General features: G+C 73.2%; 58 protein-coding genes (1 of these 58 only partly in view). 35 read left to right on the top strand and 23 right to left on the bottom strand.

The window, feature by feature from the left end:
- Window positions 1-486: the 5' portion of a ZIP family metal transporter gene (locus ACZ4YL_RS10305; protein ID WP_468115272.1), read on the bottom strand. It extends 234 nt beyond the left edge of the window; 486 of the gene's 720 nt are visible here — the first part of the coding sequence; its start codon is at window positions 484-486; the stop codon falls past the left edge of the window.
- A 100-nt stretch (window positions 487-586) separates the two neighbouring features.
- Here ACZ4YL_RS10305 and ACZ4YL_RS10300 point away from each other — a divergent pair, with 100 nt between their 5' ends.
- The 3 genes from ACZ4YL_RS10300 to ACZ4YL_RS10290 all read left to right on the top strand — a co-directional run bounded on the left by ACZ4YL_RS10300 (window position 587) and on the right by ACZ4YL_RS10290 (window position 4,308).
- Window positions 587-3,334: a helix-turn-helix transcriptional regulator gene (locus ACZ4YL_RS10300; protein WP_468115271.1), complete on the top strand. Its 2,748-nt coding sequence runs from the start codon at window positions 587-589 to the stop codon at window positions 3,332-3,334.
- 158 nt (window positions 3,335-3,492) lie between these two features.
- Window positions 3,493-3,690: a hypothetical protein gene (locus ACZ4YL_RS10295; RefSeq protein WP_468115270.1), complete on the top strand. Its 198-nt coding sequence runs from the start codon at window positions 3,493-3,495 to the stop codon at window positions 3,688-3,690.
- 159 nt (window positions 3,691-3,849) lie between these two features.
- On the top strand, window positions 3,850-4,308 hold the full coding sequence (locus ACZ4YL_RS10290) for a DUF7144 family membrane protein (protein WP_468115268.1): 459 nt from the start codon (window positions 3,850-3,852) through the stop codon (window positions 4,306-4,308).
- Window positions 4,309-4,457: 149 nt separating this feature from the next.
- On the opposite strand, the gene ACZ4YL_RS10285 is transcribed toward ACZ4YL_RS10290, so the two are convergent.
- The 3 genes from ACZ4YL_RS10285 to ACZ4YL_RS10275 all read right to left on the bottom strand — a co-directional run bounded on the left by ACZ4YL_RS10285 (window position 4,458) and on the right by ACZ4YL_RS10275 (window position 7,326).
- Window positions 4,458-5,177, bottom strand: coding sequence for a class F sortase (locus ACZ4YL_RS10285; protein WP_468115267.1), 720 nt, complete (start codon window positions 5,175-5,177; stop codon window positions 4,458-4,460).
- A complete protein-coding gene (locus tag ACZ4YL_RS10280) occupies window positions 5,174-5,998 on the bottom strand; it encodes a hypothetical protein (RefSeq protein WP_468115266.1) in 825 nt (274 codons plus the stop codon). The genes ACZ4YL_RS10285 and ACZ4YL_RS10280 overlap by 4 nt, the downstream gene beginning before the upstream one ends.
- Window positions 5,999-6,723: 725 nt before the next feature.
- Window positions 6,724-7,326 carry an HD domain-containing protein gene (locus tag ACZ4YL_RS10275; RefSeq protein ID WP_468115264.1) on the bottom strand — a complete coding sequence of 201 codons (603 nt, stop codon included), beginning with the start codon at window positions 7,324-7,326 and terminating at the stop codon, window positions 6,724-6,726.
- 292 nt (window positions 7,327-7,618) lie between these two features.
- Here ACZ4YL_RS10275 and ACZ4YL_RS10270 point away from each other — a divergent pair, with 292 nt between their 5' ends.
- On the top strand, window positions 7,619-7,858 hold the full coding sequence (locus ACZ4YL_RS10270) for a chaplin (RefSeq protein ID WP_468115262.1): 240 nt from the start codon (window positions 7,619-7,621) through the stop codon (window positions 7,856-7,858).
- A gap of 67 nt (window positions 7,859-7,925) precedes the next feature.
- Here the strand turns inward: ACZ4YL_RS10270 and ACZ4YL_RS10265 are convergent, their stop codons facing one another.
- Together ACZ4YL_RS10265 and ACZ4YL_RS10260 are read right to left on the bottom strand one after the other, a co-directional pair.
- Window positions 7,926-8,669, bottom strand: coding sequence for a carbonic anhydrase (locus tag ACZ4YL_RS10265; RefSeq protein ID WP_468115260.1), 744 nt, complete (start codon window positions 8,667-8,669; stop codon window positions 7,926-7,928).
- Window positions 8,670-8,797: 128 nt separating this feature from the next.
- On the bottom strand, window positions 8,798-9,337 hold the full coding sequence (locus tag ACZ4YL_RS10260; RefSeq protein ID WP_468115258.1) for an ATP-binding protein: 540 nt from the start codon (window positions 9,335-9,337) through the stop codon (window positions 8,798-8,800).
- A 153-nt stretch (window positions 9,338-9,490) separates the two neighbouring features.
- Between ACZ4YL_RS10260 and ACZ4YL_RS10255 the strand changes: the two genes are divergently transcribed.
- Window positions 9,491-10,144 (top strand): hypothetical protein, encoded by a 654-nt coding sequence (locus tag ACZ4YL_RS10255; protein WP_468115256.1) that lies wholly within the window; start codon window positions 9,491-9,493, stop codon window positions 10,142-10,144.
- A gap of 84 nt (window positions 10,145-10,228) precedes the next feature.
- Here the strand turns inward: ACZ4YL_RS10255 and ACZ4YL_RS10250 are convergent, their stop codons facing one another.
- A complete protein-coding gene (locus ACZ4YL_RS10250) occupies window positions 10,229-11,719 on the bottom strand; it encodes a cellulose binding domain-containing protein (protein WP_468115254.1) in 1,491 nt (496 codons plus the stop codon).
- A 380-nt stretch (window positions 11,720-12,099) separates the two neighbouring features.
- Here ACZ4YL_RS10250 and ACZ4YL_RS10245 point away from each other — a divergent pair, with 380 nt between their 5' ends.
- The gene (locus tag ACZ4YL_RS10245) at window positions 12,100-12,264 is read left to right on the top strand and encodes a hypothetical protein (protein ID WP_468115252.1); all 165 of its coding nucleotides are present in this window, start codon (window positions 12,100-12,102) and stop codon (window positions 12,262-12,264) included.
- A 147-nt stretch (window positions 12,265-12,411) separates the two neighbouring features.
- Window positions 12,412-12,840, top strand: coding sequence for a protein-tyrosine phosphatase family protein (locus ACZ4YL_RS10240; protein ID WP_468115250.1), 429 nt, complete (start codon window positions 12,412-12,414; stop codon window positions 12,838-12,840).
- A gap of 130 nt (window positions 12,841-12,970) precedes the next feature.
- Here ACZ4YL_RS10240 and ACZ4YL_RS10235 read toward each other — a convergent pair whose 3' ends face one another.
- The 3 genes from ACZ4YL_RS10235 to ACZ4YL_RS10225 form a co-directional block, all read right to left on the bottom strand.
- Window positions 12,971-13,342, bottom strand: a complete 372-nt coding sequence (locus ACZ4YL_RS10235) for a VOC family protein (protein WP_468115249.1) — start codon at window positions 13,340-13,342, stop codon at window positions 12,971-12,973.
- Window positions 13,343-13,370: 28 nt separating this feature from the next.
- Window positions 13,371-14,480 (bottom strand): PP2C family protein-serine/threonine phosphatase, encoded by a 1,110-nt coding sequence (locus tag ACZ4YL_RS10230; protein ID WP_468115248.1) that lies wholly within the window; start codon window positions 14,478-14,480, stop codon window positions 13,371-13,373.
- 126 nt (window positions 14,481-14,606) lie between these two features.
- Entirely contained in the window at window positions 14,607-15,425 is an 819-nt protein-coding gene (locus ACZ4YL_RS10225; RefSeq protein ID WP_468115246.1) for a LysR substrate-binding domain-containing protein, read from the bottom strand.
- 58 nt (window positions 15,426-15,483) lie between these two features.
- Between ACZ4YL_RS10225 and ACZ4YL_RS10220 the strand changes: the two genes are divergently transcribed.
- Window positions 15,484-15,888: a DUF5997 family protein gene (locus tag ACZ4YL_RS10220; RefSeq protein ID WP_301364067.1), complete on the top strand. Its 405-nt coding sequence runs from the start codon at window positions 15,484-15,486 to the stop codon at window positions 15,886-15,888.
- Between the two features lie 80 nt (window positions 15,889-15,968).
- Here ACZ4YL_RS10220 and ACZ4YL_RS10215 read toward each other — a convergent pair whose 3' ends face one another.
- Both ACZ4YL_RS10215 and ACZ4YL_RS10210 read right to left on the bottom strand, forming a co-directional pair.
- A complete protein-coding gene (locus ACZ4YL_RS10215) occupies window positions 15,969-16,571 on the bottom strand; it encodes a YdeI/OmpD-associated family protein (protein WP_468115244.1) in 603 nt (200 codons plus the stop codon).
- Between the two features lie 9 nt (window positions 16,572-16,580).
- Window positions 16,581-17,513 carry an ABC transporter ATP-binding protein gene (locus ACZ4YL_RS10210; protein WP_468115243.1) on the bottom strand — a complete coding sequence of 311 codons (933 nt, stop codon included), beginning with the start codon at window positions 17,511-17,513 and terminating at the stop codon, window positions 16,581-16,583.
- A 132-nt stretch (window positions 17,514-17,645) separates the two neighbouring features.
- On the opposite strand from ACZ4YL_RS10210, the gene ACZ4YL_RS10205 reads away from it, so the two are divergent.
- Window positions 17,646-18,872 carry a sensor histidine kinase gene (locus ACZ4YL_RS10205; protein WP_468115241.1) on the top strand — a complete coding sequence of 409 codons (1,227 nt, stop codon included), beginning with the start codon at window positions 17,646-17,648 and terminating at the stop codon, window positions 18,870-18,872.
- On the top strand, window positions 18,869-19,567 hold the full coding sequence (locus ACZ4YL_RS10200; protein ID WP_468115239.1) for a response regulator: 699 nt from the start codon (window positions 18,869-18,871) through the stop codon (window positions 19,565-19,567). Before ACZ4YL_RS10205 ends, ACZ4YL_RS10200 begins: the two co-directional genes overlap by 4 nt.
- Before the next feature lie 32 nt (window positions 19,568-19,599).
- Here ACZ4YL_RS10200 and ACZ4YL_RS10195 read toward each other — a convergent pair whose 3' ends face one another.
- Window positions 19,600-20,055, bottom strand: coding sequence for a DoxX family protein (locus ACZ4YL_RS10195; RefSeq protein WP_468115238.1), 456 nt, complete (start codon window positions 20,053-20,055; stop codon window positions 19,600-19,602).
- 415 nt (window positions 20,056-20,470) lie between these two features.
- Between ACZ4YL_RS10195 and ACZ4YL_RS10190 the strand changes: the two genes are divergently transcribed.
- The 6 genes from ACZ4YL_RS10190 to ACZ4YL_RS10165 all read left to right on the top strand — a co-directional run bounded on the left by ACZ4YL_RS10190 (window position 20,471) and on the right by ACZ4YL_RS10165 (window position 25,528).
- On the top strand, window positions 20,471-21,427 hold the full coding sequence (locus ACZ4YL_RS10190; protein ID WP_468115236.1) for a tellurite resistance/C4-dicarboxylate transporter family protein: 957 nt from the start codon (window positions 20,471-20,473) through the stop codon (window positions 21,425-21,427).
- A 94-nt stretch (window positions 21,428-21,521) separates the two neighbouring features.
- Window positions 21,522-21,956, top strand: a complete 435-nt coding sequence (locus ACZ4YL_RS10185) for a VOC family protein (RefSeq protein WP_468115234.1) — start codon at window positions 21,522-21,524, stop codon at window positions 21,954-21,956.
- A 199-nt stretch (window positions 21,957-22,155) separates the two neighbouring features.
- Window positions 22,156-22,842: a Rossmann-fold NAD(P)-binding domain-containing protein gene (locus ACZ4YL_RS10180; RefSeq protein WP_468115232.1), complete on the top strand. Its 687-nt coding sequence runs from the start codon at window positions 22,156-22,158 to the stop codon at window positions 22,840-22,842.
- A gap of 57 nt (window positions 22,843-22,899) precedes the next feature.
- Window positions 22,900-24,108, top strand: a complete 1,209-nt coding sequence (locus ACZ4YL_RS10175) for an RNA ligase (RefSeq protein ID WP_468115231.1) — start codon at window positions 22,900-22,902, stop codon at window positions 24,106-24,108.
- A 3-nt stretch (window positions 24,109-24,111) separates the two neighbouring features.
- Complete coding sequence (locus tag ACZ4YL_RS10170) at window positions 24,112-25,146, top strand: phosphatase domain-containing protein (RefSeq protein WP_468115229.1); 1,035 nt, start codon at window positions 24,112-24,114, stop codon at window positions 25,144-25,146.
- A gap of 31 nt (window positions 25,147-25,177) precedes the next feature.
- Window positions 25,178-25,528, top strand: a complete 351-nt coding sequence (locus tag ACZ4YL_RS10165) for an NTP pyrophosphohydrolase (RefSeq protein WP_468115630.1) — start codon at window positions 25,178-25,180, stop codon at window positions 25,526-25,528.
- A gap of 58 nt (window positions 25,529-25,586) precedes the next feature.
- Here ACZ4YL_RS10165 and ACZ4YL_RS10160 read toward each other — a convergent pair whose 3' ends face one another.
- Entirely contained in the window at window positions 25,587-26,033 is a 447-nt protein-coding gene (locus tag ACZ4YL_RS10160; RefSeq protein WP_468115228.1) for an SH3 domain-containing protein, read from the bottom strand.
- A gap of 215 nt (window positions 26,034-26,248) precedes the next feature.
- Here ACZ4YL_RS10160 and ACZ4YL_RS10155 point away from each other — a divergent pair, with 215 nt between their 5' ends.
- Both ACZ4YL_RS10155 and ACZ4YL_RS10150 read left to right on the top strand, forming a co-directional pair.
- Window positions 26,249-26,623 carry a YbjQ family protein gene (locus ACZ4YL_RS10155; protein WP_150261200.1) on the top strand — a complete coding sequence of 125 codons (375 nt, stop codon included), beginning with the start codon at window positions 26,249-26,251 and terminating at the stop codon, window positions 26,621-26,623.
- A 74-nt stretch (window positions 26,624-26,697) separates the two neighbouring features.
- Window positions 26,698-27,198: a GNAT family N-acetyltransferase gene (locus tag ACZ4YL_RS10150; RefSeq protein WP_468115226.1), complete on the top strand. Its 501-nt coding sequence runs from the start codon at window positions 26,698-26,700 to the stop codon at window positions 27,196-27,198.
- 66 nt (window positions 27,199-27,264) lie between these two features.
- Here ACZ4YL_RS10150 and ACZ4YL_RS10145 read toward each other — a convergent pair whose 3' ends face one another.
- The gene (locus ACZ4YL_RS10145) at window positions 27,265-29,094 is read right to left on the bottom strand and encodes a serine/threonine-protein kinase (protein ID WP_468115224.1); all 1,830 of its coding nucleotides are present in this window, start codon (window positions 29,092-29,094) and stop codon (window positions 27,265-27,267) included.
- Between the two features lie 104 nt (window positions 29,095-29,198).
- Here ACZ4YL_RS10145 and ACZ4YL_RS10140 point away from each other — a divergent pair, with 104 nt between their 5' ends.
- Window positions 29,199-29,828, top strand: coding sequence for a class I SAM-dependent methyltransferase (locus ACZ4YL_RS10140; RefSeq protein WP_468115222.1), 630 nt, complete (start codon window positions 29,199-29,201; stop codon window positions 29,826-29,828).
- A 292-nt stretch (window positions 29,829-30,120) separates the two neighbouring features.
- Here the strand turns inward: ACZ4YL_RS10140 and ACZ4YL_RS10135 are convergent, their stop codons facing one another.
- Window positions 30,121-31,125 carry a DMT family transporter gene (locus ACZ4YL_RS10135; RefSeq protein WP_468115220.1) on the bottom strand — a complete coding sequence of 335 codons (1,005 nt, stop codon included), beginning with the start codon at window positions 31,123-31,125 and terminating at the stop codon, window positions 30,121-30,123.
- A gap of 29 nt (window positions 31,126-31,154) precedes the next feature.
- Between ACZ4YL_RS10135 and pdxR the strand changes: the two genes are divergently transcribed.
- Genes pdxR through ACZ4YL_RS10115 form a run of 4 tightly spaced genes read left to right on the top strand, consistent with a single transcriptional unit; the run spans window position 31,155 to window position 34,369 of the window.
- Window positions 31,155-32,684, top strand: coding sequence for a MocR-like pyridoxine biosynthesis transcription factor PdxR (gene pdxR, locus ACZ4YL_RS10130; RefSeq protein ID WP_468115219.1), 1,530 nt, complete (start codon window positions 31,155-31,157; stop codon window positions 32,682-32,684).
- Window positions 32,685-32,727: 43 nt separating this feature from the next.
- Window positions 32,728-33,177 carry an LPXTG cell wall anchor domain-containing protein gene (locus tag ACZ4YL_RS10125; protein ID WP_468115218.1) on the top strand — a complete coding sequence of 150 codons (450 nt, stop codon included), beginning with the start codon at window positions 32,728-32,730 and terminating at the stop codon, window positions 33,175-33,177.
- An 8-nt stretch (window positions 33,178-33,185) separates the two neighbouring features.
- On the top strand, window positions 33,186-33,872 hold the full coding sequence (locus ACZ4YL_RS10120; protein WP_468115216.1) for an RNA polymerase sigma factor: 687 nt from the start codon (window positions 33,186-33,188) through the stop codon (window positions 33,870-33,872).
- Window positions 33,869-34,369: a hypothetical protein gene (locus ACZ4YL_RS10115; protein WP_468115214.1), complete on the top strand. Its 501-nt coding sequence runs from the start codon at window positions 33,869-33,871 to the stop codon at window positions 34,367-34,369. Before ACZ4YL_RS10120 ends, ACZ4YL_RS10115 begins: the two co-directional genes overlap by 4 nt.
- Window positions 34,370-34,382: 13 nt before the next feature.
- Here ACZ4YL_RS10115 and ACZ4YL_RS10110 read toward each other — a convergent pair whose 3' ends face one another.
- The gene (locus tag ACZ4YL_RS10110) at window positions 34,383-34,835 is read right to left on the bottom strand and encodes a MarR family winged helix-turn-helix transcriptional regulator (protein WP_468115212.1); all 453 of its coding nucleotides are present in this window, start codon (window positions 34,833-34,835) and stop codon (window positions 34,383-34,385) included.
- 236 nt (window positions 34,836-35,071) lie between these two features.
- Here ACZ4YL_RS10110 and ACZ4YL_RS10105 point away from each other — a divergent pair, with 236 nt between their 5' ends.
- The 3 genes from ACZ4YL_RS10105 to ACZ4YL_RS10095 all read left to right on the top strand — a co-directional run bounded on the left by ACZ4YL_RS10105 (window position 35,072) and on the right by ACZ4YL_RS10095 (window position 38,501).
- The gene (locus ACZ4YL_RS10105; RefSeq protein ID WP_468115210.1) at window positions 35,072-36,307 is read left to right on the top strand and encodes an MFS transporter; all 1,236 of its coding nucleotides are present in this window, start codon (window positions 35,072-35,074) and stop codon (window positions 36,305-36,307) included.
- 55 nt (window positions 36,308-36,362) lie between these two features.
- Entirely contained in the window at window positions 36,363-36,791 is a 429-nt protein-coding gene (locus ACZ4YL_RS10100; RefSeq protein ID WP_468115209.1) for a GlcG/HbpS family heme-binding protein, read from the top strand.
- Window positions 36,792-36,863: 72 nt separating this feature from the next.
- Window positions 36,864-38,501: a beta-N-acetylhexosaminidase gene (locus ACZ4YL_RS10095; RefSeq protein ID WP_468115628.1), complete on the top strand. Its 1,638-nt coding sequence runs from the start codon at window positions 36,864-36,866 to the stop codon at window positions 38,499-38,501.
- A gap of 212 nt (window positions 38,502-38,713) precedes the next feature.
- Here the strand turns inward: ACZ4YL_RS10095 and ACZ4YL_RS10090 are convergent, their stop codons facing one another.
- Both ACZ4YL_RS10090 and ACZ4YL_RS10085 read right to left on the bottom strand, forming a co-directional pair.
- On the bottom strand, window positions 38,714-39,022 hold the full coding sequence (locus ACZ4YL_RS10090; RefSeq protein ID WP_468115207.1) for a DUF3040 domain-containing protein: 309 nt from the start codon (window positions 39,020-39,022) through the stop codon (window positions 38,714-38,716).
- Between the two features lie 114 nt (window positions 39,023-39,136).
- Window positions 39,137-39,958 (bottom strand): endonuclease I family protein, encoded by an 822-nt coding sequence (locus ACZ4YL_RS10085; RefSeq protein ID WP_468115205.1) that lies wholly within the window; start codon window positions 39,956-39,958, stop codon window positions 39,137-39,139.
- Between the two features lie 218 nt (window positions 39,959-40,176).
- Between ACZ4YL_RS10085 and ACZ4YL_RS10080 the strand changes: the two genes are divergently transcribed.
- Window positions 40,177-40,743 (top strand): DJ-1/PfpI family protein, encoded by a 567-nt coding sequence (locus tag ACZ4YL_RS10080; RefSeq protein ID WP_030761290.1) that lies wholly within the window; start codon window positions 40,177-40,179, stop codon window positions 40,741-40,743.
- 173 nt (window positions 40,744-40,916) lie between these two features.
- Here the strand turns inward: ACZ4YL_RS10080 and ACZ4YL_RS10075 are convergent, their stop codons facing one another.
- A complete protein-coding gene (locus ACZ4YL_RS10075) occupies window positions 40,917-41,738 on the bottom strand; it encodes a glutamate ABC transporter substrate-binding protein (RefSeq protein ID WP_468115203.1) in 822 nt (273 codons plus the stop codon).
- 460 nt (window positions 41,739-42,198) lie between these two features.
- Between ACZ4YL_RS10075 and ACZ4YL_RS10070 the strand changes: the two genes are divergently transcribed.
- Window positions 42,199-42,741, top strand: coding sequence for a TerD family protein (locus tag ACZ4YL_RS10070; RefSeq protein ID WP_468115201.1), 543 nt, complete (start codon window positions 42,199-42,201; stop codon window positions 42,739-42,741).
- 173 nt (window positions 42,742-42,914) lie between these two features.
- Here ACZ4YL_RS10070 and ACZ4YL_RS10065 read toward each other — a convergent pair whose 3' ends face one another.
- On the bottom strand, window positions 42,915-43,547 hold the full coding sequence (locus ACZ4YL_RS10065) for a TetR/AcrR family transcriptional regulator (RefSeq protein WP_468115200.1): 633 nt from the start codon (window positions 43,545-43,547) through the stop codon (window positions 42,915-42,917).
- A 153-nt stretch (window positions 43,548-43,700) separates the two neighbouring features.
- Here ACZ4YL_RS10065 and ACZ4YL_RS10060 point away from each other — a divergent pair, with 153 nt between their 5' ends.
- The 7 genes from ACZ4YL_RS10060 to ACZ4YL_RS10030 all read left to right on the top strand — a co-directional run bounded on the left by ACZ4YL_RS10060 (window position 43,701) and on the right by ACZ4YL_RS10030 (window position 51,052).
- A complete protein-coding gene (locus ACZ4YL_RS10060) occupies window positions 43,701-44,561 on the top strand; it encodes a phosphatase PAP2 family protein (protein ID WP_468115198.1) in 861 nt (286 codons plus the stop codon).
- Window positions 44,558-45,448, top strand: coding sequence for a hypothetical protein (locus tag ACZ4YL_RS10055; protein WP_382544235.1), 891 nt, complete (start codon window positions 44,558-44,560; stop codon window positions 45,446-45,448). Before ACZ4YL_RS10060 ends, ACZ4YL_RS10055 begins: the two co-directional genes overlap by 4 nt.
- A gap of 84 nt (window positions 45,449-45,532) precedes the next feature.
- Window positions 45,533-45,799, top strand: coding sequence for a GlsB/YeaQ/YmgE family stress response membrane protein (locus tag ACZ4YL_RS10050; protein WP_189744401.1), 267 nt, complete (start codon window positions 45,533-45,535; stop codon window positions 45,797-45,799).
- 337 nt (window positions 45,800-46,136) lie between these two features.
- Window positions 46,137-46,616, top strand: a complete 480-nt coding sequence (gene rraA / locus ACZ4YL_RS10045) for a ribonuclease E activity regulator RraA (protein WP_468115196.1) — start codon at window positions 46,137-46,139, stop codon at window positions 46,614-46,616.
- Window positions 46,617-46,733: 117 nt separating this feature from the next.
- The gene (locus ACZ4YL_RS10040) at window positions 46,734-48,365 is read left to right on the top strand and encodes a peptide-N4-asparagine amidase (protein ID WP_468115194.1); all 1,632 of its coding nucleotides are present in this window, start codon (window positions 46,734-46,736) and stop codon (window positions 48,363-48,365) included.
- A 27-nt stretch (window positions 48,366-48,392) separates the two neighbouring features.
- Window positions 48,393-50,093 (top strand): serine/threonine-protein kinase, encoded by a 1,701-nt coding sequence (locus ACZ4YL_RS10035; RefSeq protein ID WP_468115193.1) that lies wholly within the window; start codon window positions 48,393-48,395, stop codon window positions 50,091-50,093.
- 53 nt (window positions 50,094-50,146) lie between these two features.
- Window positions 50,147-51,052, top strand: a complete 906-nt coding sequence (locus ACZ4YL_RS10030) for a phytoene/squalene synthase family protein (protein ID WP_468115191.1) — start codon at window positions 50,147-50,149, stop codon at window positions 51,050-51,052.
- Window positions 51,053-51,077: 25 nt separating this feature from the next.
- Here ACZ4YL_RS10030 and ACZ4YL_RS10025 read toward each other — a convergent pair whose 3' ends face one another.
- Both ACZ4YL_RS10025 and ACZ4YL_RS10020 read right to left on the bottom strand, forming a co-directional pair.
- The gene (locus ACZ4YL_RS10025; RefSeq protein ID WP_468115190.1) at window positions 51,078-51,800 is read right to left on the bottom strand and encodes a transglycosylase SLT domain-containing protein; all 723 of its coding nucleotides are present in this window, start codon (window positions 51,798-51,800) and stop codon (window positions 51,078-51,080) included.
- A 393-nt stretch (window positions 51,801-52,193) separates the two neighbouring features.
- On the bottom strand, window positions 52,194-53,102 hold the full coding sequence (locus ACZ4YL_RS10020; RefSeq protein ID WP_468115188.1) for a dihydrodipicolinate synthase family protein: 909 nt from the start codon (window positions 53,100-53,102) through the stop codon (window positions 52,194-52,196).
- Window positions 53,103-53,171: the final 69 nt, after the last annotated feature.

Here is a 53,171-nt window from a genome sequence, read left to right as displayed (position 1 = left end):
CCGGTACACCACACCCGGCTGCCGGCCCTCCTCCCGCATGCCCGCGGTGGCGCCGAGGCTCTCGGGGAGGTTCGACAGGAACACCGCCGCAAGGAAAGGGACGCTGATCGAGCCGCCTGCGGCCAGGCCCATCCCCAGCACCAGCGACTCGGGTATCCCGTCGAGCAGGGCACCGAGCACGATGGAGCGGTTCGCGTTGTGCGCGCTCCCGGCCGACCGCTGCGCCGTGGCCTTCTGCGCGAGGGCTCCGTCGAGGAGGAAGAAGGTCAGCGCGCCGACGCCGACGGCCAGGAAGTCCCACGCGCTCTCGAAGCGCTCCCTGGGCACGAGCTCGTACGCCACGGCCGCGATCAGCGCTCCCGCGCCGAAACCCAGGACCAGTCCGGTCACCTTTGGCGACGGACGGTAGCGCAGTGCCAGCCAGGCACCGATGACCAGGGAGAATGCCGCGAGAGCACCCCATCCGGCCGCCGCGAGAGCGTTCATCGGACCTCCTGGACGGCCGTCCCGCGTGGGGGAGGCGACCCGTGCCCATGCTCCGGGCCCCCGTGCGCCCCGACATCCCCCGGACCAGGTGACCCAACTGGTGATCACCACCGATCGCCGGTTCAGTGGTGACCGTGGGCCGATCACAGTCCGTACCGCCACGGGAACCCCGGTGACCTCCATGGACCACCGCGCCCCGACCGGCGACCCCATGCTCACGGCCAGGTTCGCGCCTCCGGCCGTGCCGAAGCTGCTGGTCCGCCGGCCCGAGCTGCTGGGGCGCCTGACGGCCGGGGCGCAGGGGCCGCTCACCCTCGTCAACGGTCCGGCCGGATCGGGCAAGACGGTGCTCACCGCCCACTGGGCGGCCGACGGAAGCGCGCCGCGTCCCCCCATGTGGCTCACCGTCGAACCCGACGACGCCCCCGGCGCCTTCTGGGCGTACGTCCTGGAGGCCCTCCAGCGGGGCGGGGTGGCACTGCCGACCGCGGTGGGCAGGCCGACCCGCGCCGAAGGGGTGACCCGGTCGTTCCTGGTGCGCCTGGCGGACGGGCTGGCCGCGTCCGCGCAGCCCGCGGTCCTCGTGCTCGACCAGTTCGACACCGCCCAGCCGCCCGCGACGACCGAGGGACTGGACTTCGTGCTCCGGCACGCGGCCGGCGGCCTGCGCATCGTGCTCACCAGCCGGTCGGACACCCTGCTGCCCCTGCACCGCTACCGGGCGGCCGGCGAGATCACGGAGATCCGGCACGCCGACCTCCGATTCACCGACGCGGACGCCGAGGCGCTGCTGGGCGAGCACCGGCTGGACATCTCACCCGCCGGAATCCGCCTGCTGATGGAACGGACCGAGGGATGGGCGGCCGGAGTACGCCTGTGCGCCCTGGCGATGCAGCGCAGCGCCGACCCGGAGGCCTTCCTGCGCCAGTTCGCGGCCGACCGCACCACGATCGCCGACTACCTCCTCACCGAGGTCCTCGACGCACAGCCGCCGCCCACCCAGGACCTGCTGCTGCGCGTCTGCGTCACGGACCGCGTCCACCCGGCTCTCGCGGACGCGCTGACCGGCCGGGACGACGGCGCACGGACCCTGGCGGGGCTGGCCCGCGACAACGCGTTCCTGGAGCAGATCGACGCCTCGGCCTGGTACCGGCTGCACCCGCTGTTCGCCGAGGTCCTGCGCGCGCACCTGCGGCAACGCTGCCCCGGGCTGGAACCGCAACTGCACGGCCGTGCGGCGCGCTGGCTCGCCCGGACCGGGCGGATCACGGAAGCGGTGCTCCAGGGCGCCGCCGCCGGGGACTGGCAGTTCGCGGCGGCGCAACTGGTCGACAACCTGGCGATCGGCCGCCTCCTCACGGGCCTGGAGGCGGACCAGCTGGGCCGGGCCTTCGCCGGGATGCCGGCCGGGACGACCGGAGTGGCGCCCGCACTGGTCGGCGCGGCCTGCCGGCTGGCCGAAGGGGACCTGCCCGGATGTGAGGCCGGACTGCGGCGGGCGGACGCCGTCCTGGCGGACGCATCCCCTGCGGACGCCTCCCTCGCGGAGTCCCGCGGCCCGGCGGCGCGGTTCGGCCGCGCCTTCCTCGGCGTACTCGCCGGACGCCCGGCCGGCAACGTGACGGCCACCGAACGGGCCGCCGCCGAGGCCGACCGGCTGCTGCGGGAGCTGCCGCCGCACCTGCTCGCCGAACGCCCCGAGCTCCGCGCCATGCTGCTGGCGCACCTCGGCGCCGTCGAGCTGGGCGCGGGCCGACTGGACCGGGCCGAATCCACCCTCACGGCCGCCGTCGCCGCGTGCGGGCCGCCGGGCACGGAGTCCCCGCTCTGCAGCGCGCTCGGCTCACTGGCCCTGGCCGAACTGCTGCGCGGCCGGTTGCGGCAGGCGGCAGAACACGCCCGCACCTCGCTCGCCGTCGCCGAGCGGTCCGCCCTGCCGCCCGAGCGCCGCGCCGGGACCGACCACCTCGTCTTGGCAGGCGTGGCCGTCGAGCAGGACGATCTGCCGGCCGCCCGCCGCCACCTCGACCTGGCCACCGCGGCGCCGGGCCCGCACCCGGATCCCGCGACCGCCGTCCGGACCGCCGTCATCGCAGCCCGGATCGCGGCGGCCGAGGGCGACGGGGACGCCGCGCTCGCCGTCCTGCGCGCGGTGGACCCGGAGGGAATGCCCGCCTGGGCGGCGGACGAGCTGGCCGTGGCCGAGTCGGGCGTACACCTCGCACGCGACGACGCCGACGCGGCCCTGCGGGTCCTGGACGCGGTGGAGGCCCCGGACGGCGACCGGCCGGAGCACGCGGTGGCCAGGGCCCGGGCCCTGCTGGCCGCCGGCCGGGGCGCGTGCGCGGCGGGGGCGCTGGCGGACGTACCGGGAGACGACGCGGTCGCCACCGCGGTACGGGCCCACGCGTGCCTGCTCCACGCCCGGATCGCCGCGGCGGACGGCGACTCCCAGGAGGCGCACCGGCGCCTCGGCGAGGCCCTGACCCTCGCCCGCCCCGAGCAACTGCGCCGGATGTTCGCCGAGAGCGGTCCCTGGGTGCGCCGGACCCTGCGCGGGGACCCGCGACTGGCGCGGTCGCACGGCTGGCTGACCCCCCGCGCCCCGGCCCGTACGGCGCGCGCGCCGCAGGGCGACGGGCAGCCGCCGGTGGTGGAGCCGCTGAGCGCGCGGGAGACCGAGGTGCTGCGCAAGGCCGCGGAGCTGCTGTCCACCGAGGAGATCGCGGCCGAGCTGTACGTGTCGGCCAACACGGTCAAGACCCACCTGAAGAGCATCTACCGCAAGCTCTGCGTCACCCGGCGCAGCGAGGCCGTCCGCCGGGCACGCGACCTCGGGATGCTCTGAGCCGCGAGCGGGCCGCCGCGGACGCGTGTCTCGCCCGCACCGGGCGATGCCGAGCGCCGGGCAGGGGGCCGACGATGGTGGGTGAAGGCCGGAAGCGGCCCGGGCCCTCGCACCGGCCGGGCTCCGAAGCCTTCGTTCCGAGAGGAGTGAGTGCTCTCATGCGCTACGAATTCCGCATCTCGGGGGTCGTACCGGACAGGCTCGCCGCGAGCTTTCCCGAGCTCGACCGGATCCCCGTACCGGAGCAGACGGTCCTGTTCGGCAGCGTGGCGGACGAGGCCCATCTGTACGGGCTCCTCACCCGCTTCCAGTCCCTGGGCCTGCGGGTGCTCGAAATGCGCCGGCTGCCCGCCTGAGCCGGAGCCGCGGGGCGTGCCCGGGCGAAGACCACCCGCTTCGGGTGATCACAGGGACCGGACCGCCGGACGACACTGCGATGTGGGCACCGAAGCCTGTGACCGACGAGCCGGAGCAGGACGGTCCTGCGCTGTACCGCCAACTGTGAGGTGAATTCCATGGGCCAGCCGACACCGACCGGGGGAAACTGGAACACCGGCCCTGCGCCGGGCACTACGCCGTTCCCAAGCGGCGACAGCCAGGGCGCGGGGAGCGTGGGCACGTTGTTGGCCGCGGTCCTCCTCCTGATCACCGGTTGTCTCGCGGTGTTCCAGGGCATCGCGGCCATCGCCAACGACGACGTCTACGCGCGCATCGGACACTACGTCTTCGAATTCGACCTCACGGCGTGGGGCTGGATCCATCTCATCGTCGGGATCATCGTCATCCTCACCGGGGTGGGCCTGTTCGCCGGCTCGAACCTGGCCAGGGGCGCCGGTATCGCACTGGCCGGCATCAGCGTGATCCTCAACTTCATGTGGCTGCCGTACCAGCCCTGGTGGTCGATCATCATCATCGCGATCGACGTGTTCATCATCTGGGCCCTGTGCACCAGCTGGACGCACGCCACCGACTGACACGCCCCCACGTACGGCGGCACCCGACCCGGCGACGGGTCGGGTGCCGCCGTACGTGGGGGCGTGTCAGTCGGTCGGGCGGTGACCGGGCCCGTCAGCCGCAGTGGGGCCCTGCGGCCGACGGGCGTGTTCCCGGATCCGTCGTCCGGCTACGCGGCGCCCGTCATGCGGGCGAACACCACCACGTTGCTGTCGTAATAGTGCTTCTTGGGGTCGAAGGTGCCGCCGCAGGTGACCAGGCGCAGGCCCGCGTGGTCGATGTTCTTGTAGACCTCCAGCGTGGGGAACTCGGCCTTCGGGTACTCGGCGACCCGGTCCACCGTGAACGTGACCGTCTTGCCGTCCTGCCGGGTGACCTTGATGGTGTCACCGCCCTTCATCGTCTTCAGCTTCTCGAACACCGCGGATGCTCCGTTCCACGTGACGTGCCCGGCGATCACGGCCGGCCCCTGGGAGCCGGGGGTCGGCCCCGGCTCGTACCAGCCCGCGAGCGCGGGGTCCTTCGGGGTCTGCATGGTGCCGTCCGGGTTCTGTTGCAGCGTCTCCAGGGAACTGGACAGATTGAGGGAGGGGATCGTGATCTTCTGCGGCGCCGACCGGGCCAGGGCCTGCTCGGCCTGGCCCGCACCGGCATCCGCCCCTGCGCCGCCCTTCGATCCCTCTGCAGGCGCCTTCGCGGTGGGCGCCTTCCCGGTGGGCGAGGCGTCGGCGCCAGCCGGCGCCCCGCCCGGGAGGTTCTGCCCCGCCGGGGCGGCGGGCTGCGCCGCGTCCTGGCCGCCGCCGCACCCGGAGAGGAGGAGTCCGGCGAGGAGGGCGGCCGCCAGCGGGCCAGCGGTGCGGCGGCGGAGCCGCGTGGGGGCCGGCTTCACGCGCCGCCCCCGGTGGTCTGCCTGCGGACGGGGCCGACACCGGCCCGCTTCCGGCCGATGATCACCGCACCCGCCACCACCGCGAGTACGGTGATCGCCACACCGTCGCGCACCGTCACCGGTACCGCCGTGTGCCCCTCGGTACCGCCGCCGGTCTCGATGCCGCCGACGGGGATCGACCCCACGGCCGCGCCCTTGACCTCTCCGCAGTTGGTCGGAGCCGTGGCCTCCTGGGGCAGCTTCGGGTCGAGCTCGCTCTTGCCGGCCCCCTCGAAGTCGTACTTCTTGTTCTTGTTGCGGTCGATGCCGTGCTGCACGACGTGCAGGTCCTTGATGTGGTCGACGACGTCCTGGCCGACCTCGATCGTCCGCTTGTAGCGGATCGTGCCCTGCGCGTCGGCGACGGGCATGCGCAGCACGTCGAGGCCGCTGGTGGGCTTGGTGTCCCCGCCCGTGGTGAGCGAGATGTTGATGTCGCCGTAGTCGTGCGTGGCCTCGGTGTTGCTGAGGACCCCGTCGCCGTCCTTGTCGTCGGTCGCGTCCGGGCAGTGGAAGTCGTGCCCCTTCGTCGAGCCGTGCAGGTGCTGGGCCGACGGCTGTCCGGGCACCATGCCCTTGGACTCGATCTGCACGGTGAGTTGCCTGCCCTTGAGGGTGAGCATGACCGTACCGCTGGAGCCCGAGTTGTTCAGCTGCGCCAGGTCGATCTGGTACGCCTTTCCGCCCTCCGCGAGAGCTGGTCCGGAAAGGCCGAGGGTCAGGGCCACGGCGGCGGGTATGGCGGCGAGAGCCACGTGGCGACCGGCGCGCTTGACTATCACATTCGCTCCTGTTCCGTGGATCCCCAGGACGGGAATCGCAGATCGTACGGGTTGTGAACGAGGCCTTGGGGAGGGTCTCGTTTCTCATTCGGTGCCCCAACGCCTGCGGATGGGTGCCCATATGAAAAAGTTTCAGGTGAGTTTGTTGGGACGTGTTCGACTACTGCGACTGCGTGACGTCACGTCGGCCAGGGCGCGGAAACAAGGCAGCCTCACAGGGCCTTTCGGGAACCGGCGCAATACCGTGTGCGGTGCACGCCGGAACGCGGCCACGCCGCAGTCGGATCATCGTGTCGGCCAGGATGTGGCCCACGGTGGGATCCCCGAACGCCGCACGTCGACGGCTTGCACCGGGCCGCATCGGCGCCTGCGCCAAGCGGCCGGAATGCGTGCAGGAAACACACGGCCGCATACGCAGGGAGGAGGTCGGGGAATCCCTCCTCCCTGCGTCCAGGTCAGCCCTGCACCCGCCTATCGGCACAGGCTGCGGCGGGGCCGACCACGTCAGGTGTAGGAGTCGGAACTCGGTCTCTCCGGAAGTAATCTGACCGCTATCAATTCGATTCTGCCGCATCTACGCACGCGCATCCACCGCCTTAGACGTCATTCCGGTCGTCGCCGGGGCATCATCCCCGTCGCCGGTCCGGTCCGGTCCGGTCCCGACCTTTGTAGTCGTCCTGGCGGCGACCGGACGAATAGTTGACCTCTGATGCTAAGAAATGCCGTCAGGGCTGCGCGTGCACCGGGAAGGACGCCTGGAAGGCGAGCCGGCCGTCGGCTCCGTCACCGATGCGCGTGAGCAGATCGTCGAACGCGAGGTACTCCTCCCAGTGCTGACCGCCCGTCGCCCGGGCCAGGCGCGCGACCACGAGGTCTTCGAGTTCAGGCAGGCGCTTGTTCTTCCAGACCTTGTCGGCCACGCTCACCAGCAGGTCCTCCAGCGTCGTACCGGGAGCCGTCCACGAGGCGTGGGTTCCGGCGAAGCGGGCCAGGTCCGGGCCGAATCCGTGGGCCGACAGCAGCGCGCGGCCCGCCTCTTCGTGCGAGGAGCCGGGCTCGGACAGTTCGGCCGTGTGCACGGTCTTGCCGATGTCGTGGGTCGCCGCCCCGAAGAGCACGGCCGCGCGGTCGACGGCGATCCGCGGATGGCGATGGTCCATCCATGCGACCAGTTGGACCGCCACGTCGTGGACGGCACGCAGATGGGCGGCCAGCCGCGGCGGTGCGTCGAGGGACCGGAGCAGGTCCACCACCGGGTCCGGGAGCGGCCGGAGCGGCGGATCGGCAGGAGCATGCAGGGCCTGGGACAAAGAGTCTGGGAAGCGCATCGGTTCAGGCTACCGACGGGCCTCGGGCCTCCGGCCGGCCGACGGGGAAGGTGGATCACCAGCATCACCTCTCAGCCGGTCCGACGGTCGGACAGTCTGACAAGCGGGTCGGGTCGATAGGGTCCTACGGGGCTCCCGTACCTCCGAACGGAGGTGAGGGTCCACCTATTCGAGGGAACCGGGCGGCCGGAACCAGGCCGGGAGGCCGTCAGCTGCCGAAGGAAAGGGCGACGGCCCCGCTCGGGGCCGTGCGGTGCTCCGGCGCCGCTGTGCGGTTACAAGGAGATGTCACGTGTCGCGTGTTCTGAAGAGTGCGGGTCTTGCCCTGGTGCTCGGGCTGGCGGTCATCGGCGGTGCGTCCTCGGCGTCGGCGGACGCCACCGCGGAGGGCATCGCGGCCGGCTCGCCCGGTCTGCTTTCGGGCAACCTGATCCAGATCCCGGTCCACGTTCCGATCAACCTGTGCGGCAACAGCGTCAACGTGATCGGCGCGCTCAACCCGGCCGGCGGCAACGTCTGCGTTAACGCCTGAAGGTCGTGAACCGTGGCCCGTCCCGCTCGGAGGCTCGACCGGGACGGGCCCGCACGCGCCGCCGCCGTCAGGACAGGGTGCGTACGTGCTGGTCGCGCAGCTCGTAGCGGGCGGCGAGCACGGCCAGTTCGCCCGTCGCCACCTTTCCGGCGAGGTCGGGCTCGGCCGCGAGCCGTCTGCGGGCGTTGCGCACGTGTGTGTTGATCGTCGCGTCGACGCGGGCCTGGCCGTGCTGGCTGTGGTCGATGGAAGGCCGTATCTGATCGGCCAGGTACTGGATGTGAGCGGGAAGCGGCTCGCCCGACTCGTCGGCGTGGACCGCCGCGGCGACCGCTCCGCACGACTGATGGGCCAGGACCAGTACGAGCGGTATGCGCAGCTCCAGAACCCCGTACGCGATGCTCCCCAGAACCGCCTCGTCCAGCACCTCGCCCGCCGACCGTACGGTCAGCAGGTCACCCAGCCCCTGGTCGAAGACCAGCTCGGGCGGAACGCGTGAATCGACGCAGCCCAGCACGATCGCGAAGGGCTGCTGGCCCTGGACGAGCCGGCGGCGCACGGCCGCGGACTCGTGCGGGTGCTCCTGGTCCTGGGCCCGCCACCGCTGGTTGCCGGCCGCCAGCCGGCGCAGGGCCTGCGCGGGGGTGGTCACGGGCTCGGCGCTCTCCGGATCCCACGGGGCGGCGAAGGCGGGAAAGGCCGCACCAAGGGTCAGGCCCGCTCCGGCGGCCGCCGCCGTGCCCGCGACGGCGGTGCGCAGCAGGGCGCGGCGGCTGTGCGGAGCAGGGAGGGTTCGTATGTTCGAAGACATGGCCGGACCGTAACCCGCCATTCCGCTAAGGGAGTTGGCCCGGCGGCCACAATGGCGGGATCCGCACGGGGGCAGGCTTGATGGGGCCGGGATCTTCTCAGCATGCGGGCAGCGTGTGAGCGGTCGGTTCACGGGGTGTCTGTCGCGCCCGCGGGTCGTGCCGGAGGGGCTTCGCGGGCGGCCGGCCGGGCGGCGAGCCGCCGGACGGCGGCCTGCTCGCCCGCTGCCATCCGCCGCGCCTCCGCGCCGAGCGCTACCTCGCCGTCCCCGGTCAGGCGGGTCAGGCGGGTCAGGCCGCCTGTGCCTGTGCCTGCGGAGCCGGGCGCCACACGGCCTGGACGGCCTTCCCGGCCCGGTGGGGCCGTACGGTCACGGACGAGGCCGGCCGCTGCACGATGCCCCAGCCGAATCCGCCCCATTCTCGGGTCCCCGGCCCGCGGAACCGGGAGGGTGCTGCTGTCGTGGACCTCGACCACGAGGGCCTCCCGCCGGCAGGACATCCGCAGCAGCCAGGCGCCCTCCGGGTGGCGGACGGCATTGCCCAGCAGCTCGCTGACCACGAGAGTCACGTCGTTCACGTCGGCCCACGGACACCTGGCCCGCACGAATCGCCGGGCGGCGCGCCGGGCCAGCGCGGTGTTCGTACGGGAGGAGTCGAGGACGAGCATGGCAAGAGGCTCCCGCTCAGGAGGGAACGGTGGAAAGCGGGCCGCAGGGCCGAACACCAGCCTCCCAGCCGCAGCGTCGCCCGTCCGGCCATCGGCAATTCGGCCGAACCGGGCCCGCGTGCGAGGCTTGCCCGGCACCCGGGAGGAGACCACATGATGCACACGCCGAGCCGGCCCGAAGACCTCGAACACCCCGAACTGCTCTGGGCCAGGGCGGTGACCATGGCCATGGTCGACACCGCGTGCTCGACGAGGACCGAGTTCGCCCTCGACGACGACGGCCTGTGGTGTCACTCCACCGGCGCGGGCGGCTGGTGGCGCCTGACCGTACTGGACGGCGGCCGCGCGGTGTTCTGCGGCCAGGACCCCGACGGCAGCCACACCCATGTCGGCGGAGAGCAGATCGACTTCCTCGCGGGCGGCCCCGACTGGCTGCCCTGGGACCTCCTGCGCGACGACGCCGCCGGCAATCTCTTCGGCTTCGTCTACTGGTGGGAGAACGGCGCGTGGCACCGCATCCCGTACCCGGACGAGGTGCGGGAGGACGGGCTGGAGGGGGCCGCGGCCTGGGTGGGCCCGGACGAGGAGGAGTTCCTCGGACTCACCGTGTCCTCGTTCGACGCCCCGTACGCGCTGGAGCGGAGCCTGACCGGGGCCGTCACCCGGTTCGCGGCGCTGGCGCGCGAACGCAAGGCCGACGCGGACGCCGTGGCGGCGCTGCTGGCGGCGGCCCACACCGAAGGCCGCCCGGCCCCGCGCCTCGACGCGGCACTCGACTTCGCCATCCGCGCGGGCATCCACGCGTAGGGGCGCGGGGCCACGGCCGACGGGCCCGCCGCACATGACGTGAGGCGGGCCCATCGGCTGCGGCCCCGTCCGGGCCCCGCGCGGCTACTTGAGCGCGGAGAACGCCTTGGTGAAGGCCAGCGGCTGCTGGAGGATCGAACTGCACGTCGCGTCGGCGTGGTTGACGGCCCCGGCCGCGCACTGCTTGTCCCGCGTGGAGGACCACATGGCCAGCCGGCCGATCCCCTTCGACGCGGCGAACTCCACGAGCTGCGTCGCGTCCTCCACCGTGAAGATCTCGCTCGCGACATCGTTCACGCCGATCATCGGCGTGACGGCCACGGCCTTCCAAGCCGCCGCGTCGGACAGCCCGAGCACACCCTTGATCTGCGCCTGCGTGGCCGTGGCGGCCTGGATCGCGTACTGCCCCATGTCCCCGCTGTACGCCGGCCCGTAGTCCATCGCCATGATGTTGACGGCGTCGACCCGCACACCGTTCTTCTTGGCGTCGGCCAGCAGCGCCACACCCGGCTGGGTCAGGCCCTCGGGCATCACGGGCAGGGTGAAGGCCACGTCCAGGCCCGGGTGGAACTTCTGCAGCCGGGCGATGGCCTGCGCACGGCGCGCGTTGGCCGCCGTGTCCGGCAGGGCCGCGCCCTCGATGTCGAAGTCGACCTTGGTGAGCCGGTACTGGTCGACGACCTTGCCGTACGCGGCGGCCAGCTCGTCCACGGTGGCGCAGTTCAGTGCCAGTTCGTGACCTGCGGCCCCGCCGAACGACACCCGTACGTCGCCGCCCTTGGCGCGCAGCGCACCGACCTGGGCGGCGACCTTGTCGTTCGCGAGATCCGTGACGCCGCCCCACAGCGGTGCACAGCCGCCGCCGGAGGTGATGAAGGCGAGGTGGAACTCCTTCACCCCGGTCTTCGTCGCGGTGTCGAGCAGGTCGTAGGCGGGGTACAGGGAGGTGTCGACGTACGGGGCGAAGCGCGCGCCGCCGCCCCCGGGGGCGGGAGTGCCGGTGGGGGTGGTCGCCGTGGGGGAAGGCGACTTGGTCCCGGTGGGCGCGGCGGAGGTGGCGGACGCGGTCGGGGCCGGGCTGGCCGTGACCGTGGGCCGGGCGGTGGGGCGCCCGCTGGGCTGAGCCGTGGCGCCCTGGTCCACCGAGCACTTCACCCCGTTGATCAGGCACCCGGTGGGGTCGCCGAGGGTGCCGGTCCCGCTCGCGACGAAGCCGACGGTGACGGAGGCCCCGGCCGCCAGCTGTCCGTTCCAGCTCGCGGGCTTCACGGTCACGCGGCGACCGGAGACCGTGTGGGTGCCGTTCCAGAGCGAGTCGATCTTCGTGCCCGCCGGCAGGTCGAACTGGAGGGTCCAGTCCGACTGTGCCGTGCCGGTGCTGTTGGTGATGACGTACTGGCCGGTGTAACCGCCGCTCCAGGAGCTGGACTTGGTGTAGACGGCTCCGACGGAGGTCGCCTGCGCGATCCCGGTGAAGGCGAAGGCCACCCCACCGATCACCGCCGCCGTCACGATCGCGCCCGTGACCTTCGCCGTACGGCTCGTCCTGCGCCGGTGCCCGACTGTGCTGCCCATCGCGTGCCTGCCTCTGTGTTACTGGGGAGTTGGGGATCCGGAAGCACGCTAGCCGCACCGAAACGGACATTCGTTCGTTTCGGTGCGGCCCTGATGAGTCTTAGGTTCCGCTTAAGGCAGGGGAAAGCGGGAGATCAGGAAGCGGGCTTGCCGGGCCCGTTCGCCCCGAGCTCTTCTCGATCGACGCCAAGACCGGTGCGCTCCACGGCCGGATCGCGCTCGCCAAGGGGCTTTACGACCCCGGCTGCGACGTCGAAGACCGAGGTCGGCAACGGCCGGGTCTGCGTGCCGACGGTCGGAGGCAGACGAAAGGGGGTGTCGCCCGCATGCGGGTGACACCCCCTCGTCGTGCGCCCTGCATGGAGGAGTCGTCGAACGGGTTGTTCATCACGCCCGAGGCCTCGCAGCTCGCGATCGCGCCGCTGCTGGCGCCGATCTTGCAGACCTCGAAGCAGGCGTTGTCGATCCAGCCGGCCTCCAAGTGCGTGCTCCGCGAGGCGCTCGTCTGGCCGCTGGGCACGGTCCGCATCTTCCAGACCTTGTGAGCGGCGTCGAACAAGCGTGTGGCTTGCCGGGGCGGTAGCGGCCGGCGTTGGGGGCCGGGTGGGATGGGCGCACGGGTCATGGTGGTCGACGAGCACCGGAGATGAAAGCCGCCTGACCGTCCACCGAACGGGGGCTACGCTCGCACCGTGACCGCCACATGGGAACCCACGATCGCGGGCATGCTGCGACTTCCCTCAGGCCGGCTCGTACGCGGCCGGGGGCTGAGCCGGCCACTCCCTCATGGCCCGCAGCCCGCCTTCGCGCTGTACCTGCTGGGCCACCGGCCACCGCCGGTCGCCTGGGAAAGCCGCTGGCTCCGCTGGCCCGACTTCTGGCTGCCGTCCGACCGTGCCACAACCGCCGACGCGTTGCGCGAGGCATGGACACGCGCCGAGGCAGAACGCGTCGAGATCGCCTGCGCCGGTGGACACGGGCGGACCGGCACCGCACTGGCAAGCCTCGCCGTGCTTGACGGGGTACCCAACAGTGAGGCCGTCGCCTACGTCCGGGAGCACTACGCTCCGCGCGCCGTCGAGACCCCCTGGCAGCGCCGCTTCGTCTCCCGCTTCCAGTAGCGGCATCACTCATCGGCCATAAGCACAAGACGGTTCACCGACCCGGTGAACCTCATCTGCGCGGATCCGTGCAGGAGCGCCTATTGATCCATGCATTCCGCTTACGGGCCTCCTGTTCCGGCCGACGGGCTCAGCCGTGCGTGGCGTCGATGACGCAGAAGCGGTTGCCCTCGGGGTCGGCCAGCACCACGAAATCCGGGTCCTCCGGGTAGGAGTCCCAGTCGACGTGCCGGGCACCCAGCAGGACCAGCCGCTCCACCTCCGCCGCCTGCTCCGCCGCGTTCGCCGCGTACAGGTCGAGGTGGACGCGCGGCCGTTCCTGTACGGGCGTGACACTGCGGCCGAGCGCCAGGCCCGGCCCGCCGCCGTCGGCCGGGACCAGGACCGTCCAGCCGTCGTCCACCTGGCCGTCACGGGGTACGTACCCCAGCGCCCGACTCCAGAATTCCGCGGCCCGCCGCACGTCCGCGGCTCCCATGACGATCGTTCCGAGGGTCAGCATGATCCGATTCTGGCAAACCGGGACCGGCCTACGGTGCCACGGGCCGCTCGATCGCGACCATCGCCGCGTCGTCGTCCAGGGTGTTGCCGGCCGCGTGCCTCAGCAGGTCCTCGCACAGCCGGTCCAGCAGCGCCTGCGGACGCAGCCCCGACCATGCGGTCACGCGCCGCGCCAGCGGGTAGAACGCGCCCGCCCGGTCGCGTGCCTCCAGGACACCGTCCGTGTACAGGAGCAGGACGTCACCCTCGGCGAAGGCGAAGGTCTGCGCGGTGACCGCCGACGCCACGAGCCCGGCGAGCCCCAGCGGCGGCGCGGGCCGGTCCACCTCCAACTGCTCGGCGCCGCCGTCGCGCAGCACGAGCAGCGGCGGCGGATGGCCGCAGCTGACGAGGTGCAGCACCGGCTCGGCGTCGGGGATGTCCAGGACGGCCGCGGTCACGAAGCTCTCGCCCTCGTCCCCGGCACCGTCCAGGTCCGCGGAGACCGCCGCCTCCAGGTAGTCCACCAGGCCCGGCAGCCCGGCCTCCTGGTGGGCGGAGGCCCGGAAGGCGCCCAGTACGAGCGCGGCGTCCCCGACCGCCTCCAGGCCCTTGCCCCGGACATCACCGATGATCAGCCGCGTGCCGGTGGCGGTCCGGGCGGCGGCGTACAGGTCGCCGCCGATCTGGGCCTCGGCCGCGGCGGCCAGGTACACGGAAGCGACGTTCAGCGGGCCGATCCGGTCGGGCAGCGGCCGCAGGACCACCTCCTGGGCGGTCTCCGCCACCGAGCGCAGCTGGGTCACCTCCTTCTCGTGCACCTCGCGCAGGTGGGCGAAGAAGGTCACGAACACCGAGATCATCACGAGCGCGATGATCTGGAAGGTGTGGTTCAGGTCGGTCAGGGTGGTGCGCGCCGTCGCGACCACCACCTGGGCCAGTACGGCGACCAGCCCGACGAAGGCCGTCATCCGCGGCCCCGCGAACGACGCGGTCACGGCCGGAGCGGCAGCCAGGAACGGTCCTAGGTGCACCTCGGGAGGAGCGAGCACGTCGATCAGCGTCACGAGGGCGATCAGCGCGAACGGGACCGCCAGCTGCGCGCGGCTCACCCTGGGGGACCGGTGGTGACGAGGGTGCGACGGCGGCCGGAGATCCATTCCTCCTGCATACACCGCGAGGTGAGCCGGATCCCCGAAGCCCGGCCGTCGCAGACGGACCTGCCGGTCCTGCGGACGTCGGCCGGTCCTACGGGCGTCGGCCGGTCCAATGGGCGACGGCGGTCCCTACGGGCGTCGGCCGGGCCTGCCGCCCTTCCCGCCCTTCGCACCCTTTCCGCCCTTGGGGCCGCCGGAGGCCCCGCGGGGGTTCTTGCCCGCCGGCTTCCCGGACGAGGACTTCCCGGCCCCCGACTTCCGCTGCGCGCCGCCACCGCCGCCACCCGCACCCGTTTCCGGGCGCTTGCGCTTCGCCTTGGGCTGCGGCGGGGTCGGTGCGCGCCCCCGCGTGCTGTTCACGGTCCGGCCGCGGACGATCCCGATGAACTCCTCCACCAGATCGGTGGTCTCCTCCTGCGGCCACGACAGCGCGACCCGCGAGGCGGGCGCGTCGGAGACCGGCCGGTAGGTCAGGTCCTTGCGGTGGTGCAGGCGGGCCAGCGACTGCGGGACGACGAGTACGCCCACCCCGGCGGCCACCAGCTCGATCGCGTCCGCCGTCGTCTCGGGGCGCTCGATTGCGGGCTTGCCCGGCAGCTGCTCCCAGTCCAGGGTGTCGTCGAGCGGGTGGAACACGACCTCGTCGGCGAGATCCTCGGTGGACACCTCTTCCGCAGCGGCCACGAGGTGATCCTTGGGGACCACGACCACCGTCGTCTCGGTGTAGAGGGGGATCGCGCTGAGGTCGTCACGGTCGACCGGCAGCCGCACGAAACCGGCGTCCGCGCCGCCCGCCCGCAGCACACCGCACGCCTCGATCGGGGACACCGCGACCAGGGTCAGCGGGACGTCGGGCAGCCGCTCGTTCCAGATACGCACCCACTTGCTGGGTGTCACCCCCGGGACATAAGCGAGCCGGAACGAATGGGGTACTTCCGAGCCTGTCACCCCGCAAGGTTACCGGTCGTGGTCGGAGGTAGCGCACACGCTCGATACTCTTGACACCATGACGTCGCACCAGAACACCCAGACGATGAAGCCCGCGACCGCGGCGAAGAAGCTGGGCGTGTACCTCGAGGCCACCCCCGCAGAGTTCCAGGAGGGTGTCGTCTCGCGCAGCGAATTGAGTGCGCTCCAGGCCGATCCGCCCCAGTGGCTGAAGGAGCTGCGCGCCAACGGTCCGCACCCCCGACCGGTGGTGGCGGCCAAGCTCGGCGTGTCCATCGCCGGTCTCGCCCGCGGCGGGGTCACCGAGCCCCTCACCACGGAGCAGATCGAAGCGCTGAAGCAGGAAGCCCCCGAATGGCTCCAGCGTGAGCGCGCCACCCAGGCCGAGGTCCGCAAGGAAACGGTCCGCATCAAGGAGAAGCAGGCCGAGAAGGCCGAGAAGGCCCGCGACCAGCGCTCCTGACCTGCGACTCCGCCTTCCGTCAGGCCTGTTCTCCCCGTGGGGAGGCCAGGCCTGACGCCTTCTCCCGGCCCGCTGGGCCCCTACGCTCCTGTGCTCCCCGCGCTTGCGGAGGCAGCCCCGCCTCCCCCCAGCAGCCGCACCGCCCGGTCGAGCCGGGCCCGCCTGGTCTCCGGCGTGAGCGCCTGCAGCAACGGCAGGATCACCTGGTAGCGCCCGGTGCGGTCGAGTGCCTCGAACGCCTCCGCGGCCGCCGGGTCCGCCGCGAAGGCCGCCGCGAGGTCCGGTGGCACCGCCGCCGTCCGCTGCGACTCGTAGGCGTGCGTCCACCGCCCGTCCGCCTGCGCCCTGCGCACCTCGGCGAGCCCGGGCTCACGCATCCGCCCCGCGACGCTCAGCTCCGCGACCTTGTCCACGTTCACCTGTGACCACAGGCTCTTGGGCCGGCGCGGCACGTACTTCTGCAGGTAGTACCGCTCGTCGAGGCCGCGCCGCTGCCCGGAGATCCAGCCGTAGCACAGCCCGATGTCGACCAGCTCGTCATCGGTGACCGACGCGATCCCGGACTTCCTCTTGGCCACCTTGATCCACACGCCCTCGCGGCGCGTGTGGTGCTCGGCCAGCCAGCTCTCGAACGCCTCGGCGTCCGCGAAGCCGACGATCTCCACCCCGCCCAGTTCCTCCATACGCCCACGCTATCGCCCGCCCTCCGGGCCGGCCTCGGCCGACACGGTCCGGGAAGCGGCGCACAGTTCGTCCAGCACCTCCTCCAACGTGGGCCTGCGGGTGTCGAGTTCGAGGATCACGATCCCGTGCTCGGTGGCCAGGGCGCCGACGCGTTCCGCCGGCATACCGGTCACGGCGAGCCGGCCCGGCCCCGACAGGCCGGCCCGGACCACCGTCGCGCCCCCGTCCGTCAGTACGGCGGCCAGCTCGGCGCGGTGCGGAGTGCCCACGACGACCCGGGCCACGGCGCTCCGGGCGGTGAACTCGGCCGCCGACTGCGCGAGCACCGTCCGGCCCCGGTCGAGGACCACGATCCGGTCGGCCGTCCCGGCCAGCTCCGCCGCGCGGTCACCGGTGATCGCGACCGTACGCCCCTGCGCGGCCAGTGCGCGCAGCAGCCGGCGGGCCCACCGCACCCCCTCGGCGTCCAGCCCGGCCAGCGGTTCGTCCAGCAGCAGCACGGGCGGATCCCCGAGCAGCGCCACCGCGATGCGCAGCCGCTGCAGCATGGCGGGGGAGTACGTACCCACGCGCCGCCGCGGCTCCTGCAGCAGGCCGGTCTCCGCCAGCACCTCGGCCACCCGGGCCGCCCCGATGCCGTGCGCGCGGGCCAGTGCCCCCAGCACCGCCCCGGCGGTCCGCCGGCCGGGCAACCCGGCCGGATCGGGCAGGGCCCCGATCTGGTGGGGGCTGCGCGGGCGGCCGCGCAGCGGGACCCCACACACCGCGACCGTGCCCGCGGTGGGGGAGTCCAGCCCCAGGATCACGCGGAGCGCGCTGGTCTTGCCGGCCCCGGCGGCGCCGAGGAACGCGGTGACCGCGCCGGGCCGGGCCGTGAGGGAGAGCCGGTCCACGGCGGTCCGGTCGCCGTGCGTCCTGGTGAGTTCCTTGACCTCGATCACCCGCGCCACCCTGCCGGGGCACCCGGCCCGCGGACATCGCACCGCCGGCGGAAAACTTCCGGCGGCCTCGGCCCGGGGGTGTAAGCCCGTGGGCCGATGCCCGGCCCGGGGACGGCTGGCTACGGTCACGCCATGGACAACCCACCGAAGAGCGCGAAGACCCCGAAGACCCCGAAGATCACGAAGACCGCGCGGAGTTCGACACCGAGGCCCGGTGCGGCCCGCACGGCCTGGGGCGGCGCGGCCCTCTACGTCCTCGTCCTGGGCCTGCTGATCGGCGGAGTCCCGTACGCCATCGGGCCGCTCCTCGGGGTCGTGACGCTGCTGGCCGTGACCCCGCTCGTCCCCCTGCTGCGGCACCGGCCCCTGGCGGCACTGGCCCTGACCCTCCTCGGCGGTACGCTCGTCGCGGGGGCCGCCCAAAACCACAGCCCGGGCCGGTTCCTCGTCTTCCTCGCCTCGGACCTCGTCCTCGGACTCGTCGTCGCCACGCGCCCCCGGCGGGACGCGGTCATGGCTCTCGTCATGGTGTTCGTCGTGGAGCTTCCGGCGGTCGCGTTGGTCGCCTCCGGACCGTACGACCTGATGAGCACGAGCCTGATCGCCTTCCTGTCCCTGGGTGCCGTCTACATGACCGGCCTGCGCTTCCGTGAACGCCGGGAGCACACGGCCGAACTGCGCGCGCAGCAGGTGGCCGAGGCCGTGACCGCCGAACGGCTGCGCATCGCACGCGAGTTGCACGACATGGTCGCCCACAGCATCGGCGTGATCGCCATCCAGGCCGGTGTCGGCAGCCGGGTCATCGACACCCAGCCGGCGGAGGCCCGCGCCGCCCTCCAGGCCATCGAGGCCACCAGCCGCGAGACCCTGTCCGGCCTTCGCCGTACGCTGGTCGCGCTGCGCCGGGCCCAGCCGGACGGCCCCCGGGAGCAGGCGCCGCTCGGGCCCGCCCCCGGGCTCGCGGACCTCGACGGGCTGGTGGCCACCACCGCCGACGCCGGAGTGCGGGTCGACGTACGGTGGGTGGGGGAGCGCGGTCAACTGCCGCCCGAGGTGGACCTGTCGGCGTACCGCATCGTGCAGGAGGCGCTGACCAACGTGGTGCGCCACGCGGGCACCGGACACTGCCGGGTGACCATCGGCTACGGGGAACAGGAGCTGACCGTGGAGGTCGTCGACGACGGGCGCGGCGCGCCCGACGGCATCGGAAGTACGGGATTCGGCATCACGGGCATGCGCGAGCGGGTCAGCCTGCTGCACGGCCGCTTCAGCGCCGGTCCCCGGGCCGGGGGCGGCTTCCGGGTCGAGGCGGCGCTGCCGCTGCCCGTCGCCGCGGCGGCCGTGGACGGGCTCCGATGACCGACGTCGCTCCCGCGCGGGCGATCCGCGTCCTGCTCGTGGACGACCAGCCGCTGGTCAGGTCCGGCCTGCGGGTGCTGATGGCCGACACCGCCGACCTGGAGGTCGTCGGCGAGGCCGGTACGGGCACCGACGGGGTCCGTCTCGCCGCCGAACTGCGCCCCGACGTGGTGGTGATGGACATCCGGATGCCGGGCATGGACGGCATCGAGGCCACCGGGCTGATCACCGCGGGGACGGAGGCCGTCAAGGTGCTCGTGCTGACCACCTTCGACGAGGACGACCACGTCTACGGGGCGCTGCGCGCCGGCGCGAGCGGATTCGCCGTGAAGGACATGGCCGTGGAGGAGATCCTCGCCGCGATCCGGGTGATCGCCGCGGGGGACGCCCTGATCGCGCCGGGCGTCACCCGCAGGCTGATCGCGGACTTCGTCCGGGCGCCCGGGCCGGCGGCGCCGGAGGCGGTCGAGGCGCGGGCGCCGCGGCCCGTAGCGGGGATCACCGAGCGCGAACGGGAGGTGCTGACCCTGGTGGGGCGGGGCCGTTCGAACGGCGAGATAGCCGAGGAGCTGTTCATCTCGGCGGCCACGGCCAAATCGCACGTCTCGCGTCTGTTCACCAAGCTCGGCGCCCGGGACCGGGTCCACCTCGTCATCATGGCCTACGAGATGGGGCTGGTCGCACCGCCCCGCTGAGGGGCCGACGAGTGTGGCGCTGAATCGATTCCTCAGGCGGTGACGGCCTCAGGGCGGTTCTCGTCCCGCCGCCCGGGGGAGGCCGCCGAACGCGAGGAGAACAGCCCGTCCACCGCCAGGGCGCCGGGGCCGGTGAACACCAGCAGGAGGAAGGCCCAGCAGAACATCGCCGAGGCCTCGCCGCCGTTCTGCAGCGGCCACAGCGCACCGGGCTGGTGCACGGTGAAGTACGCGTACGCCATCGAACCGGAGGCGACGAAGGCGGCCGCCCGGGTGCCGAGACCCAGCAGGATCAGGGCGCCCGCGACGAGCTGGATGGCGGCGGCGTACCAGCCGGGCCAGGTGCCGGCGGCGACGGTTCCGCCACCGTGCGCACCGCCGAGGACACCGAAGAGGGAAGCGGCGCCGTGCGACGCGAAGAGCAGTCCGGTGACGATCCGGAACAGGCCGACGGCGTAAGGCTGGGCATGGTCGAGACGTGCGTTCATGGGGGGAGGCTCCTTCGGTCGGGGACGGGTCCCGAAGTCGTGCCGGCGTTCTCGATCGTGGGCGAGCCATAGGTTAGGTAGGCCTAACCGGGCTGGCAAGCGCGAGTTCCGGCCACCCGCCGAGGGGGTCCGACGCTACCCCGCACCCGGAGGGCCGCGCCGGTGGCGCGCGGATCGGCGTGCCCGCGCGAGCGATCGGGGACCCGCCGGTCCGCTCCCCTGTGACGGACCGGCAGGTCCGCGTCTGAGTCCGAGCCAAGACACCCCCTAGGACCGGCCCGCATCCCGGCCTGTGCATCGTGCACAGGTTTGCTTGATCTTGCGGGCAAGAAGTTTCGCGTCCGGCCGTGTGGTTCCCGCGGCGCGTCGGCCCCGTCCGCGGGTGGCCGGCCGACCCGTGGGGTCCGCTGGACGCGTGAGCATCCTCCCCGGCCGTGACTGGTGGACCGGGCTCCCGCCCGCGGCGGGAGCCGCCGTCATGGCCACCGGCATCATCTCCGTCGGCCTGCACCTGACCGGACAGGAGGCGGCGTCACTGGCCGCGCTGGTCGCCGCCGGGGCGCTGTGGCTCGTACTCGCCGCCGACTTCACCTCCCGGCTGCTGGGCGACCGCGGGCGGTTCCGCGCCGAGGCCGACACACCGGCCGCGCTGACGGCCGTCGCCGCCACCACCGTCATCGGGGCCCGGCTCTCGCAGCAGGGCTGGCAGACGGCGGCCGCCGTGCTGCTCGTGGTGGCGGCGGTGCTCTGGCCCGGGTTGCTGTTCAACGTCCTGCGGCACTGGCGGCGGCGCATGCCGGGAGCGGCCTTCCTCGGGTGTGTGGCGACCCAGGGCCTCTCCCTCCTCGCCGCGTCCCTCGCCGACGCCGGCCACCAGGACCCGCTGGCACGGGCGGCGATGGCCGCCTTCTGCCTCGGCCTGCTGCTCTACCTGGCGGCCCTGTTCCGCTTCGACCTGGGCGAGGTGGTGGGCGGGGCGGGTGACCACTGGGTGGCGGGCGGTGCGCTCTCCATCTCCGCCCTGGCCGGATCCAAACTCACCGCGTCACCCGTATGGACCGGTTCGGCACACACCGCCCTGCGTACCGTCACTCTGGCCCTGCTCGCCCTGTCCCTCGCCTGGTACGTCGTCCTCCTCGCCGCCGAACTGCGCCACCCGCGGCCGCGCTACGACATCCGGCGCTGGGCCACCGTCTTCCCGCTCGGCATGACGGCCACCGCCTGCCTCTCCGTGGCGGACCCGGCCGGCGTCGCCTGGCTGCGCCCGCTGGGCGAGGTTCTGCTCTGGATCGCCGTCGGGGCCTGGCTGCTGACCTTCGCCGTGCTGGTCGCCTCGCACCTCACCGCCGGGAGCGGGGCGACGGGCCGCTGACGCCCGCGGCGCGGCGCGGCGCGCCGCGCGGCCCGCGTCCCGTGGCCCCTTGCGCCGTGTGGCGACGGCGCCGACACCTCAGTAGGGTCCCGGCATGGCGTACACATTCCAGGTGACCATCGACTCGACCGACCCGCACACACTGGCCGACTGGTGGGCCGAGGCCCTCGGCTGGGAAGTGGAGCCGAGCGACGAGCAGTTCATCCGCGGCCTGATCGAGGCGGGCCACGCGAGCGAGGACGACACCAAGACCCACCGGGGCACCCTCGTCTGGAAGGCGGGCGCCGCGATCCGCCACCCGGAGGGCCTGGAGCGCGCACCCCGCGTCCTCTTCCAGTTCGTCCCCGAACCCAAGACGGTCAAGAACCGGGCCCACTTCGACGTCCGTACCGGCTCCGACGACCCGAAGGCGCTGGTCGAACGCCTCCTCGCCAACGGCGCCACGCACCTCCACGAAGGCAACCAGGGCCCCAGCGTATGGACGACACTCGCCGACCCGGAGGGCAACGAGCTCTGTGTCTCGCACTAGCCCGCACCTGACAAAGCACCACTAAGGGCTGTCCCGCAATCCCCGGCGGGCGCACGACGTCAGCTACGGCACCTCGCCGCGTTGTCGGAACGCCCGAATACGCCCAGTATGAGGACGCCCCTCCGCCTTGCGATGCACCGCATCTGACGCCGTGCGCTGATCCACCGGGGATTACGGGACAGCCCTTAGGCTGCCCTCCGTGAACGTCATCCTCTTCGGCGCGACCGGCATGCTCGGCCGGAGCGTCCTGCGCGAATGCCTGCGCGACGACGCGGTCGAGAGCGTCGTCGCCGTCGGACGCACCCCGCTCGGCGTCAGCCACCCCAAGCTGCGCGAGTGCGTCCAGAGCGATCCGTCCGACCTGGCCGCCGCCGGCATCGACCCGGCCGCGTACGACGCCTGCTTCTTCTGCCTCGGGGTCTCCTCCGTCGGCATGAAGGAGGAGGCGTACCGGCGCGTCACCTACGACCTGACACTAGCCGTGGCCCGGCCGCTGGCCGCCGCCAATCCCGGCATGACCTTCGTCTACGTCTCCGGCGAGGGCACGGACAGCACCGAGCAGGGCCGTTCCATGTGGGCCCGGGTCAAGGGGAAGACCGAGAACGACCTGCTGGAACTCCCCTTCCGCGCCTACATGTTCCGCCCCGGCATCGTCCAGCCGGTGCGCGGCGTGCCCTCCAAGGCCCGCCTGTCCCGGGTGTTCTACGCCGTCCTCGGCCCCCTGGTCCCCCTCGTGCGGCGGGTCGCCCCGAACCTCGTCATCACCTCCGAGGCCTTCGGCCGCGCCATGATCGCGGTCGCCACGCCCGGCACCGAGATCCCCGGCCACATCCTGCGGCCGGCCGACATCAACCGCCTGGGCACGGCGCCGACCAGGCATAATTGACTACCGGGCACACCCTCCCGCAGGTGAGAATGAGCCATCTCAAACCGGGAGGACCCCATGAGCCAGGAGACCCTGACTCTGCATGACCTGCTGCCCGCACAGGCGCTGGCGGACTCGATCGACGCCGGGTACGTGACCCGCAAGTCGCACCCCGAACTGCCGCTGTCCATCTACACCTACACACGGACGGCCCAGTACGAACGCGTCTGGAACGACGTCACCACACGCTGCCGCGGACTCGTCGCCGACGACGACACCGGTGCGATCGTCGCTCTGCCGCTGCCGAAGTTCTTCAACGTCGGCGAGCACGAGTCGGGACAGCCGTACGCCCCCGCCCTCCCGGACGAGCCGTTCGAGGTCTACGACAAGGTCGACGGCAGCCTCGCCGTCGTCTTCCACTACGCGGGCCGCTGGCGGGTCGCCTCCAAGGGGTCCTTCATCAGCGCCCAGGCGACCTGGGCGCAGCGCCTGCTCGACGGCCGGGACACCGCGGCCCTGCGCCCCGGCACCACCTACCTCGCCGAGATCCTGTACCCGCAGAACCGCATCGTCGTCGACTACGGCGACCGCCGGGACCTCGTCCTCCTCGCGGCCTTCGGCCAGGACGGGACCGAGGTCCCGCTCGCCGAGGCCGCGTCCCACTGGGAGGGGATCGGCTCCGTCGTCACGGTCTGGCCCGCCATGCCCATCGCCGAGCTGATCGCGCTCACCGAGTCCAACACCCTGCCCGGCGGCGCCCCGGCGACCGGCACCCAGGCGGAGGGCTTCGTGCTGCGCTTCGCCTCCGGTGTGCGCGCGAAGGCCAAGCTGGCCGAGTACGTACGGCTCCACCGCGTGCTCACCAAGGTCACCGAGCGGGACATCTGGCGCGCCCACGGCATCCAGCGGTTCGCCGGCCTGCCCGTCAAGCAGCTCGCCCAGGGGCTCGGCACCACGGTCGCCGAGATCGAGGCCTCGGGCGGCAAGCCGCTCGACGTGCTGCTGGACCAGGTGCCCGACGAGTTCGACGCGTGGGTGCGCGAGGTGATCGAGCGGATCGAGAGCGAGGCCGCGCGGCGCGAGCGCGCCAACGACGAGGCGTACGCGGGACTCGCGCACCTGGCGGCCGACCGGGGGGCCTTCGCCCGGGCCGTGAAGACACTGCCCGACCGGGAGGTCCGGGCCGCCATGTTCCTGCGCCTGGACGGGCGGTCCACGGAACTGGCCGTATGGCGCAACGTGCGGCCGGAGACGTCCGACCCCTTCACGAACGACGAGGAGAACTGACCCGTGTCCCAGGAGACACCCGAGAACACGGCCGTGACCGCGGAGGTGACCGCAGACGCGACCGAGGAGGCGAACGCGGCCGTGGCCGCCGCCGAGGAGGCCCCGCTGCCCGTCGTGCACGTCATGACGGGCCTGCCGGCCTCCGGCAAGACGACGGCCGCGCGCGCCCTGCAGGCCGCGGCCGGTGGCCGCATGCGCCGTGTCAACCTCGACGACCTGCGGCTCATGCTCGACCTCCCGGACCCCGAGCGGGGCCGCAGCTTCAAGCACGAGCAGACCGTGCTGGCCGTCCAGGACGCGGCGGTCCGCGCGGCGGTCGACGGCGGTTTCGACGTGGTCGTCGACAACACCCACCTGACCAAGAACATCCCCAAGCGGCTCAAGGCGGCGGTCGGCGGTCTCGCGACCTTCGTCGTGCACGACTTCACCGACGTCCCGCTGGAGGAGTGCCTGCGCCGGGACGCCGCGCGCGAGCGCCAGGTCGGCGAGGAAATCATCCGCATCCTGGCCGAGAAGCACGAGAAGGCCCGGCGGGGAGGCTGGCGGCTGACGTCGGAGTGGATGAACGGCGGGGCGAGCGGGGTGGCCGCGCCGCCCGTGACGGAGTACGTCCCCGACCCGGCCCTGCCGGCGGCGGTGATGTGCGACATCGACGGCACGCTGGCCCTGACCGGTGACCGGGGCCCGTACGACTTCTCGCGCTGCGAGCTCGACCTGCTCAACGAGTCGGTACGGCACGCGCTCGACGCCTTCCGGCGCGCCGACGGCGACGTGATCGTGCTGCTGTCGGGGCGCGGCGAGGAGCACCGTCCGCAGACGGAGTCCTGGCTGCGGCGCCACGAGGTGCCGTACGACGAGCTGTGGATGCGCGCGGCGGGCGACACGCGCCGCGACGACGTGGTGAAGGCGGAGCTCTTCGACACGCATGTGCGCCACCGGTACGCGGTACGGGTCTCGCTCGACGACCGGGACCGGGTGGTCGCGATCTGGCGCCGGATGGGCCTGCCCACCTGGCAGGTCAACTACGGCGACTTCTGAGGGCCCGGCCGCCGTGAACGCAGTGAACGCCATGCGCAAGGTGCTGATCGTGGACGGCGCGAACGTCGTCGGCTCGGTGCCGGACGGCTGGTGGCGGGACCGGCGGGGCGCGGCCGTCCGGCTGCGCGACCTGCTGGCCGGCCGGGGCGGGGACGAGGAGATCGTCCTCGTCGTCGAAGGCGCCGCCCGGGGCGTCGAGTCCGTTCCCGGTGTACGGGTGGACTCGGCGCCGGGGAGCGGTGACGACCGGATCGTGGAGCTGGCCGCCGCGTATGCGGAGCGCGGCTGCGTCGTGGTCACGGCCGACCGTGAACTGCGGGAACGGGTCCGGGCGTACGGCGTGGAGTGTGTGGGTCCGCGTGCCGTACGCCCGGTGGACTGACTGCTGACCCGCTTGGCTGCCGGCCTGCCTGGCTACCCGTCGGCCGGCCGGGACCGGGTCAGCGGCAGTACTTGACCTCGGAGAGGTTCTTGACGTAGCGGGCGGAGACCCAGCGCTCCTTGTCGTAGGCGCGCTTGGGCGCCTGGGCGTCGTGCTCCCAGTCGCCGTTCTTCTCGGCCAGGCGGTACCAGATGCGGTTGCCGTCGACCTTGTCACCGTACTTCTTGCACTCGATCTCGACCTTGCTGTGCGGGTACACGTGGCCGAGGGACTGCGCGTGGGTGCTCGGCTTGCTGCGGACCGTCAGCGGGCCCTTCGACACGACCTTGCCGATGACGTACTTCTCGGGATACACGCCGGGCTCCGCGGACCCTCCGCCGACGACGATCTCCCGCGGGGGCAGGTTCTCCGGACCGTCGTCGGCGACGGCGGCGCCCGCTCCGACCAGACCGAGAACCAGGCTGCCGGTGGCGAGAGCGAGGGTGGTTCTGGTGGGCTTCAGCATGAGCCGGCTCCTCTACGAAGACATCCACCCGGCCGCGACGCGCGGCACGGGGCGGCAACCAGGCGGTCGCCAGGGACGACTATGACGAGGGCGGGGCGTGTAGCCCCGGTGGCTCACCGTCGTTTAACCCGATATGACCAATTTGCCCCGCCGGAGTGCGGGGCCGTGTCCGCCCCGGGGTGCGGGCGGTGGCGGCCCGCGCGAGAGTGGGTGCCATGGGTATCGATGACTACGGCGGCGGCGCCGGCGCACACGAGAGCGGCGTCCTCGTCGTGACGACCAACGACGTCCCCGGCTACCGGGTGGAGCGCGTCATCGGCGAGGTCTTCGGCCTCACCGTCCGCTCCCGCCACCTGGGCAGCCAGATCGGCGCGGGCCTGAAGTCGATGATCGGCGGCGAACTGAAGGGCCTGACCAAGACCCTGGTGGAGACCCGGAACCAGGCCATGGACCGGCTCATCGAGCAGGCGAAGGCGCGCGGCGGCAACGCCGTGCTGATGATGCGCTTCGACGTCACCGACGCCCAGGACGTCGGGACCGAGGTGTGCGCGTACGGGACGGCCGTCGTCCTTGTCCCCGCCTCCGCCTGACCCCGCCCCCCGGCCCCGCCCCCGCTCCCGGCCCCGGCCCCCGAGGGCGCGCACCGGGATGCGATGCTCCCTCCGTGAGCGAACCACGTGAGGTTGTCGTCGTCCGCCGGCCGGGTCGTGACCTTTGTGCCCAGGACGGGTTGGCGGGACTGCTGACCGCCTACCACCTGAGGACGCAGGAGGAGAAGGGCGAGGCCGTCTCCGGCGCGGACGCACTGCCCGACCGCTACCGCGCGGAGATCGCGGATCCGCAGCTGGCCTTCGCCCGCGATGACGTGCTGCTGGCATCGATCGGCGACACCGCGGTGGGCTGCCTGGTGGTGGCCGCCCCCGTGGACGGGCGGTCCGAGGTCAAGAGGCTCTGGACGGACCCGGAGTTCCGCGGGCTGGGCATCGCGCGCCGTCTCGTCGGCGCCGCGCTGACGCATGCCGAGGCGAGCGGCCTCGATGCGGTCCGGCTCTCGGTGTGGCAGTGGCGGGCAGGCGCGATCGCCCTGTACGAACGGCTCGGATTCACCGTCACCGGGTCGTGGGACGAGCGGGACCGGCTGGTCTGCATGGAACGTTCCGTGTGAGGGGAACACGCCGCTGCAGGTGAGCCGGTCCGGCCCGTCGGGCTCACGCCCTGCCCACGGCCGGGCCTACCGCTTCCAGAGCGTCACTTCGGTGAGGTACGTCGGGACCGTGTAGTTCTTCTCGGTCGAGGGCTCGAGACTGACGATCTTCACCATGGCCAGGTTGCCCTTCGACGTGACGGTGCACAACAGGTCGCCCTGGACGATGGTGCTGTCCGCGCCGGTGACGTCCGCCTCCCGCAGCCGGTTGGGGATGGGGTCGGTGGCGGCCCCGGTCTCGCACTGTTCGGGGGTGGGACCCTTGCTCTTGCCGAAGGAGGTCGAGGTCCGGATCCCGTCGTAACCCATCGTCAGCTCCTGGTCCGACGAGCTGATCTCGCCGGTCGTGGCCACCTTGGGGAAGTCCAGGTCGACGTCGTTGTACTTGCCGAACTCCCTGGGCGCCAGGAGCTTCAACGGCTTGTCCTTGAACACCGCGGTGTAGGTGCGCCCGGAGGGCGAGGCGTTGGGCGAGGACGAGGACGACGACGAGGCGGAGGGTGTCGAGCCGCCGGTCTGCGCCGCCGGCGCCGCGTCCTTCGGGGCGTCCGCCGTCTTCTCCTTGCTGTCGCCCGCGGTCTGCTTCGCGCCGCTGTCGTCCCCGCGCGTGAGGTACCAGGTGCCGCCCGCGGCGAGGGCGACGGCCAGGACACCCGCGCCGACGACCAGCGGCACACGGCTGCGCCGCGCCGCCGGGGCGGGGGCGGCCGGTCCGGCCGGTGCGCCGTAGGCCGGGGCGGCGTAGGCGGGAGCGGCGGTGGGGGCGCCGTACAACGGCGGGTGCGGGCCGCCCGCCGGGCCCGGGCCGCCCGGGCCCTGCGTCGGCGCGTACGCCGGGGGGACCGGCCCGGAGGCCTGCGTGGGCGCGTACGCGGGCGGGGCCGGGGCGTGCGCAGGTGCCGGGACGTGCGTCGGGGCCGGGACCGGCGCCTGGGCCTGTGCCTGCGCGGACCGCTCGCGCCGGGCGATCTCCGCGGCCAGCGGCGCGGGCAGCCAGCCGTCGAAGTCCCGCAGTTCCCGGCCCGCCGCCCGGCCGCACCACTCGGCGAGCTCGGCCGGGGTGGGCCGCTGCGCGGCATCGGAGTGCAGGCAGCGCTCCAGCAGCTGGCGCAGCGGCTCCGGGTAGCCGCTCAGGTCCGGCGCCTGCTGCGGGGTGTTGGCTATCGCGGCGGCGATCGAGAGGCCCCCGCCGTCGCCGTACGGGTGGCGGCCGGTGGCCGTGACCGCCGCGATCAGACCCAGCGCGAAGACGTCGGTCGCCGCGGTGACCGTCCGGCCGAGCGCGTGCTCGGGGGACATGTACTGCGGCGTCCCGATGAACCCGCCGCTGCGCGTCAGCTGGGTGGTGTCGGTGGCCCGCGCGATACCGAAGTCGATCACCCACGGGCCGTTCGAACCGAGCAGGATGTTGCTCGGCTTGAGGTCGCGGTGCACCACCGAGGCGGCGTGGATCGAGTGCAGGGCCTGCGCCGTGCAGCCGATCAGCTGGAACACCGCGGGCAGCGGCAGCGGGCCGTGTGTGGCGAGGGCGTCGTCGAGCGCCAGACCCGGCACGAACGCGGTGGCCAGCCAGGGCTGTTCACCACTGGTGTCGTGGTCGAGCACCGGCACGATGTGGTACCCCTGCACGCGGCGGGCTGCCTGCACCTCGCGTTCGAAGCGGACCCGAAAGTCCTGCTCCTGGGCGAACTCGCGGCGGATGACCTTCAGGGCCACCGGCTGGTTCCCGCGGGTCCGCGAGAGGTAGACGGAGCCCATACCGCCTTCGCCGATCTTCGCGAGCAGCCGGTAGCCGGCGATCTCCTGCGGATCCTCCGGACCGAGCGGTCTCAGTACGGCGTCGTCGGTGTTGGACATGGGCTCCCCCTTGATGATCACTGACCTCCGATCCTAACGGGGACCGTCGCCTGCCACGGCACCGCGCCGGTACGGTGGTGCTCCGGAGGCGAAGGGGCGGCCCGATGAGTCAACGCAAGTCGGCGGCAGAGGTGTTCGACGATCTGGGGGAGCGCTACGAGGAGGTGTTCGGGCGGGTTCCCGGCCAACTGGCGGCCCTGGACTGGCTCACCGGCCGACTGCCCGCCGGAGCAAGGGTGTTGGACGTGGGCAGCGGCACCGGACGGCCCACCGCCGAGACGCTGGTCCGGGCCGGCTGCGCCGTCACCGGCATCGACGTCTCGGCGGCCATGGTCGAACTGGCCCGCGCCAGAGTCCCGCAGGCCCGCTTCGAGCAGGCCGACGTACGGACCTACACGCCCGAGCGGGCCGGCTTCGACGCGGTGTGCTCCTTCTTCCCGCTGCTGGTGATGGACCAGCCGGAGGTCGCGGGGGCGCTGGACCGCATGGCGTCCTGGGTCGCGCCGGGCGGGTACTTCGTGATGGCCACGGTGCCGGGGGACATCCGGGGCCTGGACATCGAGTGGATGGGCCACGAGGTCACCGTCAGCAGCCTCTCCACGGCGGACCACCTGGCCAGGTTCGCCGGCCTGGGCCTGGAGGTGCTGCACCACCACACCGCGCACTTCCAGCCCGCCGACGACCGGGCGGGCCCGGAGGAGCACCTCTTCTGCTACGCGCGCCGGAGCGTGTGAGGGGTCGTCGGACCGGGCCGGCGAGTGTGCCGCTGCCCCGGGCGAGCGCGACCGCCGCGCGCGCGGGCCCTTGCATCGTGCCACTGCTACGACGACTTCAAGGCCCCGTACCGCAGACCGGAGTACTGGATCCGGGACGTCCGGCCGCAGGACCGGTTGCGCAAGCCCGTCCTGCGGACCTGCGACGTCCACGCGGCGGTACGCGAGCTGGAGCGGCTGACCGCAGACTTCACGCCGGCGGAGCAGTTGCGCCCGGGGCGCCGTCAGACGGGCCTGCATCGTGGCGTCGGGCTCAGGGCCTGTCGGCGAAGTCCCGCCCGGCCCGTGGCGCCCGTGCGCCCTCCCGCGGGGCACGGTCCGGACGCAGGCCCGCGGCCAGCCCCGCGATCACCACCAGCAGGCCCAGCCACACCGCCGGGCCCGGGACCCCGCTGCCCGTGAGGACACCCGCACCGGTCGCGGCCAGGGGCGCGATCCCGGCCAGCAGGCCCGCGCGGCCGGCGCCCACAGCGGCCACCGTCCGGTACCAGAGCAGGAAGGCCACCGCCGTCACCATGACGGCGAGGTAGCCGGCGGCCGCCCACTGGGCCCGCCCCAGCGACGACAGCCCGGCCGGGCTGTCGAAGGCGACCGCGAGGCCCGCGAGCATCAGCGCGCCCAGCCACACCGCGTGCACGGACACCCCCCACGCCCCGTGCCGGCGCAGCACCGGGACCGCGAGCAGGGTGAAGGCGGCCTCGCAGCCCAGCGCGAGGGCCGCCCAGGCCACCCCCGCGGCGTCCGTCCGGCCCGTCCCCTCGACCAGGACCGCCCCGGCCACCACCACCGGAGCCGCCAGCAGCACCCGACGGCTGGGCCGCCGCCCTTCCAGGAAGGGACCGAGCAGACCCAGCAGGATCGGTACGGAGGCCACCGCGACGGCGATGACGGCCGGTTCGGCGTGCGCGACGCCGCGCACCACGGCCACGTTGAACAGCACCAGCCCGGTCGCCGCGATCCCGGCCAGCCACAGCCACTCCCGGCCCCGCGGCCGGTGGAGGGCCACCCGGGCGGCCCGGGCCAGGCCGAACAGCAGCAGCGCGGCGGCCGCGTACCGGACGGCCTGGGTGGCGAACAGCGGGGCGTCGACGAGCGCCCGCGAGACCGTGACGCTGCTGCCGACCAGCGCCATTCCGGCGATCCCCGGAAGCAGGTCACGGAACGCGGTGGAGTCGGCGGGAGTGGCGGAGGAAGAAGGGGACGTGGCGGACGTGGCGGACGTGGCGGATGTGGGGGTGGAGGCGGGCTGTGTCTGCATGGGAGCCAGCGTGGCCGCACAATGGCCCCATGAGCAGGTCCAATGAAGGTGCCACCGAGGGGTCCAAAAGCCCGAGCGGCTCGGACTTCCTCCAGCTCGACGTCGGCCAGGCCCCACCGGGCGGCCGCACCGAATGGCTGGCGGGTCGGCTCCGCGCAGCCATCGCCGACGGCACCCTCCCGGTCGGCAGCCGGCTCCCGGCCAGTCGTGTCCTCGCCGCCGAACTGCGCGTCTCCCGGGGGCTCGTCACCGAGGCCTACCAGCGCCTCGCCGAGACCGGCCAGGTCAGCGGCCGGGGCCGGGGCGGCACCGTGGTCGTCGCCGCGCCACCACCGGTGGCCACCGGCTCCCGCCCACCGGAGCGCGGCGGGCTCGTGGACGCCCTGCGTGCCGTGCCGTGCCGGATCGACCTCTCGCCCGGGGTGCCCGACCTCACCGCGTTCCCGCGTACGGCCTGGCTGCAGGCCGAGCGCCGGGTCCTCGCCTCGCTCACCCCGGCCGACTTCGGCTACGGCAACCCCCAGGGCGCCCCCGCACTGCGCGAGGCGGTCGTCGGCTGGCTGGCCCGGAACCGGGGGATCCGGGCCGACCCCGACGAGGTGGTCGTCGTCGCGGGTGTCGCCCAGGCGCTGGCGCTGCTGGCGCACGTCCTGCGGGAGGAAGGCGTCCACCGGATCGCGGTGGAGGACCCGGGCTCGCTGGGCGCCCGGCAGCAACTGGAGTACGGGCGGCTGGAGCCGGTACCCGTACGGGTGGACGAGGCCGGGCTGGACGTGGCCGCGCTGCGGGCGAGCGGGGCCGGTGCCGTCCTGCTCACCCCGGCGCACCAGTTCCCGACCGGGGTCGTCCTCGACGGCGAGCGCCGCCGCGACCTGCTCGGCTGGGCGGCCGCCGGGGGACTGGTCGTCGAGGACGACTACGACGCCGAGCACCGCTACGACCGGGCCCCCGTCCCCGCCCTGCGCGCCCTGCTGCCCGAGGCGGTCTGCTACGCCGGCAGCGTGTCCAAGCTCCTCGCCCCCGCCCTGCGCCTGGGCTGGCTGCTGGTCCCGCCGCGCCTGCGCGACGCCGTGACCGCCGCCAAGCGCTACGCCGACCTCGGCAATCCGGTCCTCGCCCAGCTGGTCCTCGCCCGGCTGATGGACTCGGGCGAACTGGAACGGCACCTGCGCTACGTCCGGCGCCGCCACCGCCGCCGCCGCGACGCCATGCTCCGGGCCGTCGCCGAGCTGCTGCCCGGCGCCCGGGTGCACGGCGCGGCGGCCGGGCTGCACCTGATGGTCACCTTCGACGGCGCCGGCTTCGACGACACGGCCCTGGCCTCGGCGGCCCTGGCCCTGGGGGTCAAGACCCACCCGCTGTCCTGGCACCGCGTCCGGCCGGGCCCGCCAGGCCTGATCCTCGGCTACGCGGCCGGCTCGGCCGGAGAGATCGAGGAGGGCATCGCCACCCTGGCCACGGCCCTGGGGAGGGTCGCCGGCGGGCGCCCGGAAACCGGTCGGAAAGTTTTTCCGGAACGGCGGCAACCTCCCGGGGGGTCGCGCGTCGTGCGGGGGTGAAGGGCGCAGTCCCGCGTCCTCGACCCGACCGTGGAGAACCACCGTGAAGAACCTGAAGCGTGTCCCCCTGGCCTTCCGCCGGACGGCCTTCACCGCTGCCGCCGCCGGAGTGGCCGTCGCCCTCGCCGGTCCCGCCTTCGCCGCGAGCGGCAGCTCGGCCACGCCCTCCCCGTCGGTCAGCGTGCCCGCCGGCGCCTCCCCCACGGCGGGCGGGCCCAAGCCCACCCCGTCGATGGGCACCCCGCCGAGCGCGTCCCCGAGCGCGGCCCCCGGCGCGTCCCCGAGCGCGGCCCCCGGCGTCGTCACGCCGGCCCCCGGTTCGAGCACCAGGCCCAGTGCGTCGCCCTCCGAGCCCTCCGCCGCTCCCGGCGCGGCGGAGCTCGCGCATACTGGCTCCTCGGCGACGACCATCGCCATGGGGGCGGGGGCCACGGGTCTGGTCCTCGCCGGCGCGGGAGCCCTGTACGCCGTACGGCGCCGCGCGAACAGCTGAGGAATCCCGTGCTCCGACTCGCATCACCCGTCGGCCCCCTCACGCCCGGCTTCGGCCGGGCGTGGCGGGGCCTTTGGTCGTTGCTGCGCGGGGACCGTTCCGCCCCGCCCGTCTCCCCGCGGTCGTACGGCTCCTCGTACGGCTCCTCGTACGGATCCCCGTACGGCTCCTGGTCCCCGTACGACCCCACGGCTCACGGCGACCAGCGGCCACCCACCGTCAGCGAGCTCTACCACGCGCACCGGCTGCGGATGGTCCGCCTCGCGGTGCTGCTCGTCGACGACCTGGCCACCGCCGAGGACGTGGTCCAGGACGCCTTCACCGCCCTCTACCGGCGGCACGGGGAGCAGATCACCGAGGTCGACAACGCCCTGGGCTACCTGCGCACCGCGGTGGTCAACACCTCGCGCTCGGTGCTGCGCCGCCGGCGTACCGTCCGGGCCTGGACCCCGCCCGTGGCGGCCGACATACCGTCCGCCGAGGACCACGTGGTCCTGGACGAGGCGCACCGCGAGGTGCTCGCCGCGCTCGGCCGGCTCACGCCGCGCCGCCGCCAGGTGCTGGTGCTGCGGTACTGGGCCGATCTCAGCGAGGCGGAGATCGCGGCCACCCTCGGGATCAGCCGGGGAGCGGTGAAGTCCAACGCGAGCCGCGGCCTGGACGCCCTGGAACGGATTCTGGAGGGACGGATATGACGCGTGACGGCGAACGCCTCACCGAGCGCCCCGTCGAGCGCCGGCTGCGGCAGGCCCTCGACGCGCGCGCGGACAGCATCGACGTCCGCCGGCTGCGGCCCGCGGAACCGCCGGGGGCGCACCTGGGACGGCTGCCGATGGCCGGGCTGCGGCGGTTCGCGCTGCCGCTGGCGGGCCTGGCGGCGGCAGCGGCGGCCGCCGGGATCGGCTACCTGCTGCTCGCCCCGGATCCGTCGCCCGGCCCGGGGCTGCCGGCCACCCCACCGCGGATCACGGCCCCCGGCCCGTCCCCGCAGGACCCGACGTCACCCGCCCCGAGCCCCTCCGGATCCGGGCGCCCGACCCCGTCCGTGTCCTCGCCCCCCACCGGTTTGGTCAGCCCGTCGGTCCCGGTCTCACCCAGGGCATCGGGGTCACAGACCCCGTCGGCGAGCCCGTCCGCCGCGCGCGGAGGCATCGTCACGTCCTCGCCGTCGTCGAGCTTCGCCCCGCGCTAGCGGGGCCGCCCGGTCAGCCCCGGAGGTTCTCCACCGCCGTGACCAGCGGGGCGAGTTCAGGTGTGCGCGAGGCCTCGTCCAAGGCCTCGCGCAGGGCGGTGTCATTGGTGGGGCGGGCCGCGGCCAGGAGGGCCAGGCCCGCCTCGCTGACGTCGGTGTAGATGCCCCGCCGGTCGGTGTCGCAGATGTAGCGGTTCAGCAGGCCGCGGTCCTCCAGCCTGCTCACCAGCCGGGTCGTCGCGCTCTGGCTGAGCACCACCGAGTCGGCGACCTGGTGCATCCGCAGGTGCCCGCCCGGGCCGTTGTGCTGGCGGCTGAGGACGTCGAGCAGCGAGTACTCGCGCACGCTGAGGCCGTGGCCGGCCTGCAGGGCCCGTTCGATGTGCGCCTCGATCCGTCCGTGCAGGAGGGAGAGGGCGCACCAGCCCTGGGAGAGGGCGGTCAGCGCGCTGTCCGTGGCCGTCATGGGCTCCTCCGTCGAAGCGTCCCGGGCTGGGGTGTGTGACCACCAGGATAGTCCACACGCGCAATAGCCCGCGCTTGCAAATATCCCGCGTCTGCAATTAATGTGGACGCATGCAAGCGGCGATCGCAATCAATCGCCCCGGATCGCCCTCGAACGCTCTCCATCGCCCTAGATCGCGATCACGCCGTCGCCCCGCGCAGCCCGCACCACCCCCTCCCCTGAAGGACACCTCCCCCATGCCTCTCGCACTCCTCGCCCTCGCCGTCGGGGCCTTCGGGATCGGCACCACCGAATTCGTGATCATGGGCCTGCTTCCCGAGGTCGCCGGCACGTACGGGGTCTCGATCCCCACCGCGGGCTTCCTGGTCACCGGCTACGCCCTCGGCGTCGTCCTCGGCGCGCCCCTCATGACCGTGCTCGGCACCCGCATTCCCCGCAAGCGCATGCTGATGCTGCTCATGGGCCTCTTCATCGCGGGCAACGTGCTCTCCGCCCTCGCCCCCGCCTTCGGCGTCATGCTCGCCGGCCGCGTCGTCGCCTCACTCGCCCACGGCGCCTTCTTCGGCATCGGCGCGGTCGTCGCCGCCGGACTCGTCGCCCCCGAGAAGAAGGCCGGCGCGATCGCCATGATGTTCACCGGACTGACGGTCGCCAACGTCGTCGGCGTCCCCCTCGGCACGTTCGTCGGCCAGACCCTCGGCTGGCGCGTCACCTTCCTGATCGTCGCCGCGCTCGGCGTCGCCGGCCTGCTCGGCATCGCCCGGCTGGTACCCGAGCTGCCCCGGCCCGAGGGCGGCGTACGGATCCGCCGCGAGCTCGCCGCCTTCCGCAACGTCCAGGTGCTGCTCGCCATGGCGATGACCGTGCTCGGCTTCGGCGGCGTCTTCGCCGCGATCACCTACGTCACCCCGATGATGACGAACGTCGCGGGCTTCGCCGACACCTCCGTCACCTGGCTCCTCGTCCTCTTCGGCCTGGGCATGGTGGCCGGCAACCTCCTCGGCGGCCGCTACGCCGACCGCGCGCTGATGCCGATGCTGTACGTGGCCCTGGGCGCCCTGGCTGTCACCCTCGCCGTCTTCACCCTCACCGCCCACACCAAGGCCGGCGCGGCCGTCACCCTCGTACTGATCGGCGCCCTCGGCTTCGCCACGGTGCCGCCGCTCCAGAAGCGCGTCCTGGACCAGGCCGCCGGGGCGCCCACCCTGGCCTCGGCCGTCAACATCGGCGCCTTCAACCTCGGCAACGCCCTCGCCGCCTGGCTCGGCGGGCTGGTGATCGCCGCCGGACTCGGCTGGACCGCCCCCAACTGGGTCGGCGCGGCGCTGGCCGCCTCCGCCCTGGTGCTCGCCCTCGTCTCCGGCGCGCTGGAACGCCGTACGACGCGGCGCGCGGCCCGCGGCGACCGGGGCACGGCCGTGGTGGCTGCCGACGCACCCGAGGCCGCCGTGGCCGTCCCCGCCCACCACTGATCCACCCCCCTTCCCCCGTACGCACGCACCCCCGCCCAGCAAGGAGAAACACCGCATGTCCACCCCCACCCGCACCGCCGTCGCCCCCCTGACCACCGAGGATGCCGAGCTGCTCGTCGCCACCGCCCAGGCCGCCGCCGAAGCGGCCGGGGCCGCGGTCAGCGTCACCGTCCTCGACGCCGGCGGCCACCTGCTCGCCTTCCGACGCGACGACCGCGCCGTGCTGATCTCCGGCGAGACCAGCACCCGCAAGGCCTACACCGCGCTCCAGCTGAACGCGCCCACCGCCGACCTGGTCGAAGCCGTCCGGCCCGGCGGGCCCTTCCACACCCTGCCCACGGCCCTCGACCGGCCCCTGCTGTTCATCGCGGGCGGGCTGCCCGTCCACCGCGACGGCCGCCTCATCGGCGCCATCGGCGTCGGCGGCGGCGCCCCCGACCAGGACCACGGCTTCGCCGCCGCCGCGCGGGACGCCCTCGTCTGAGACCGCCCGGGACCGCCGGGTAGCGCGCCCGTGTCCCCCGTGCCACGTTGGTACGGGGGACACGGGCACATGATGAGCACACCGAGACGGCACACGAGGGTCCGCACCATCGCGACGGCAACGGTCGCCGCGCTGGTCACCCTTGCCCTCCCAGGCTGCACGGCCGCCTCGGACGAGGCGCGCGCCCGCGGCCCCGCCGACTCCTCCACCGCCGCCTCCGCGACGGCGGCGCGCCCGGCCGAAGCCGCCCCCACCCCCACCCCCACACCGACCCCCTCCTACCCCCTGTCCACCGCCCCGCGCACCATCCCGGCGGTACGGGAGCACGTACCCGCCCGCGGCCCCGGCTGGAAGCCCACCGCCGACGCCCGCGTGGTCGTCGCCCCGGACGACACCGCCGCGCTCGCCGACGAGGCCAAGCTGCTCGCCGGTGAACTGCGCATCGGATACGGGGAGTCGGCGGCGCCGCGGGCCGGGGACGTGGAGCTGTCCCTGGACGCGGGGGCCGCGGGAGGGCCCGAGTCGTACACCCTCGACGTCAAGGACGGCCGCGTCCGGATCAACGGCCCCGACCAGGCCGGGGTCTTCTACGGCACGCGCACCCTCAAGCAGGCGGTGAAGAGCGGCGGTTCGGCCCCCGAGGGCACCGTGCGCGACGCCCCCGCCAAACCGCAGCGCGGCCTCAACCTCGACATAGCCCGCAAGTACTTCTCCCCGGACTGGATCGAGGACCGGCTGCGCGAGATGGCCGACCTCAAGCTCAACCAGCTCGGCCTGCACTTCTCCGACGACCAGGCCTTCCGCATCCAGTCCGACACGCACCCCGAGATCGTCTCCACCCCGCACCTCACCAAGGCCCAGGTCCGCGAGATCAACGCGCTCGCCGCCCGGCTGCACATCACGGTCGTTCCCGAGATCGACTCGCCCGGCCACCTCGGCGCTGTCCTGCGCGCCCACCCCGACCTGCAGCTGCGCGACACGCAGGGGCGGGCGGTCAAGGGGGCCGTGGACATATCGAACCCGGCGTCCGCCAAGCTCGTGGACGAGCTGCTGCGCGAGTACATCCCGCTCTTCCCCGGCGGGGCCTGGCACCTGGGCGCCGACGAGTACCAGGCACTGGTCTACCGCGACCCGCAGGCCTCCTTCCCCCAGCTCGCCCGTGCCGCCCAGCAGCGGTACGGGCCCTCGGCGCGGGTCCAGGACCTGGCGACGGGCTGGCTGAACGACCGCGCCGACGTGGTCCGGCCGTCGGGGAAGGCACTCAAGGCGTGGAACGACGGGTTCTTCGCGGGCGGGGTGACGAGCGCCGCCAAGGACATCCAGGTCGAGTACTGGACCGGCAAGGAGAACGGCGCCCGGCCGCCGCTGGAGTACCTCCGCGAGGGCCGCAAGCTCGTCAACCTCAACGACGAGTTCCTCTACTACGTGCTGGGGGAGCCCAACCAGTTCACGTACCCCACCGGGAAGCGGATCTACGAACAGTGGACCCCGCTCGTCCTGCGCGGCACGACCCCCGTCCCGGCCTCGTACGGGCCGCAGATCCTGGGCGGGCGCCTCGCGATCTGGAGTGACCTGGCCGGCGCCCAGACCCAGGCCCAGGTGGCCGCGGGCATCCAGGCTCCGCTGGCCGCGCTCTCCCAGAAGGTGTGGGACGCCCGCACGCCCCAGCTGCCCTGGACCGACTTCAAGGCCCTCGCAGACCGGCTCTGACCGGCCCCCGGTCTCCGCGTTCCCCCGATCTCCGCGGGGCTCTGCCCCCTAAGGGCTGTCCCGTAATCCCCGGTGGATCAGCGCACGGCGTCAGATGCGGTGCATCGCAAGGCGGAGGGGCGCCCGCATACTGGGCGTATTCGGGTGCTCCGACAACGCGGCGAGGTGCCGTAGCTGGCGTCGTGCGCCCGCCGGGGATTACGGGACAGCCCTTAGGGCCGCCCCGTACGGTCGACGCGCTGCCGGCGACGCTGGAGCCACTGGCCGACCAGCGGCAGCGCCAGGACCACCGCCGACGTCCAGACGGCGGCGAAAACCCAGATCAGGAGCCGCGAGACGGTGATCGAGGCCGCCACGAACAGCACCGCCGCCACCACACCGAGCAGCCAGGCGGCCACGGTGCGGTGACGCCGGTGCGACGTCGACCGCAGGATCCGGTCGAGGGAACGGTCACCCTTGAGTTCGGCCTCGATCGCGGAGAGGGCGCGCTGCTCGCGATCGGAGAGTCCGGCTCCGTCCATCACGACGTACCTCCGCCGGCTGCTGCCGTCGGGCGCGGGTCGCAGCCTCTGGCCTGGGAATACCCTGCCTGACGCCGCCCAACCCCCGGAGGAAGCCGTGACTGCGGGCCCCGGTCACCAGATGGAGTTGACCCACTCCGGGTGGTCGATGAACGGGTTGCGGTTGTGCTGGAACTGGTCGAATATGACCTGGTTCCGGCGCTGCTCGAAGGCGTCCGGCGGGTCCATCTGGTTCCACTGCTTCAGCAGGCTGATCCTGCCGAAGAGGGGCGCGGAACCGTTGTTGACCTTGTCGTTCAGCTCCAGGTCCGCGAAGCCGTCACCACCGTCGTAGCGGACGGCCATGTACAGCAGCATCCGCGCCACGTCGCCCTTGACGGCGTCACGCGGCTCGAAGGAGTCGGCGTCGGTCAGGCTGCCCGGTGCCTCGCTCACCGGGCTGCCGCCCTTGTCGAAGTCCTTGTTGCCGCGGGTGCTGTTGACGGTGACGTCCTCCGGGCGCAGGTGGTGCAGGTCGGTGCCCGGGCCGGTGGCGGTGCCGAAGTCGCCGTGGCTCTTGGCCCAGACGTGCTCGCGGTTCCAGTCGTTGACCCCGCCGCCGTTCGTCGCCTTGGACTGGGAGCGGCCGGAGTAGACCAGGATGACGTTGTTGGGGTTCGCCGGGTCCTGGTCGGTCACCTTCAGGGCGTTCCACACACCCTCGTAGGTCACCTTCGACTGGTTCTTGATGATGTCGTGCAGGGCGGTCTTCAGGGCGGGCCCGGTCTTGCCCTGGGCGCTCGCGTAGTAGTCCGCGTACGGGTCCGCAGCGGCGGCCGCCGGGTTCTGCGCGGCGGTCGGGCGCTGCTGGCCGGCGGACGCGGCCGCCGGTACGGCGAACAGGGCGGCGGCGGCGGCGAGGCCGGCCGCCCAGGGGGTCAGGCGCGAGATTCTCATCGGGTGGGGGGTACCTCTCCATACGCACCGTCCCCGCCCGGGGAATTGGCGGAGTGTCAGTGGCAGAGCGAGGGTCACATTGTCATGTGCCGAACAGGTGAAAACCACGTGTCGGGAGTGGGGGATCTTCGTGTGTGCCGGTCGCGCGCCGCGGGCAGGGTAGCGGTGGCCCCCGGTGGGGCCGGAGCGACCATGACCAGCCCGATCTGGAGAAACCCATGGCAGTGAAGATCCTCATCGTGACCGGCGACGCGGCCGAGTCGCTGGAGGTCCTGTATCCGTACCAGCGCCTGCGCGAGGAGGGGTACGAGGTCCACATCGCGGCGCCGCAGGTGAAGAAACTGCGGTTCGTGGTCCACGACTTCGAGGAGGGCTTCGACACCTACACCGAGAAGCCCGGCTACACCTGGCCCGCCGACCTGGCCTTCGCGGACGTCGTCACCGAGGACTACGCGGCCCTGGTCGTCCCGGGCGGCCGGGCGCCGGAATACCTGCGCAACGACCCCGAAGTGCGCCGGATCCTGGCCGCCTTCGCGGAATCCGACAAGCCGATCGCCCAGATCTGCCACGGCCCGCTCATCACGGCCGCGGCCGGGGGCCTGACCGGCCGGCGGGTGACGGCATACCCGGCGCTGGAGCTGGACATGAAGGCGGCCGGGGCCGAGTTCGAGGACTCCGAGACCGTGGTCGACGGCACCCTGGTCTCGGCCCGGGCCTGGCCGGACCACTCGCGCTGGATGCGGGAGTTCCTGACGGTGCTGCGCGGCAAGGCCCCGGTGGCCTGAGCGGGATCACGGATCGCGGATCACACAGGCGGCCGTGACCCCCGTGCGAGGGGTCACGGCCGTCGGGTCGTGCCGTCGGGCGGCGCTTCCGGGCCGGACGGGGGGCGGGCCACCGCCCAGGAGCCGGGGTGCGGCCGACCGCGGAACGGGCGCGGCCACCGCCGCGGCGGAGGTCAGCTGACGGGAGTGATGGCCGGAGCCGGCTCGTACCTGTAGTTCTCGCCGAAGTTCTTCTTCACGGCCGTCTCCCAGGAGCCGTCCGCGACCATCTTCTTCAGCGCGTCGTTGATCTTGCGCTGGAGCTCCTTGTTGCCCTTCTTGACGCCGATGCCGTAGTTCTCGTTGCTCAGGTTCTGGCCGAGCAGCTTGAACTTGTTCTCGTTGCCCTTCCGGGCGGCGTATCCGGCCAGGATGGAGTTGTCGGTGGTCATGGCGTCGACCCGGCTCTCCTGGAGCGCGACGACGCAGTCCGCGTAGCCGGCCATCTCCAGCAGGCCCGCCTTGGGGGCGAGGTTCTTGCGGAGGTTCTCGGCCGAGGTGGAGCCGGAGACCGAGCACAGGCTCTTCGAATTGAGGTCCTCGGCCTTGGTGATCGAAGCGTCGCCGGCGCGCGTCAGCAGGTCCTGGTGCGCGACGAAGTACGGTCCGGCGAAGTCGACCTTCTCCTTGCGCTTGTCGTTGATCGAATAGCTCGCGACGACGAACTTGACCTCGTTGTACTGGAGCAGCAGCTCGCGGTCGTTGCTGTAGACCTGCTTGAATTCGATCTTGTCCGACTTGTAGCCGAGTTCCTTGGCCACGTAGGTGGCGACGTCGACGTCAAATCCGGAGAAGGTGCCGTCGGTCTCCCGCATGCCTATGCCGGGCTGGTCGAACTTGATGCCGATGGCGAGGGTCCCGTCCCCCTGGTTCCCATCGTCGAAGACGCCGCACCCGGAGGCGGTCAGGGCGATCGCGATCACTGCGGCGACCGCACCGGCCTGGGGAACCTTCATGCTGCACTCTTTCCTGGGCGAACGCGGGACGCGTCACCGGGATCGCCGGGGGCGTGTGGAACCGCGCGAATATGGGGGACGTCGGGACGCGTGTACGAGGAAGCTAGGAAGCGGAACGGCTTACCGTCACTAGATTTGAGCAAAACTTGAGGATAACGATCCGGTCAGCCGCAGATCGTGCGGTTGGCGCAGGTCGGAGCGGGGGATAGGGGCGGGCGCGGGAGCGGGTCCGGCGCGATGGGACGGAAATATGACCCTCTCGGGCGAATGGGCGTAAATCCGTTTTGTCCGTATCGTGAGGTCGCCCGCGTGCCGGTACGGCGCTCACCGGGCGGACGGCGACGACCGGGCCGGGTGGCCCAACCGGCCGAAATGGCCGGAAACGCACGATCGTTCGGGCCGGGCCGGCGGGTGCGTGGGATCATGGATGCGCAATGCCCGTGAGTGAAGGGGGAGTTCGGTGACCGGTGTACGCAAGGGGCTGGCCAGGGTGGAGTTCGCGCTGCGGTGGGACCCCAGCCCGACGGGCACGCCCGCGAACGACCTCGACATAGTCGCCGCGGTGTACGGCGCCACGGACCTCCACGGGACGCCCGTCCAGCTCGTGCACTTCGGCAGTCGGTCGCCCGACGGAACCATCACCTTGAACCGGGACAGCCACACCGGCCAGGGCTTCGGCTTCGACGAGGTGATGACCATCGAGCTGGACCGGATGGCACCGGAGTCGAGCCGGGTACTGGTCGGCGTGGTCATCCAGAACACCGACGCCGGCGTCGCCGACCGTACGAAGACCTTTGCCGACATCGGCGGCGCCGGATTCCGGATCCGCGAGGGCCACACCGACCTCGCCCAGGGTGACTTCGCGGCGCTGACCGCCGCCACCGCGGCCACCGTCGCCGAGTTCACCCGCGATGCGTCCGGCCCCTGGTCCTTCGACCTGCGGCTGCACGGGTTCGAAGCCGACCCGGAGGTGTTCGCCCGGACCATGGGCGCGCTCCGCTGAGGCCTGCCGGGTCGGTGCGGGGCTGTCCGGGCCGGTGCGGAGCCGCGCGGACCGGGCGGCGGCCACTCCTGGGGTGAGTGGTCGCCGCCCCGTCCGGGTGGCGCGCTGCCGCCGTCCCCACGAGGCAGCGCGGGCGGGTCGCCGTCAGGTCATCAGGACGGCGGCCCACCGGTTCAGGGGGCCTGACCGGCCGGGGGTCCGGTGGGACGGGAAGGCGTGAGACCCAGGGACGGGAGCATCACGGCGTCGACGAACCGGACCAGGTAGTCGGCGTCCGCGTACCGCCCCTCCAGCACCGGCCGGATCCGGAGCACGCCCATCAGCTGGGCGGGCAGGAACTCCACGGCCGGATGGTCCGCGGCGATCTCGCCGCGCGCCACGGCCCGTCCGACCATCTCGGCGAACGCGGCCAGCTCCGGCTCGACCAGCGCCTCGCGCAGGGCGGCCTGGAGTTCCTCGTCACTGAGCACGGCGTGCCCGAGGGCCTGCGTCAGCCGGGTGTCCCTGCCGGAGGTCCCGGCCGCGATCCGGGCCGCCTCGCGCAGATCGCCGGCCAGCGACCCGGTGTCCACCGCGACGAGGGTGCCGCGGCGGCCCGCGCGCAGGGCCGCGGCCACGAGCTGGGGCTTGGTCTTCCACTGCCGGTAGAGCGTCGACTTGCCGCAGCTGGCCCGGGCGGCGACGCCCTCCATGGTCAGGGCCTCGTAGCCGCACTCGCGCAGCTGCTCCAGGACGGCGTCGTAGAACTCCTGCTCACGCTCCGGGGTGATCTTGGAGCGGCGCGCGGGGGACGGTGTGGACGTCATGGATGCGGCTCTCCTCGGGGGCGCCTCGGCGGCAGGTTCCACTACGGAAGTGTACGGGAACGCGACCGTATCGGTACACCCGCGTATCGATACGCCAATGTATCGATACACTGGCGTGTCGCTGTGCGCGTAAACAGGAAGAGAGACCGGGGGATGAGCTCCCACACCACACCTGCCGGGCCGGCAGCCGGGCCGAGAGCCGCGCGCCGCCGCCTCATACGCGAGCTGCTGCTCGTCGCGGGCTTCTTCACCGTCTACAAGGCGGGCCGGCTGCTCTCGACCGACCGCACCGACGAGGCCTTCCGCAACGCGGCGCGCATATGGGACGCCGAGCGCTTCCTGCACCTGCCGGGCGAGGGCGCGATACAGCGGCTGCTGCTGCACGGGGACGCCCTCGTCACCACCGCGAACACCTACTACGCGGGCGTCCACTTCCCCGCGACCGCGCTCTTCCTGATCTGGCTCTACGTCCGGCGCCCCGCCCACTACCTGTGGACGCGCCGCGTGCTCGCCGGACTCACCGGAGCCGCCCTCGCCCTGCACCTGGCCTTCCCGCTCGCGCCCCCGCGCCTGCTCGACGCCGCGCGGCTCATCGACACCGCACAGGTCTACGGACCCACCGTCTACAAGGCCGCACCGGCCGAGGACACCCTGGCGAACCAGTTCGCCGCCATGCCCTCACTGCACTTCGGGTGGGCGCTGATGCTCGCGCTCGGCATGATCGCCGCCACCTCCTCGCGGTGGCGCTTCCTGTGGCTGCTGCACCCGCTGCTGACCCTGCTCGTGATAGTCGGCACCGCCAACCACTACTGGCTCGACGCCGCCGTGGCCGCCGCCCTGCTGTGGGCGGCCGTGCTGCTCATCCCGAAGCCGCGAACGAGCGAGCCGGATCCGGACCGGGGCGCGCGCCCGGGCCCGGACCGGGGAACGGGCTCGGAGTCCGGCCAGGACATCCCCGTACGAAGCCTGCCGCGCCCGCGGAGCGCGGACGCGGCCGTAGGAGCCGGACAATGAACGACACCACCCTCGCCGTCGGACTCTGCCTGGCTTCGGCCGTGGCCTACGCGGCTGCCGCCGTCGCCCAGGAACGGCTCGCCCGGGCCGCCGTCGCGCGCACCGCCAAGGCCCTGCTGGGCTCCGGTGCCTGGTGGTGGTCGGCCGGGCTGAACGCCGCCGCCGCGCTGCTGCACGCGGCGGCCCTGCGGTACGGCCCCCTCACCCTGGTGCAGCCGCTCGGCGCGCTCACCCTGGTGGCCGCCGTCCCGCTGGGGGCGCGCAGGTCCGGCCGCCGGGTGGCGGCCACCGAATGGCGGGGCACCCTGGCCACCGTCACCGGGCTCGGCCTGCTGCTGCTCCCGGCCTCCGGGCCGGCCCCCGACGACACCCTCACGCTGATCGAGGCGCTGGCCGTCTCCGGCGCGACCATCGCCGTGATCCTGATGCTGACCGCGGACAAGGACCCGCGCTCGGGCCTGCGCCACGCGACTGCCTCCGGGCTGGCCTCCGCGGCGGCCTCCGCCCTGACCCAGACGGTCGCCGTGGCGGCCGGTCGCGGCGGAGCCCTGCTCAGCGTCCGGGTCGTCTCCGTGGCCCTGCTCGTCATGGTGTTCGCCGTCGGCGGGATGCTGCTGTCGCAGCGGGCCTACCGCGGCGGACTGGGCGCCCCGCTGGCCGTGGTGAACCTCGCCAACCCGCTGGCCGCGGCCGCCATCGGCATGGTCCTGCTCGGCGAACGACTCCAGGGCGGAGTGCCGGGGCTGCTGCTGGCCGGCGCCGGGGCCTTCCTGGCCGCGCGCGGGGTGGTCCTGCTCACCCGGACGCCCTCCACCGGCGCGGGTCCGGGCGCCGGCCCCGTCACGGGCGCCGAGCTCCCCGTACCCGCCGGCCGCGTGGCGGTCTGAGCGGCGGAGAACCGATCCGCCCCCGGGCGCGTCCTCCGAGGAGAACGCCCGAACGACGAAACGACCGAAGCGGAGTGACCGGACATGGGGATCGTCAGCTGGATCATCCTGGGACTGCTGGCAGGGGGCATCGCCAAGGTCCTGCTGCCCGGCCGTGATCCCGGCGGCCTGATCGGGACCACCCTCATCGGCGTCGCCGGAGCCTTCATCGGCGGCTGGCTGTCGGCGAAGGTCCTGGACAAGCCCATCCAGACCGAGTTCTTCGACCTCGCCACCTGGGGCTCCGCCATCGCGGGCTCACTGGTCCTGCTGATCGGTTACCGCATCCTGTTCGGCAACTCCCGCAACTGACCCGGCCCCACGCGGTCCGGGCCGGCCCCACGCGGTCCGGGCCGGCCCCACGCGGTCCGGGCCGGCCCCACGCGGCCCACGCCCCGGCCCCGGTCGCGTCTCGCGCCGCCTCGAACCTGGCCCGCGTACGCGAGGCCGCCCGTCGGATTCCGGCCGATGTCCGGCTCGGGCCTCAGGACCGCCACCGGCGACAAGCACCTCGCCCGCCCGGGCAGCCGCCCCCCTCACGGGACGAGCCGCCTCGGTGAACCGCCCTGCGGCGCCGCAGGTTCGGCCGATTACGCTGGCCGCACCACCGCGACGTACGCGCACGAGCAGCGAGGAAACCGGTAGCCAGATGAGTGTCACCCCCGTCCCCACAGCCGACCTGTACGACGAGTACGGCGAGTCCCTGGCCATCTGTGCCACCGGGTTCCGCCAGTTCGGCGGCCGCCGGCTGTTCGCCGGCCCCGTACGGACCGCGCGCTGCCACGAGGACAACGCGCTGCTGCGCACCCTCCTCCACACGCCGGGCGAGGGCGCGGTGCTCGTCGTGGACGGCGGCGGCTCACCGCGTACCGCCCTCGTCGGCGACCTCATCGCGGGCGCGGCCGAGGCCAACGGCTGGGCCGGCCTGATCATCAACGGCTCGGTCCGCGACAGCGTCGCCCTCGGCGGGCTCGACCTCGGCATCAAGGCGCTCGGCACGGTCCCCCGCAAGAGCGGCAAGACCGGCGACGGCGCGGTCGACGAGCCCGTCACCATCGGCGACGTCACCTTCCGCGCCGGGGACACCGTCCACGCGGACGACGACGGCGTGGTCGTCCTGCCCCGCTGACGTGCGGACCGCTGACGTCCGGTCCGGAGCCGGCGGGACCGGGGCGGTTGAGAACCGGCCAGGGCCCGGGCTCGGGCCCTGGCACGGCCCCGGCGGGCCGGGTTTCACTGCGGGCCCATGAGACGACGACACCGGATCACCGGCCTGCTCGGCGCGATCGCGCTGACCGCCGCCACCCTGGCCGCCGCGGGACCCGCGTCCGCCGCCGGGACCCCGGCCGCGGACCCGCCGCCCGCCGAGTTCGGCACCGACTGGCACGACCCGCTCACCGCGGCCCCGCCCGTCGCCCGGCCCACGACCCGGTCCTGCCAGGTGACCCTCGCGGAGGCGCAGTTCCGCGACTTCACGCCCTACCGCGGCAGCTACGCACCGCCCGCCGCCTGCGGTGCGGCCGGCTGGGCCAAGGTGGTCCTGCGCCTCGACGGCAAGGTCAAGGGCCGCCAGTACGACCGCCTCGGCCACCTCTCCCTCGGCGGGGTCGAGATCCTGCGCACCTCCACCCCGCAGCCCTCGCCCGACGGCATCGCCTGGTCCGTCGAGAAGGACGTCACCCGCTACCGCGACACCCTCGCCCGCCCGCAGCCCGTCGAGATGCTCATCGGCAACGTCGTCGACGACACCTACACCGGTGTCATCGACGTCAAGGTGACCCTGACCTTCTACGCCGCCGACGGCCGCAACCCGGCTCCGGACACCCCCGACCGCGTCCTGCCCCTCACCACCCCCTCGGTCACCACCCCGCGCAACACGGAGCGCCTCCTCGCCGAGGTGTACGCCACCGGCTCGGGCGGCGGCTGCGAGGAGTACTGGTACATGACCACCCCGGACGCGGCCCCGTACTCCTGCAAGGCCGCCGACGGCCCGTACCGCGAGGTCCGGGTCTCCGTCGACGGACAGCTCGCCGGCATCGCCGCGCCCTTCCCCACCGTCTGGACCGGCGGCTGGTCCAACCCCTTCCTCTGGTACGTCACCCCCGGCCCGCGCGCCTTCGACGTCCAGCCGATCCGCTACGACCTCACCCCCTACGCCGCCCTCCTCAACGACGGCCGTCCGCACCGGATCGAGGTCTCCGTCGCCGGGGTTCCCGCCGGACAGAGCGGCTGGAGCACCCCCACCAACCTGCTGCTCTGGCAGGACGAGGGCCGGGAGGTCGTCACCGGCGCCCTGACCCGGTACGAGCGAAGCGATCCGGCCGGCCACTCCCGCTGGACGCCCGCGGCCCCCGGTGGACAGCACCGCCTGGACACCGAGGGCGGCCGCCGGCTGACCGTCGCCGGGCACCTGAACACCTCCCACGGCCGCGTGGCCACCACCGTCACCCGCGCCGTGCGGGGCACCTCCGTGCACCGCTGGACCGACGGCGAGAACCAGGACGCGCTCACCGGCACCTGGACCGACGAGGAGAGCGTGACGCGCGGGCCGGCCACCACCCGCACCGACCGCACCTACACGATGGACGGCGAGACCACCCTCGGCGCCGGCGACCGGCTGCGTACCGTCCTCTCGCTCGGCGACCGCGCCGACACCGTCACCCTGCGCGGCGGCAGGGCCGTCGACAGCTCCCGGCTCGACGACCGGTACACGGGCGACGCCACCTACACCGCGAACGTCCCGCGCGACCAGCGGCACGCGGTCGCCACCACGTCCGCCCGCTACCGGTTGTACGGGTCCGCAGCACCCGGCGGCTGTTACGACCGAACGGTCGCCACCGCTCAGGGCACGCTCACGGTGGACCGCCGACACTGCTGATCCGGCCGCCCCCTACGATGAGCGGCCATGGATACGAGTGAGGCCGGCAGACAGCTGATCGACGGCCGTTTCGAGCTGGTCGCCCCCCTGGGCAGCGGGGGCATGGGTACGGTGTGGCGCGCCCGCGACATCGCCCTGCACCGCGAGGTCGCGCTCAAGGAGGTGCGCCCGCCGGACCCGGCGACCGCTGCCGCCCAGCCCGGCCTCGCGGACCAGATGCGTGAACGCGCCGTCCGAGAGGCCCGCGCCCTCGCCCGTCTCGCCCACCCCCACGTCGTGACGATCCACCACATCGTCGAGCCCGCGGAGGGCACGGAGGGGCACCCGTGGATCGTCATGGAGATGGTCCGGGGCGGCTCCCTGCACGACCGTCTGGAGTCCGGCCCCGTGCCGCCCGCCGAGGCGGTGCGGCTCGGCCTCGACGTGCTGTCCGCGCTGCGCGCCGCGCACGCCGAGGGGATCCTCCACCGTGACGTGAAGCCCGCCAACGTGTTGCTGCGCCCCGACGGGTCGGCCGTGCTGACCGACTTCGGCATCGCCGCGCTGCACGACTCCACCGGACTCACCGCGACCGGCGTGCTGATCGGCTCCCCGGAGTACATCGCACCCGAACGTGTCCGCGGGGAGGAGGGGCTGGCCGCCTCCGACCTGTGGTCGCTGGGCATGCTGCTCTACGTGGCAGCGGAGGGGGTCCACCCGCTGCGCCGGGCCACCAGCCTGGCCACGGTCGTCGCGGTGCTCGACGAGCCGATCCCGGCGCCCGTGCGCTCCGGCCCGCTGGCGCCCGTACTGGACCGGCTGCTCGTACGGGACCCGGCCGCGCGGCCCGACGGGGCGCAGCTCGAACAACTGCTCCGGGACGCGAGCGCCGCTCTCGGATCCGGCTACGGGGCGGGCGCCGTGCCGGTCGCCGCCGCGCCGGCCGTCTCCGTGCCGGCCGCACCCGCCGCTCCCATCGCCCCGGGTCAGTACGGCCCGTACGGCGGCCCGTACGGGCCGCCCACCCCGCCGCCGTTCGGCCAGGGTGGCTCCCCCTACGGGGCTCCCACCACGCCCGTCCCGCTGACGAACGCACCGCGCAGGCGCCCGGCCCTGATCGGCGCGGCCCTCACGGTGGTGCTGGCGGCCGCCGTCGTCGGGATCGTCCGGTGGATGCCCGACGGGAACTCCGGCGACGACGACGCGGCCGATTCCCGTGCCACCCGGCCCGCCGTCGCCACCCCGGCCGGCACCCCGGCTTTCACCCCGGGCGCGAAGGCGAGCACGTCCAAGAGCGTCGCCGCCCGCGGCAGCATGCTCACCCCGCAGAACATCCGGATCGCCGTGGACGCGCTCAAGGAGAAGACCGGCACCACCACCTTCGTGGACCTCACCGTCTACGAGGGCTACGTCCTCGCCTCGATCCCCACCGCCCCCGGCGCCGACACCGTCGACGCCTGGCAGTACCGCGACGGCGCCGCCCAGCGCACGGGCCCGGACGGCACCGTGGAGGAGGGCGAGCCGCTCATCGACATGGCGACCGTCAACTGGGACGCGGTGCCCGGCCTCCTGGAGCAGTCCAAGAAGGAGTTCGGCATCGAGAAGCCGGCCTCGACCTATGTGATCATCGACCCCTGGATGATGGATCAGGTCCCCTGCATGCGGCCCTACGTCACCGACGAGTACGGTCGCGGCGGCTATCTGCTCGCGGGTATCGACGGCAAGGTCAAGAAGGTCACCAAGTTCTGACATCGTCCACCCGTACACACCTGCGGTCCGACAGGTTCAGGAGCACGACCACGATGCCCAGCTGGCGCACCACCCTCACGGCGGCCGGCATCTCCGGCACCCGGCTGCGGGAGGACTACACGCACGCCGCGCGCCGGGTCCTGCGCCGCGAGTCCGCCCCGTACCTGGCGCTGCGGCTGCTGGCCGCGCCGCCGCTGGTGCCCGCCCTCGCCGCGGGTCTCGCCTTCATGAACCTGGTCGACGACGTCGCCGAGACCGGTACCCCGCGGCAACGGGCCGCCGGTCTGGCCGCGTTGTCCGAGCGGGTGGAGGCGTCCCTGAAGTCCGGGGACAGCCCCGACCCCGTCCTGCGGGCCTACGCGCACGCGGTGGATGTCCGAGGCCTGCCCCCGCACTGGGTCTCCCGCTTCCTGGAGGGCGCCGCCACCGCCGAGGTGGGCTTCGACGGCTTCGCCGCGGAGGAGGACTTCCAGGCCTACCTCGACGCCTACGCGTGGCCCGGGGTGCTGGTCTTCACCGGACTGCAGTACGAGGGCGGCCCCGACCCGGAACAGGCCGCGGGCTGGCGGCGGTTCGTCGACGCCGCCCAGCGCGTGGACTTCCTCGCCGACCTCTGCGGGGACCTCGCGGCCGGCCGGCTCTGCATCCCGCGCGCCCGGCTCGACGAGCACTCCGTGACCTGCGCCGACCTGGAACAGGCCCGCGACACCCCGGCCGTGCGCGCTCTGCTGGCCGCCGAGTGCCGGCGTGCCCGTACGGCCCTGGACGCCACCCACGGCATCCTCGACCTCGCCGAACCCGGACTGCGTCCCGTCATCGCGACGATGGCGGAGCTGATGGCGCACCAGCTGACCGCCGTGGAGCGGGCGGGAGCCGCCGCCCTGCGCCGGGACATCGGCTACGGCCTGGCGGCGCCCCTGCGGATCCTCGTCCGCGCCGCCCGGCGTCGTCCGGTGTGAACCGGCGCGGGGAGTTTCCCGGTTTCTAGTAGGCCCCGTTGACGTTGTCGATCGAGCCGTAGCGCGCGGCCGCGTAGTTGCAGGCGGCGGTGATGTTGGCGACCGGGTCGTAGGAGTTCTGCGAGGTGCCGGGCACGTGGTAGGCGCGGAAGGTCGGATCGATGACCTGGAGCAGCCCCTTGGACGGGATTCCGTTGCGGGCGTTGATGTCCCAGTTGTTGATCGCCAGCGGATTGCCCGAGGACTCCCGCATCACATTGCGGTGAATTCCGTTGTAGGAGCCGGGAATACCGTGCTTGGCCATGACGGCGAGGGACTCGCGGATCCACCCGTCGAGATTGTTCGGGTAGGCGGTGGCCGGCTTGGCGGCGGGCTTGGCGGCAGTCGTGGCAGCAGGCTTGAGGGCGGTCCGGGCGGCGGACCTGCTCGCACGTTCGGTCTCCGCCTGGGTGCCGAGCTTCAGTTTGATGCCGGGCCGGATGATCGACGGGTTGTCGCCGATGACGCTCCGGTTCGCCGCGTAGAGCTGCTGCCAGCCGCCGCTCAGGGAATGATCCGCCGCGATCTCCGAAAGGGTGTCGCCCGCGACCACGGAATACGTGGTGGGGGCGGCGGCCGTCTCCGCCGCCCCGGCGGTGGTGGCACTGATCAGCGGGAGAGTGAGGGCCGCGCCACCGGTGCCGGCGAGGGCCAGCTTGCGGGTGATCCGGTAGTGCTTCGGCCGACGGTGCTTACCCTTTGCAGGCATGGCGGAATTCCTCACGTGGGGGGACGGGAGATCCCGGGCGGCGGCCGTATTCGGCAGCTGACCACCAGGAACGAGGTGACCGTAGGCGAGCGCGCCACGCGGGAACAAGACCCGAATTCCACCGATAGATCGACATCTCGCTATCGGCCGGGTAAATGACCTTGAAGGGGTATCCGCGCAATAGTCGATTCCCTTTCCGGGAAAAGGGAATCGACCGTTGTGTGGAAATGATGTTGAGGTGTTCGGTGTGGCTCACATCACGGGTCGCCGACCGGATGGCCAATACGGGCAAGTCCGCTCTCCGGGTGCCTCATCAGGGCGACTTACCTGTAGGCGGCGAATCGCCCATTCAGGACTCTTTCCGGCGGATCGTCGACCGGTGCGCCCCCACGGTCACGTCAGCCGCTCCAGGGCGGCCGTCAAGGCCGTCACCGCCCCCTGCGAGGCCGGCAGCAGAGGCAGCCGGACGTCCGGGGTCGGGATCCGCCCCTGGGCGTGCAGGACGCCCTTGAGCACCGCCGGATTGGGCTCGGCGAAGGCCGCCGCCGACATCCGGGCCAGCGCGTGCCCCAGCGGCCGCGCCCGGGCCACGTCGCCCGCCCGCCAGGCCTCGGCGAGCTCCGCGAAGCGGTCCGTCGCCAGATGCGCCGAGGCCAGGATCCCGCCCACCGCACCCAGCGCCAGCAGCGGGGACAGGTAGGCGTCGTCACCGGCCAGCACCTCGAACCCGGCCGGCAGGTCACCGAGCAGCGCCACCGCGTCCTCGCCGATGCCACCGCCCGCGTACTTCATGCCGGCGACCCCCGGCAGCGCCCCGAGCGCCCCCAGCGCGGCCGCGTCCAGGGGCTGCCCGGTCCGGTACGGGATGTGATAGACGATCAGCGGGACCGGGCTCACCTCGGCCAGCCGCGCGAAGTGCGCCAGCACCCCGGCCGCCGAGGGCCGGACGAACGGCGGCACGGTCACCAGCGCCGCCCGGACCTCGGGCCACCGGGTCAGCCGGGCCAGCGAGGCCTCGGCGGCCCGGGTGCCACCGGCCCCCGCGCCGACGACAAGCGGCGCGCCCCGCTCCCCGCAGACCCGGGCGCACACCCCGGTGACGAGGTCGCGCTCCGCCTCGTCGAGACCGGCCGCCTCCGCGGTGGTGCCGAGCGCGACGATGCCGGTGGCGCCGGCGTCCAGCACCTCGTGGGCGAGTGCCTCCAGCGCCTCGGCGGCGACGTCCCCGGTGCGGGTGAAGGGAGTGACGAGCGGTACGTGGATCCCGTGCAACGGGAGGTTCTCTGCGATGTCCTGTGCCATGCCCAAGAGCCTTGCCCGTCCAAAGGATCAAATCCAGTTCGCGTTCCTTACCCAACCCGTAAGCTGAGC

The sequence above is a fragment of the Streptomyces sp. NPDC030021 genome, assembly GCF_055574035.1.
The sequence above is the reverse complement of the archived record's forward strand: the minus strand, read 5'-3'. Positions and strand labels throughout refer to the sequence as shown.

What these genes read in the sequence shown, in the direction of transcription:
- ACZ4YL_RS10260 (WP_468115258.1), bottom strand. Translation starts at nt 9,337, where the DNA reads ATGCTCGTCCTCGACTCCTCCCGTACGAACACCGCGCTGGCCCGGCGC.
- ACZ4YL_RS10035 (WP_468115193.1), top strand. Translation starts at nt 48,393, where the DNA reads ATGGATACGAGTGAGGCCGGCAGACAGCTGATCGACGGCCGTTTCGAG.
- ACZ4YL_RS10165 (WP_468115630.1), top strand. Translation starts at nt 25,178, where the DNA reads ATGCGCAAGGTGCTGATCGTGGACGGCGCGAACGTCGTCGGCTCGGTG.
- ACZ4YL_RS10140 (WP_468115222.1), top strand. Translation starts at nt 29,199, where the DNA reads ATGAGTCAACGCAAGTCGGCGGCAGAGGTGTTCGACGATCTGGGGGAG.
- ACZ4YL_RS10215 (WP_468115244.1), bottom strand. Translation starts at nt 16,571, where the DNA reads ATGGAGGAACTGGGCGGGGTGGAGATCGTCGGCTTCGCGGACGCCGAG.
- ACZ4YL_RS10290 (WP_468115268.1), top strand. Translation starts at nt 3,850, where the DNA reads ATGGGCCAGCCGACACCGACCGGGGGAAACTGGAACACCGGCCCTGCG.
- ACZ4YL_RS10065 (WP_468115200.1), bottom strand. Translation starts at nt 43,547, where the DNA reads ATGACGTCCACACCGTCCCCCGCGCGCCGCTCCAAGATCACCCCGGAG.
- ACZ4YL_RS10110 (WP_468115212.1), bottom strand. Translation starts at nt 34,835, where the DNA reads ATGACGGCCACGGACAGCGCGCTGACCGCCCTCTCCCAGGGCTGGTGC.
- ACZ4YL_RS10235 (WP_468115249.1), bottom strand. Translation starts at nt 13,342, where the DNA reads ATGCTGACCCTCGGAACGATCGTCATGGGAGCCGCGGACGTGCGGCGG.
- ACZ4YL_RS10145 (WP_468115224.1), bottom strand. Translation starts at nt 29,094, where the DNA reads ATGTCCAACACCGACGACGCCGTACTGAGACCGCTCGGTCCGGAGGAT.
- ACZ4YL_RS10155 (WP_150261200.1), top strand. Translation starts at nt 26,249, where the DNA reads ATGGGTATCGATGACTACGGCGGCGGCGCCGGCGCACACGAGAGCGGC.
- rraA (WP_468115196.1), top strand. Translation starts at nt 46,137, where the DNA reads ATGAGTGTCACCCCCGTCCCCACAGCCGACCTGTACGACGAGTACGGC.
- ACZ4YL_RS10085 (WP_468115205.1), bottom strand. Translation starts at nt 39,958, where the DNA reads ATGAGAATCTCGCGCCTGACCCCCTGGGCGGCCGGCCTCGCCGCCGCC.
- ACZ4YL_RS10030 (WP_468115191.1), top strand. Translation starts at nt 50,147, where the DNA reads ATGCCCAGCTGGCGCACCACCCTCACGGCGGCCGGCATCTCCGGCACC.
- ACZ4YL_RS10265 (WP_468115260.1), bottom strand. Translation starts at nt 8,669, where the DNA reads ATGTCTTCGAACATACGAACCCTCCCTGCTCCGCACAGCCGCCGCGCC.
- ACZ4YL_RS10255 (WP_468115256.1), top strand. Translation starts at nt 9,491, where the DNA reads ATGATGCACACGCCGAGCCGGCCCGAAGACCTCGAACACCCCGAACTG.
- ACZ4YL_RS10205 (WP_468115241.1), top strand. Translation starts at nt 17,646, where the DNA reads ATGGACAACCCACCGAAGAGCGCGAAGACCCCGAAGACCCCGAAGATC.
- ACZ4YL_RS10160 (WP_468115228.1), bottom strand. Translation starts at nt 26,033, where the DNA reads ATGCTGAAGCCCACCAGAACCACCCTCGCTCTCGCCACCGGCAGCCTG.
- ACZ4YL_RS10200 (WP_468115239.1), top strand. Translation starts at nt 18,869, where the DNA reads ATGACCGACGTCGCTCCCGCGCGGGCGATCCGCGTCCTGCTCGTGGAC.
- ACZ4YL_RS10230 (WP_468115248.1), bottom strand. Translation starts at nt 14,480, where the DNA reads ATGGATCTCCGGCCGCCGTCGCACCCTCGTCACCACCGGTCCCCCAGG.
- pdxR (WP_468115219.1), top strand. Translation starts at nt 31,155, where the DNA reads ATGAGCAGGTCCAATGAAGGTGCCACCGAGGGGTCCAAAAGCCCGAGC.
- ACZ4YL_RS10250 (WP_468115254.1), bottom strand. Translation starts at nt 11,719, where the DNA reads ATGGGCAGCACAGTCGGGCACCGGCGCAGGACGAGCCGTACGGCGAAG.
- ACZ4YL_RS10090 (WP_468115207.1), bottom strand. Translation starts at nt 39,022, where the DNA reads ATGGACGGAGCCGGACTCTCCGATCGCGAGCAGCGCGCCCTCTCCGCG.
- ACZ4YL_RS10220 (WP_301364067.1), top strand. Translation starts at nt 15,484, where the DNA reads ATGACGTCGCACCAGAACACCCAGACGATGAAGCCCGCGACCGCGGCG.
- ACZ4YL_RS10105 (WP_468115210.1), top strand. Translation starts at nt 35,072, where the DNA reads ATGCCTCTCGCACTCCTCGCCCTCGCCGTCGGGGCCTTCGGGATCGGC.
- ACZ4YL_RS10095 (WP_468115628.1), top strand. Translation starts at nt 36,864, where the DNA reads ATGAGCACACCGAGACGGCACACGAGGGTCCGCACCATCGCGACGGCA.
- ACZ4YL_RS10175 (WP_468115231.1), top strand. Translation starts at nt 22,900, where the DNA reads ATGAGCCAGGAGACCCTGACTCTGCATGACCTGCTGCCCGCACAGGCG.
- ACZ4YL_RS10040 (WP_468115194.1), top strand. Translation starts at nt 46,734, where the DNA reads ATGAGACGACGACACCGGATCACCGGCCTGCTCGGCGCGATCGCGCTG.
- ACZ4YL_RS10115 (WP_468115214.1), top strand. Translation starts at nt 33,869, where the DNA reads ATGACGCGTGACGGCGAACGCCTCACCGAGCGCCCCGTCGAGCGCCGG.
- ACZ4YL_RS10185 (WP_468115234.1), top strand. Translation starts at nt 21,522, where the DNA reads ATGGCGTACACATTCCAGGTGACCATCGACTCGACCGACCCGCACACA.
- ACZ4YL_RS10055 (WP_382544235.1), top strand. Translation starts at nt 44,558, where the DNA reads ATGAACGACACCACCCTCGCCGTCGGACTCTGCCTGGCTTCGGCCGTG.
- ACZ4YL_RS10195 (WP_468115238.1), bottom strand. Translation starts at nt 20,055, where the DNA reads ATGAACGCACGTCTCGACCATGCCCAGCCTTACGCCGTCGGCCTGTTC.
- ACZ4YL_RS10060 (WP_468115198.1), top strand. Translation starts at nt 43,701, where the DNA reads ATGAGCTCCCACACCACACCTGCCGGGCCGGCAGCCGGGCCGAGAGCC.
- ACZ4YL_RS10135 (WP_468115220.1), bottom strand. Translation starts at nt 31,125, where the DNA reads ATGCAGACACAGCCCGCCTCCACCCCCACATCCGCCACGTCCGCCACG.
- ACZ4YL_RS10100 (WP_468115209.1), top strand. Translation starts at nt 36,363, where the DNA reads ATGTCCACCCCCACCCGCACCGCCGTCGCCCCCCTGACCACCGAGGAT.
- ACZ4YL_RS10275 (WP_468115264.1), bottom strand. Translation starts at nt 7,326, where the DNA reads ATGCGCTTCCCAGACTCTTTGTCCCAGGCCCTGCATGCTCCTGCCGAT.
- ACZ4YL_RS10025 (WP_468115190.1), bottom strand. Translation starts at nt 51,800, where the DNA reads ATGCCTGCAAAGGGTAAGCACCGTCGGCCGAAGCACTACCGGATCACC.
- ACZ4YL_RS10080 (WP_030761290.1), top strand. Translation starts at nt 40,177, where the DNA reads ATGGCAGTGAAGATCCTCATCGTGACCGGCGACGCGGCCGAGTCGCTG.
- ACZ4YL_RS10050 (WP_189744401.1), top strand. Translation starts at nt 45,533, where the DNA reads ATGGGGATCGTCAGCTGGATCATCCTGGGACTGCTGGCAGGGGGCATC.
- ACZ4YL_RS10295 (WP_468115270.1), top strand. Translation starts at nt 3,493, where the DNA reads ATGCGCTACGAATTCCGCATCTCGGGGGTCGTACCGGACAGGCTCGCC.
- ACZ4YL_RS10075 (WP_468115203.1), bottom strand. Translation starts at nt 41,738, where the DNA reads ATGAAGGTTCCCCAGGCCGGTGCGGTCGCCGCAGTGATCGCGATCGCC.
- ACZ4YL_RS10020 (WP_468115188.1), bottom strand. Translation starts at nt 53,102, where the DNA reads ATGGCACAGGACATCGCAGAGAACCTCCCGTTGCACGGGATCCACGTA.